Here is a 54,355-nt window from a genome sequence, read left to right as displayed (position 1 = left end):
TGCGGTAGACGTCCCTCCGGTGGCCCACCGTGACCACGAGGACGACGAGTTCGCCGTCGTTGACCTGGTAGGCGATCCGGTAGCTTCCGACCCGGAGCCGGTACAGGCCCGACGGGCCGGCGAGCTTCCTGACGTCGGCGTCCTGGCGGTAGGGGTCGTCACCCAGTGTGGTCAACGCGGTCAGGATGCGCATGGCGTCGGGTCGGCTGACGGCCCGGAGCTGACGCTGCGCCGCCGCAGTGAACCGGAAGGCGTACTTCACGCGGCCTCGCCGTCCTGCTCGCTGAACAGGTCCGCCAGCAGTTCCGCCATGGTCACGGTGGTGCCGCCCTCGGCCAGCACCGCTTCGGCCTCGCGCGCCAGCATCACGTCGGCCGCTTCCTCCAGCGCTTCGAAGTCCGAGATCGGGACCACGGCCGCCACCGGCGCGCCGTTGCGGGTGATGACGGTCGGGACGCCTTCCTCGGCCCGGTTGATGTGGTCTGCGAGGTGTGCGCGCGCTTCCCGTACGGTCACGGTGTTCTCAGCCATGAGGTCAGTGTACGCAGATCCGTGTACACGGGCATAGGTCCCGGAATCGCGTCCGTGTGCATGTGCGAGCCCCGCCCCGATCGTCTGCTCCGCTGCGCCCGAGGTGCGTTGAGGGGCGGTGCCCGGCGGCCCGGGTGCCGGGCGGGGCGTCACGGCCTGCGGTGGACGTCCCGCCGGTCGCCCACCGTGACCACGAGGGCGCCGGGCCCGGGCGAGGACCTACCGGGGGGCGGGCGTCAGGACGACGAACTCCGCGCCGTCCGGGTCCGTGCACACGGCCAGCCGCCCGACGCCCTCGGCGTCCTCCGGGCCCATGGACACCGCGCCGCCGCTCTCCCGGACCAGGGCCACGGTGGCATCGCAGTCCGCCGAGCCGAAGACGGGGTGCCAGTAGGGCCGGGCGCCACCCGAGGCGAACATGCCGGGCACCGCCATCACCCCGCCGAACATCCGCTCCGGCGGCTGCCCCTTCGGCGTCACCATCGTGTACGTGCCGCTCTGGCCGGGCAGCTCCATGTCCTGGCCCGTCCAGCCGAAGACCTCGCCGTAGAAGCGCTGCGCCGCGGCAGAGTCGGTCGTGTAGAGCTCGACCCAGCCGAGGCTGCCGGGGCCGTCGACCGCCTGGAGGCCCGGGTAGCTGCCCGGTTGCCAGACGGCGAACTGGGCGCCCTGGGGGTCGGTGAGCTGGGCGAAGCGGCCCTCCTCGGCGACCTCGGAGGCGGGCGTGCGCACGCTTCCGCCCGCGCGTTCGGCGGCCGCGACCGTCTCCTCGATCGCCGGGGTGCTGAAGTAGACCATCCAGGCCGGGCGGGCGCCTTCCTCGGTGAGCTTCCCGAGCGCCCCCACGGTCCGGCCGTCGAGCTGCAGCATCCGGTAGTCGCCCTCGCCGTCCGCTCCCGAGCCGGGGTCCATCGAGGCGGTCCGCCAGCCGAAGACGGCACCGTAGAAGGCCGCCGCCGCGTCGAGATCGGGTACGCCCAGGTCCAGCCAGCACGGTGAGCCGGGCACGAAGTCCGTGGTGATCATGGCCTGCGCCTCCTGCGCGCTCCCGGGGGTGTCGGCCCTCCCAGCCTTGCACCGGGTGCCGGGGCCCGCGCGCCGAACGCGCGCCCGCACCGGGAGGCCGCTCCACGGCCCGCTCCCGCGCGGCACGATCACGCCGAACGCGCGCCCGCACCGGGAGGCCCGGCGCCCGGCCGGTGCGCGACCGGCCGGGCGGGGCGGTGTCCGGCTTCCCCTGGTGCCTCCTCCTCGGCGCCGGACGGGAGAGTGGTTCGAGTGGGTGGAGGACGGCTCGGAGCCGGGGATCGAGGGAGCGTGCGGGGCCGTACGGACCGGGCGCCGCGGCGGTGGGCGGTGTGTGGGGCACCGCCCACCCACCCGAGAAGGGGGCGCCCGGAGCACCGTGCACCCGGTCGGCGGAGGGGATCACCGCCTGCCGCCGTCGGGTGCCGTCGGTACACGCCGAGAACATAGTGCGGGCGACGGGGGGTTGACCACGGCCGAAACAGGCGTGGCCGAATGCGGACAGACCGCTCGCGCGCCCGCACCGACGGCGCCGGGGCGGCCCGGGGGCACTAGGGTCGGCCCATGTCGGCCACGGACCCCCAGCGACCCGGTAGCGCGCAGCCCCCCGGCGAGGGCGGTCCCGTCCTGCCGGAACCCGCTCGTGCCGACCCTGCCGACGCGCTGCCCGAGGAGGTCCGCCGCTGGCTCGCGGAGCGCCGGCTCGCCGACACCGGGACGGGCCGCCCCGCGGCACCGGAGCGGGCCCTGCACGAACTGCTCCTGGAGCAGCGCGGCCGGGTGGACGCCCTGCACCGCACCCTCGACGCCTTCGACGACGTCCTCCGGCTCATGCCCGCCCTGAGGACGAGCGGCCGCCAGACGCTGGAGGCGGAGTTCTTCTCGGACCGGGCGGTGCTGCGGCAGCGGATGGAGGACCTCGACGCCCTGTGCCGGGACGAACTGCTGGCGATGCGCGCGGTGTTCCCCGGCCCGGAGGTGATCGACGCGAGCCTGGAGGGCGACATGCGGATGCTGGAGCGGGGCGTCGACCTGACGCTGCTGGTCTCCACCCGGGCGACCCGCCAGACCGGCGTGGCCCGCTATCTCGCGACCCTGCTGGAGCACGGCGCGCGCATCCGCACGGCCACCACCGTCCCCCTCCACCTCAACGTCGTGGACCGTGTGGTGACCGTGATGGCGCTCGGACCGCCGCAGCCCCGGGGCGGTGACGGCGAGGACGTGATCCTGCACGGTGCCCGGCTCGCGGAGTGCTTCGCCCAGGTCTTCGACCACCACTGGAGCACCGCGCGCCCCTACGACGTCCCGCTCCGGGAGGGGGCGGCGGGCGGCTCCGCGGCCGAGGACTACACGCCGAGGGAGCGCGAGGTGCTGGCCCTGCTGGCGGCGGGCGCCAAGGACGAGGCCATCGCGCGCCGGCTCGGCTGCTCCGAGCGGACCCTGCGCCGGCTGCTGACCGGGCTGGTCGCGAAGCTCGGGGCCCAGAGCCGTTTCGCGGCCGGTGTGCGGGCCGCGGAGCTGGGACTCGTCGGCTGAGCCGGGCGGGCGGCTCCCCGCCCCGGGCGGTGCGCGGGGCCGGTCCTCCGGTGGCGCGGTGCGCGGGGTCCGGGGGCGGGACGGCCGCCGCCGGGGCGGCGCGACGGTAACCTACCGGTGGGTTCCGTGCCCGTTCCGGGGCCGCCGGGGCCCCTCGGTCGGGAAAGTTCGTGAACTTCTTCACAAGGATTTCGCTCCCGATGGGCCCGTTCGGCCCTTGAAACCCCCGCTCCGGGCGCCGGTTGGGCTTCGGAAGAACGATTCTGCGACCCTCGGTGGAGGCTTCGCCCCGCTCGGCCGCGGTCGCGGGAGACTCCGCCCCGCAGCAGAGCGGGCAGCTCACGAGGGGTGCACAACGTCCCCCGACGCGCGGTGGTTCCCTCCGGCCCCCATGACCTGGGTCACGTGGGCGGCGGAGTGTAGCAGAAGGCCCCGGAAACCTTGTGAAGGGGCTCACGAGCCCCCCCTCCGAGGGGGGTGGATACTCGATGCCATGAGCACCACGGAGCGTCCCCGGATCCTCGTTGTAGGCGGTGGGTACGTAGGCCTGTACGCAGCACGTCGCATCCTGAAGAAGATGCGCTACGGCGAGGCGACCGTCACGGTCGTCGACCCGCGGTCGTACATGACCTACCAGCCCTTCCTTCCCGAAGCTGCCGCCGGCAGCATCTCGCCTCGGCACGTCGTCGTCCCGCTGCGGCGTGTGCTGCCCAAGGCGGAGGTCCTCACCGGTCGTGTGACCACCATCGACCAGGACCGCAAGGTCGCCACGGTGGCCCCCCTGGTCGGCGAGGCCTACGAGCTGCCCTTCGACTACCTGGTGATCGCCCTCGGCGCCGTCTCCCGCACCTTCCCGATCCCCGGCCTGGCCGAGCAGGGCATCGGCATGAAGGGCATCGAGGAGGCCATCGGGCTGCGCAACCACGTGCTGGAGCAGCTCGACAAGGCCGACTCCACCACCGACGAGGAGGTGCGCCGCCGGGCGCTCACCTTCGTCTTCGTCGGCGGCGGCTTCGCCGGTGCCGAGACCATCGGCGAGGTGGAGGACCTGGCCCGCGACGCGGCCCGGTACTACAACAACGTCAAGCGCGAGGACATGCGCTTCATCCTCGTCGACGCCGCCGACAGGATCCTTCCCGAGGTCGGGCCCAAGCTGGGCACGTACGGCAAGGAGCACCTGGAGGGCCGCGGGGTCGAGATCTACCTCTCGACCTCCATGGACTCCTGCGTCGACGGCCACGTGGTGCTGAAGAACGGCCTGGAGGTCGACTCCAACACCATCGTGTGGACCGCCGGTGTGAAGCCGAACCCGGCGCTCGCCCGCTTCGGCCTCCCGCTCGGCCCCCGCGGCCATGTGGACTGCAACGAGAAGCTCCAGGTCAACGGGACCGACTACATCTGGGCCGCGGGCGACAACGCCCAGGTGCCGGACATGGCCTCCCGCGAGGCCGGCGTCGAGAACGCCTGGTGCCCGCCGAACGCCCAGCACGCGCTGCGCCAGGCCAAGCTCCTCGGCGACAACGTGATCTCCGGGATGCGCGGCTTCCCGCAGGAGACCTACAAGCACGCCAACAAGGGTGCCGTCGCGGGCCTCGGCCTCCACAAGGGCGTCGCGATGATCGTCATGGGCAAGATGAAGATCAAGCTCAAGGGCCGTCTCGCCTGGTACATGCACCGCGGCTACCACGGTCTGGCCATGCCGACCTGGAACCGGAAGATCCGCATCTTCGCGGACTGGACGCTCGGCATGTTCCTCAAGCGCGAGGTCGTCTCCCTCGGTGCCATGGAGACGCCGCGCGAGGAGTTCTACGAGGCCGCCAAGCCCGCCCCGGCCCCGGCCGCGGCGAAGCCGGAGGCCGAGAAGGCCAAGGCCTCCTAGCACGACCCGTTCCGAAGGGGCCGTCCGCCATCCGTGGTGCGGACGGCCCCTTCGGCGTTCCCGGCGTCCGCCCGCCGCGCGCACCGGCCACCCCCCTTCCGCCGTCTGCCGCCGCACGGGCGCGATCAGGTGCCCGATCCGGGAAGTCCCGGCCGCGGTCACCCTGTTGTCGGTAGAGAGCGTTTCGTGCACGAGCGTTTCGTGGGAACCACCGTCACGGAGGTGTGTGCCATGGCCGACGCCGCACTGCGGCTGACCACTCTCGCGGAAGAGGTGCTGGGAGCCCCGCTCCCGCTGCGCGTCCGCGCCTGGGACGGCAGCGAGTCGGGACCCCCCGACGGCCCCGTCCTCGTCGTCCGCCACCGCAGGGCCCTGCGGCGGCTGCTGTGGAAGCCCGGTGAGCTCGGGCTCGCACGCGCCTGGGTGGCCGGCGAGATCGACGTCGAAGGAGACCTGTACACCGCGCTGGACCGGCTCTCCGGCATCCTGTGGGAGCGGGGGCCCGCGGTCGCCCTGCCCGCGCTGCGCGACCCGGCGGTGCGAGCCGGGGCCCGGGGCCTGCTGAGGCTGGGCGGTGTGCTGCCGCCGCCCCCGCCGCCGCCGGAGGAGGTGCGCCGCCATCGCATCGGTGGGCAGCACACCAGACGGCGCGACAAGGCGGCCGTCAGTCACCACTACGACGTGGGCAACGACTTCTACTCCCTCGTCCTGGGCCCGTCGATGGTGTACTCCTGCGCCTACTGGGGCGGCCCCGAGGGGACCCTGGAGGAGGCCCAGCGGGACAAGCTCGACCTCGTCTGCCGCAAGCTGGCCCTCCGGGAGGGCGACCGGCTGCTCGACGTCGGCTGCGGCTGGGGCGCCCTGGCCGTCCACGCGGCGCGCGGCTACGGGGCCCGTGTCACGGGTGTCACGCTCTCCCGGGAGCAGGCCGCCCACGCCCGCAAGCGGATCGCCGAGGAGGGGCTCGCCGACCGGATCGAGATCCGCGTCCAGGACTACCGCGACGTCCGCGACGGCCCCTACGACGCCGTCGCCTCGATCGGGATGGCCGAGCATGTGGGGGAGGTGCGCTACCGGGAGTACGCCGACCGGCTGCTGTCCCTGCTGCGGCCAGGCGGGAGGCTGCTCAACCACCAGATCGCCCGGCGCCCGGAGGCCGACGAGTCGGCCTACCGGGTCGACGAGTTCATCGACCGCTACGTCTTCCCCGACGGGGAGCTCTCCCCCCTGGGGCGGACCGTGGCCACCCTGGAGGAGGCGGGCTTCGAGGTCCGTGACGTCGAGGCGCTCCGGGAGCACTACGCCCGCACCCTGCGCGCCTGGGTGGCCAACCTGGAGTCCTCCTGGCGCCGGGCCGCAGGCCTCACCTCGCCCGGCCGGGCCCGGGTCTGGCGGCTCTACATGGCGGCCTGCGCGGTCTCGTTCGAGCGCAACCGCATCGGTGTGAACCAGGTCCTCGCGGTGCGCACCGCCGACTCGGGCGGGTCCGGGATGCCGGCGCGGACGCGCTCCTGGTCCGAGCGGCCGCCCGGCTGAGGCACCGCGTGGGTACGCGGGGGCCCGGCCGGGCGCGTCCGATGCGCCCGGCCGGGCCCCCGCGGGGACCGGCGGCGCCCGTCCCGGGACGGGCGCCGGCCCCTGCCGCTACTCCGCCTTGATGGCCGTCAGCATGTTCAGCCGGGCGGCGCTGCGGGCGGGCCACTGTGCGGCCAGCACCCCGACCAGCCCGGCGAGCAGCAGGAAGATCCCGATGCGGCCCCAGGGCAGGACCAGCGCGTAGCCGGGGATGTTCCCGCGGATGGACTCGCCGATCGCCCAGCCGAGGAAGGTGCCCAGCCCGATGCCGACCAGGGCGCCGAACAGCGAGATGACCACGGCCTCCAGACGCACCATGCGCTTGACGCGGCGCCGGTCGAGCCCGATCGCCCGCAGCATGCCGATCTCCTGCTGCCGCTCGAACACCGACATCGCCAGGGTGTTCACCACACCGAGGACCGCGATGACCAGGGCCATCGCCAGCAGGCCGTACATGATGTTCAGCAGGGTGTTGATCATGCCGCCGAACTGGTCGCGGATGTCCTGCCGGTCCATCACGCTGATGGCCGGGTTCTCGCCGAGGGCGCTGATGAGCGCCTTCTCGTTCGCGGCGGTCTGCCCGCCGTCCGTGGCCACGAAGATCTGCGGGATGTAGGGCCTGAGCTCGTGCGGGTCGGCCACCGCGGTGTCCAGCAGCACGGGGGAGAGGAACTCGCTGCCCTTGAAGACGGCGCCCACCGCCAGGTTCCCCCTGGCGTCGTCGCCGAAGACCGCGGGAAGCGTGTCGCCCACCTTCCAGCCCCGGCTCCGGGCGGTGTCCTCCGCGACCGCGACCTTGCCGGCGGCCAGGGATGCGAGGTCGCCGTCGACCACCTCCACGTTCAGGACCTCGCCGATGGCACCGGGCGTGACCGCCGAGGCGGAGGCCGTGCTGCCGTCCAACTCGAGGTGGACCGACTGCTGCGGGGACACGGCGGTGACGCCCGGAGCCTTCTCCAGTGCGGCGAGCGCGGACCGGTCGAGCGGTCCGCCGTTCGCCATGGTGACCATGTAGTCGGCCTTGATGTTGTCCGTGGTCATCTTGTCGAGCGCGGTGCCGACGGTCACCCCGAGCACGGACAGCCCGGTGACCAGGGTCAGGCCGATCGCCAGCGCGGAGGCGGTGGCGCCGGTCCGGCGCGGGTTGCGGACCGCGTTCTGGCCGGCCAGCTTCCCGGAGACCCCGAACGGGCCCACGAGCACGGGGCGCAGGGCGGCGATCACCGGACGGGAGAGCAGCGGGATGAGCACGATCACCCCGATGAGGGCGAGGAAGGCACCTGCGGCGATGAGCATCCGCCCCTCGTCGCCGCCCGCTCCGGCACCCGCGACGATCCCGGCGGCACCGACCCCGGCGACGACCGCGCCGATGGAGTTGCGGACCACGAGGGACCTGGTGGTGGCCACGGCGTGGACGCTGCCCATCGCCGCCACCGGCGGGATCTTCGCGGCCCTGCGGCCGGGCAGCCAGGCGGCGAACATGGTGATCAGGACGCCGACCGCCAGCGAGGCCAGAACCGGGGCGGAGGAGATGACCAGAGGGCCGTCCGGGACCTTCATCCCGAACGCGGCCATGCCGGAGCGCAGCCCGACCGCCAGTCCCGCACCGAGCGCGAAGCCGATCGCGGAGGCGACGGCGCCGACCACCGCGGCCTCGGTCAGCACCGAGCGGGTGATCTGCCGGCGCGAGGCGCCCACGGCGCGCATCAGCGCGAGTTCCTTGGTGCGCTGGGCGACCAGCATGCTGAAGGTGTTGGAGATGAGGAACACGCCGACGAACAGGGCGATCGCGGCGAAGCCCAGCAGGACCTGCTTCAGGGCGCCCAGGCCCGACTCGATGTCGTCGGCCTGCTCGTCGGCGAGTTCGCGGCCGGTCCTGGCCTCGGCCCCCTCGGGGAGCAGCGGCTCGACGGCGTCGAGGATGCGCGCGGCGTCGGCGCCCTCGGCGGCCGTCACGGTGATGTCCCGGTAGTAGCCGGTCTTCAGGTACTGCTGCTGGGCGACGGAGTTCTCGAAGAGCACCAGGCTGCCGCCGGCGTTCACCGCGCCGTCCCTGGTGGTGAAGACGCCGCTGAGGGTGTACTCCTTCACCGGCCCGTTGGTGGCCACCCGTACCCGGTCGCCGACCGCGTACTCGCCCTGGGCGGCGGAGTCGGTGTCCAGGGCGATCTCGCCCGCCTCACGGGGTCCGCTGCCGTCGGTGAAGGTGTAGGCGGGGTCCTCGCCGTCCTCGCCGGGGGCGAAGTTGGCGCCCTTGTTGGACCAGCCGACGCCGATCAGCCGGCCGTCGGGGTCGGCCACGCCCGCGAAGCCGTCGATCCGGCCGTGGGCGTCGGCCACCCCGTCCAGGGCGCGGATCCGGTCGAGCGTCCGCTCCGGCAGGCCGGGCTCCTGCCGGGCGTCGTTCCTGTCGGCGTAGGAGGTGACGGCGACGGCCACGTCGTCGTAGCTCTTCGCCGACTGGCTGCGGAAGGCCTGGGAGAGGGTGTCGGTGAAGACCAGGGTGCCGGAGACGAAGGCCACGCCGAGCACCACGGCGAGTACGGTCATCAGCAGCCTGGCCTTGTGCGCGAGCACATTGCGCAGGGCGGTACGGAACATCGTGTCTGTCCTGGGAGAGGGAGGCCGACGAGGGCCCGCGGCTTCGGGGCGCGGGTCCGGCGACGTCAGGTGGGTTCGGTGGGCGCCCCGGGGGGCGCACGGGAGGCCGCGGCGGTACGGGCTCGGCGCGCTGACGCGCACGGGTGCCGGTCACCGGCCGCGGCGGACGCGGGTCAGCTGGTGCGGCCCTTGCCGTCGAAGGCCTTCATGCGGTCCAGGACGCCGTCGGCGCTCGGGTCGATCATCTCGTCGACGATCCGGCCGTCCGCCAGGAAGACCACCCGGTCCGCGTAGGAGGCGGCGACGGGGTCGTGGGTGACCATGACCACGGTCTGGCCGAGCTCGCGCACCGAGTTGCGGAGGAAGCCCAGGACCTCGGCGCCGGAGCGGGAGTCCAGGTTGCCGGTGGGCTCGTCGCCGAAGATGATCTCGGGACGGGAGGCGAGGGCGCGGGCGACGGCCACACGCTGCTGCTGCCCGCCGGAGAGCTGGTTCGGCCGGTGGCCCAGCCGGTCGCGCAGCCCGATCATCCCGATCACGCGGTCGACCCACTCCTTGTCGGGCCTGCGCCCGGCGATGTCCATGGGAAGGGTGATGTTCTCCAGCGCGGTGAGCGTCGGCAGCAGGTTGAACGCCTGGAAGATGAAACCGATCTTGTCCCGGCGCAGCTGGGTCAGCTGCTTGTCCTTCAGCGACCCGAGCTCGGTCTCGCCGATCCGCACCGAGCCGGAGCTGAAGCTGTCGAGCCCGGCCACGCAGTGCATCAGGGTCGACTTGCCCGAGCCGGACGGGCCCATGATCGCCGTGAACTCGGCCTGGCGGAAGTCGATGCTGACCCGGTCGAGCGCGACCACCCGGGTCTCGCCCTGTCCGTACACCTTGGACAGGTCCGTGGCGCGGGCGGCCACGGCGGTGGCGCGGTGAGCGATGGGGGCGGTGGTCACGGGAGGACTCCTGTGGGGCTGTGCTGCAGGGACCGTTCCATGGTGTCCCCGCTCCCGTGCCCGGGCGTCAGTCCCGCTGCCCCTTTCCGGGGCCCTCTGCGGTCGGACCGCACGCGGGGGGAGTCATCCCTGGGTATGACGCCGTCCCTGAGAGGGGCGGAACGCGGCAGTCGCGGTTCACATGCGGAACAGAGGCGGCATTTTTCCGTCAATCAACGGCCCCGCACACCTCCTGGTTCCGCCCTGTCCCTTCTGGAGCCACCCGCTCCGACCTGCACTGACACCCCATCAAGCACCAATAAAATACGACAGTATCGGGCCATCGCCACCCATCGTGGAGCGATCGCCACCGATAGTCTCCGTGCTGACGCTGACCGCGTGCACGCCCGGATGGTGGAATGCAGACACGGCGAGCTTAAACCTCGCTGCCCCTCGGGGGCGTGCCGGTTCGAGTCCGGCTCCGGGCACAGAGCGCACCGGCCCCCGGCGGATCGTCGCCCGGTCCGTCCGGGAGTCACCGGGACCACGAGGTATTCGCATCCGCACCGCACCACCACCAGGCCGGCCGAGCCGCCGGATGCCGTCCGCGCGGCGGGCCGGTGCCCCCGCCCGGGGCCGCCCCGCATCCCGCGGCGGGCCCGTGCCCCTTCCCCGGGGCGTCCTTCATGCGGAGGAGCGCGACAGCTCCTCCAGCAGGTCCACCGCCCGGGCCGCGTGCTCGTGCGGCACGAAGAGGTGGTCGTGGTGGAAGCCCGCCACGACATTGCAGCTGAGACCCGCGTCCGCGAGGGCCCGCGAGACCGAGGCGGTCAACCCGACCGCGTCGAGCGCCGAGTGGGCGCGCAGGGTGATCCAGCCCGCGACGTAGTCGTAGGCCAGGCCCGCCGCGTCGGCCGCCTCCTCGGGGACGACCAGGGTCAGCCCCTCCGGCTCGGTCACCGTGACCACGGGCACCAGGCCCTCGGGCACGCCTCCGGTCACGGAGGTGAAGACGTAGCGGCCCGGATTCAACTCCGGCCGCATGCCGCTCAGCAGGGCCCGCAGATCGCTCTCACCCGTCATACCGCCAGCCTACGGGTCCTCCGATCCGTCCCGTCCGGGCCGCGGCGCCCCGCCCGTCCGCCGCTGCCGGGCTGCGACCGGCCGGGCGGGCGGCGCCGCCCGCCGGGGCCGGGTCCGGGTGCCCGCCCCCGGCTCACCCGCACGGCTCCGGGCGCCGCGCGGACCGCCCGCCCGTGCCGGGACCTACCTATCGGCGGACTCCGGACACGGGCGGGGCGGCGTCGGTCTGGCGGAGTTCCGCCAGCAGCTCGTTCTGCCCGGCCAGCAGCTCGGTGAGGATGCGTCGGGCGGCCCGCAGCAGTTCCGCGACATCGCCTCCGGCGAGCGCGTAGCTGACCGTGGAGCCCTCCCTGATCGAGACCACGATGCCGGAGCGCCGCAGCACGGCCAGCTGCTGCGACAGGCTGGACGGTTCGATCTCGATGTCGGCGAGCAGGTCCCGCACCGGTACGGGGCCGTTCTGGAGCAGCTCCAGGACCCTGATGCGCACCGGATGCCCGAGCATGCGGAAGAACTCCGCCTTGGCCTGGTAGAGGGGTACTTGCATGCGCGCTCGCTCCCTGGCGGGTGGGGGATGACGTCCTGGGTGCGGCGGCACCCCGGTGTGCCGCCGCAGAACCTGCCCTTACCTGGCGATCCATCCTCAGGGAGCACGGTCTCCGTGATCCGTGAGTTGGGATCTTGCTGATGTGGCGACTTGAAGAATTCTTCACATCATGGGCGTAGAAAAGGGCCGGACTCGGGTAGGTGTCAAACCTCCAGTTGCTCCTCGACGCGGCGCAGCTGGTGCCGGGCCATCGCGAGGTTCGAGCGGCCCTTGTCCAATACGAGGTAGAGGAACAGCCCGTGCCCGGAGCGGCCGCCGACCAGGCGGATCAGGTGGTACTGCCCCGCGAGCGTGATGAGGATGTCCTCGATCTCGCTGCGCAGGCCCAGCTGCTCCATCGTGCGGACCTTGGCCCGGATCACGTCGGTGTTCCCCGCGGCGGCGACCGTCAGGTCGAGATCGCCGCCCCCGCCCAGGGTGCCCAGCGCCATTCCGCTGGTGTAGTCGACCACGGCCGCTCCGAGAGCGCCCTCGATCCCGGTCATCATCTCCTTGAGCGACACTTCCACACTCGCCACGCTGTCTCCCCTTCTGGTGTGCGGTGGGCCGGAGTTGCCCCCGGCACATTCGGTTCTGGCACCGTAGGCCGCCGACGGGGCGCCCGGCGGAGGGTGATCGCTAATGGCCAATGTTGATCGAGGCATGACCGAAGTGGGCTGCGCTCCGCCCTGTGGTGTGCGCTTACGGGGGCCTCGGGAGCCTCGGGGGCCCGGTCCGGCGCCCGGCCGCCGGGCCCGGCTCACCCGGACGGGCGCCCGGGGGGCGCGACGCGGCGTCACCCGTCCGGAGGACATCCGGCTCCGCGGGGCCGCCCGGGGCCCCGCGGAACGGGCGGGCGTTCGCCCAGGGTGGACACGATCTCCTAAAGATCCTCCTCGGGCACTAGAGTGTTCCCTTTGCTTGCCTATTACTCTTGGGTCAAGGCCGCGCCCGGCGGCCATGGAGGAGTGAGATGAGGAGCAGTAACCCGGTCTTCTCGCGACGGGGGTTCAGCCGCGACAACGGCTATGCCGGCTTCAACGCGCAGCAGTCGCAGGCCGGGGGCCCCGCCGCAGGTGCCGATCCGTACGCCCAGGGTGCGGGCAACCCGTACGCCACCAACCCCTACGCCACCGCCGACGCCACGCTCGGCGCCCCGCCGCAGGCCCCCGCCCGCGCGGACGTGATGACGATCGACGACGTCGTCACGCGGACCGCCATGACGTTGGGCACGGTCGTGCTCACGGCTGTCCTGTCCTGGGTGCTGCTGCCCGTGGACGGGGACAACCTCGGCAAGTCGTACGGCATCGCCATCGGGGCCGCTCTGGTCGCGATGGTGCTGGCTCTCGTGCAGTCCTTCAAGCGCAAGGCCTCGCCCGCGCTGATCCTGTCCTACGCGGCCTTCGAGGGCGTGTTCCTCGGTGTGATCTCCAGCGCGGTGTCCACCTACATCGCCGACGGTGTGGTGGCCCAGGCCGTGCTCGGCACGATGGCGGTCTTCGCCGGTGTGCTGTTCGCCTACAAGATGGGCTGGATCCGCGTCACGCGCCGCTTCTACGGCTTCGTGATGGCCGCGGCCATGGGCTTCGTGCTGCTGATGGCCGTGAACCTGCTCTTCGCCGTGATCGGCGGCGGTGACGGGCTCGGCTTCCGCAGCGGTGCCCTCGGCATCCTGTTCGGTGTCATCGGCATCATCCTGGGCGCCTGCTTCCTCGCCCTGGACTTCAAGCAGGTCGAGGACGGCATCGCCTACGGCGCGCCGCGCGAGGAGTCCTGGCTGGCGGCCTTCGGCCTCACGCTGACCCTGGTGTGGATCTACCTGGAGATGCTGCGTCTGCTGTCCATCCTCCAGGGCGACGACTGACGCACGGCCAGAGCGCCGCGTCCCCGCGGCGCAGCCGGCACGAGGAAGGGCCCGCCCGTCAGGGCGGGCCCTTCCGCTGTCACCGGCACCCGGCCGCCGGTGGGAGCACCGGGCGCGAGGGCCCGGGGCGGGGAATCGTGGACGGCACCGCGCTCCGCCGAGCGGCGCGGGTGCCCGGGCTCCTTCCTCCGGCGTGCGCCGGGCGGGACGGGGCCGGGGGTCCACCGCCCCGGCCCCGTCCGGCCCTCAGAGCAGCTTGCGGGCCGCCCGCCTCAGGTCGTGCTCGTGGATGATCGCCTTCGCGTGTCCGTAGGAGAGGTCGTGCTCGCCGCGGAGCCAGCTCACCTTCTCCTCGAAGCGGAAGAGCGAGGGGCCCTCGTCGACGGTGCGCAGCCAGTCGGAGATGTCACGACCGGTGCACTCCGGGATGCGGGAGATCAGGTTGCGATGGGTCTCTTCGGAGAAGACATGGGACATCGGCGCCTCCGGACGCAGTGCACATGGTGCTCTTGACGCCACGGTGCCCGAGAGTGCCCGCGTTGGCAACACTCCCGCGGGGACGCGTAGGGTCGCGGGGTGCTTGATACGACGGAATTCGACGCCTGTGTGGAGCGCCTCTCCGACCGTCTGAGGGCCGCCCCGCAGAGCCGTCTGCAGCAGGGGGCCGCGGCGGAGGGGCTGGCCCTCGCCAGGGAGTTGTCCCGTCGCGCCCAGCGTCTGGAAGGTGCCGCGGACCCGCTGCGGACCATGCCGGACGCGGGTGTGTTCGCCGTCGCCGACCAGCTGCTGGTCGCGGGCCAGGATCTGGCCGAGGTGCTGCGGGTCGCCGGCCCCGAGGGTGCGGCGGAACGCGACGCGGCCGTCGCGCTGGTGGTGTCGGCCGGTCGGCGGGCCGGCTTCTAGTCCCGGCCCCGGCCCCGGCCCCGGCTCCGCGGCCGGCCGGGCTCTGCGGCCGGGTCCGTGGTCAGGCGGGCTCCGCGGGCGGGTCGGCCGTCAGTGGGAGGCGATCACGCGGTCCGCGAGGATGTAGACGCTCTCCCCGCCGCAGGCGAAGGTGAGCGCGTAGGCACCCGACACCCCGGAGCCGCCGAGGAGGACCGGCGAGCTGCCCGCGCGGACGGCGTCGGCGAGGCGCTCCGCGGTCTCGCGGTGCCCGGGCGTCATGCACAGCGTGGTCCCGTCGGTGAAGACGTACACGTCCAGCGTGCCGAGCGGCCCGGGGCGCACGTCGGCCAGCTCGGTGCCGTCCTCGGCCAGCGCCTCCAGTCGGGCCACCGTGCGCTCGTGGTCGGTGACCACCGGGGTGCGCACCGGGACGAAGTCCGGGTGCGAGGGGTGGCGGCGGCGGGCGGCGGCCAGCTCCGGGGAGTCCTCGGCGAACTCGGTGGACTCGGGGAGGTCCGCCATGTCGTCCAGCGCCTCCACGGCCTCCAGGTCCATCGCCTCCAGGCCCGCGAAATCGGCCTGACGCGGGACGTAGAAGGGCGTGGTGTCCTCGGCGGCGTCCACGATGCCGCCGAGCGGGGAGGCGTCGCCGGGGAAGCGGGCGGAGGCGTCGGCGGCGTCCCGGGCCTCCTGCGCGGCCCAGAAGGCGCGGGCCTCGGCGAGCTCCCGCTCCCGCTCCTCGGCCAGCGCCTCGGCGACGGCCGCGCGTATCTCGGCGGCGTCGCCGGTGCGGGCACCGGGCAGTGGCACGCTGCGGCCGCTCGCGTGGGACTCCGCGATCTCCTCGCGCAGGGCGGTGACCTGCTTGCGCAGCCCGTGGGCGGCGTGCAGGGCAGCGGCGCCCACGGCCGTGGCGGCGGCCGTGGTCAGCAGCAGGGCAAGAGACATGGCGCTCACTGACGTACTCCCGGTTTCAATCGACACCCCCGACTTTCCTAGCATCAGCTTGCGATGAGCCACCCCGGTCTGTCAGTGCATTACGTCACGAAACGGACAGGACTTTGGGCTTCAGGTTTGGCCGGGTAACTGCTGTGACCTGCGAAAAGGCTGCTCCCCCAGGAGATAGGTCACATCCTGGGGGAGATTGAGTCACGAACGGGGCTCCGCGGGCCGCGACCGCGGTCGCGCGGAGCCCCGGAGCCGGGTCAGCTCAGGCGCTCGACGACCATCGCCATGCCCTGGCCGCCGCCGACGCACATCGTCTCCAGGCCGAACTGCTTGTCGTGGAACTGGAGGCTGTTGATCAGCGTGCCGGTGATCCGGGCGCCGGTCATGCCGAAGGGGTGGCCGACGGCGATGGCGCCGCCGTTGACGTTGACCTTGTCCAGGTCGAAGCCGAGATCGCGGTAGGAGGGGATCACCTGCGCGGCGAAGGCCTCGTTGATCTCGACCAGGTCGATGTCGGAGGTGGTCAGCCCGGCCCTCGTCAGGGCCTGCCGGGACGCCTCGACCGGGCCGAGCCCCATGATCTCGGGGGAGAGCCCGGAGACGCCGGTGGAGACGATCCGGGCGAGCGGGGTGAGCCCCAGCTCCCGGGCCTTGGTGTCGCTCATGATGACGAGGGCGGCGGCGCCGTCGTTCAGCGGGCAGCAGTTGCCCGCCGTGACCAGGCCGTCGGGGCGGAAGACCGGCTTGAGGCCCTGCACGCCCTCCATTGTGACGCCGGCGCGGGGGCCGTCGTCCTTGGACACCACGGTGCCGTCCGGGGTCGTGACCGGGGTGATCTCGCGCTCCCAGAAGCCGTTCTTGATGGCCTCCTCCGCGAGGTTCTGGGAGCGGACGCCGAACGCGTCCATGTCCTCGCGGGTGACGCCCTTGAGGCGGGCCAGGTTCTCCGCGGTCTGGCCCATGGCGATGTAGGCGTCCGGGACCAGGCCGTCCTCGCGCGGGTCGTGCCAGGTGGAGCCCTCGGACTCGGCGACCGCGGCCGTGCGCGCCTCCGCCTCGGCGAAGAGCGGGTTGTGGGTGTCCGGCAGGGTGTCGGAGTTGCCCTTGACGAACCGCGAGACCATCTCGACGCCCGCGGAGACGAAGACGTCGCCCTCGCCCGCCTTGATGGCGTGCATGGCCATGCGCGAGGTCTGGAGCGAGGAGGAGCAGTACCGGGTGACGGTGCAGCCTGGCAGGTGGTCCATCCCCATCTGCACGGCCACGATCCGGCCCAGGTTGTTGCCCTGCTCGCCGCCCGGGAGGCCGCAGCCGAGCATCAGGTCGTCGATGTCGCGCGGGTCGAGCTCGGGGACCTTGGCGAGCGCGGCCTGGACGATCGTCGCGGTCAGGTCGTCGGGCCGCAGCTCCTTCAGGGAGCCCTTGAAGGCCCGGCCGATGGGCGAGCGGGCGGCAGAGACGATCACGGCTTCGGGCATCACGGCTCCATGAGGGGAGGGAGGTCGGCTCACTGGGAAGTTACCCGTACGTATGCCCGCGGTCACGGCGCGGGCCGTGTGATGCGGGCCTCTTTTCTAAGCGTGCGCTTGCTCAGTCCAGTGTGCCATGTCCGGCTCCGGAGCGCGCCGCCGTTCCGGCGGCGAAAGCCCGCCGCCCCGGCCCCGCCCCGCCGGCCCCGCCCAGGGCCCACCCCGGCCCCACCCCGGCCCGGTCGGGCGGCCCTCAGCGGCGGTGGGCCCGGTCCGGAGGGTTCCGGTCCGCCCCCCGGTCGCGGCCTCCTCCGGGGCCCGGACCGCCCCCGGGGGCCCGGTCGGCGGGCGCCCCGGCGACGGCCGCCCCCTGCGCCGCGCCCTCGCCGGCCTCCGACGCGGGCAGACGGCGGCGCCTGCGGTGCTTGAGCAGCGCCCAGGGAGCCCGGGCCCCCGTCACCTCCGTGCCCGCCTCCGAGGCCGCCGTGGCCGCCGCACGGGCCACCGGCAGCAGGTCCTCGTGGCGGTCCGCCTCCAGGGCGTCGCCCTCCGGCCACAGGCCCAGCGCGGCGCACAGCGTCGGGAGCATGGCCATCGCCGCCGTCGCGTACCCCTCCGCCGAGGGGTGGTAGTTGTCCGCCCCGAACATCTCCCGGGGATTGGCGGCGAACTCGGGGCCCAGCAGATCCCCGAGCGAGACCGTACGGGCGCCCTGCTCCACCGCCACGATCGTCTGCGCCGCCGCCAGCTGGCGGCTGGCCCGCCGGGCGAGCCAGCGCAGCGGCTGGTAGACCGGCTCGATGGTGCCGAGGTCGGGGCAGGTGCCGACCACCACCTCCGCACCGGCGGTGCGCAGCCTGCGCACCGCCGCGGCCAGGCAGCGCACCGACTGCGTGGCGGGCATCCGGTGGGTGACGTCGTTGGCGCCGATCATGACGACGCAGAGGTCCGGGGTGCGCGAGCGGTCGGCCAGCAGCCGGGTGACCTGGCGCTCCAGGTCGTCGGACTGCGCACCCGGCAGGGCGATGTTGCGGACCTCCACCGGCCGCTCCGCCACCGCCGCCAGCCCCGAGGCCAGCAGTGCCCCCGGGGTCTGCCCGGCCCGGCGCACCCCCTGGCCCGCCGCCGTCGAGTCGCCGAGGACGGCCAGGTGCAGGGGGTTCTCGCGGCCGAAGGACAGGCCGTACAGCCCGTCGCCGCGCGGCGGGACGGGTGCGGTGCCCCCGCCCACCGACCGCTTCGCCAGCTGGACCTCCGCGAGCAGCACCCCGACCGCGGCCACGCCCACCAGCCCGATGCCGCCGCCTCCGTACGCCGCGCCAGCCGCGATCCGCCTGGCCACCCTCGCCCTGGACACAGCCACCTCCTCGCGGCCGTCTCAGGCCGCAGTCTCGCCCCTACAAGACGTAACTGCCCCGTTGTGCACGTCGCCCAATCACCCCCGCATCCGGCATACGCTGGCGGCATCATGACGGAGACCCCGGAGAAGACAGTGCGTATCCACGACTCGATGATCAGCCTCGTCGGCGACACCCCGCTGGTGAAGCTGAACAACGTGACCGACGGCATCACGGCGACGGTGCTGGCCAAGGTCGAGTACTTCAACCCGGGCGGTTCGGTGAAGGACCGGATCGCCCTGCGGATGATCGAGGCCGCCGAGCAGAGCGGCGAGCTGAAGCCCGGCGGCACGATCGTCGAGCCGACCAGCGGCAACACGGGCGTCGGCCTGGCGATCGTGGCCCAGCAGAAGGGCTACAAGTGCATCTTCGTCTGCCCGGACAAGGTGTCCACCGACAAGATCAACGTGCTGCGTGCCTACGGTGCCGAGGTCGTGGTCTGCCCGACCGCCGTCGACCCCGAGCACCCCGACTCGTACTACAACGTCTCCGACCGCCTGGTCCGCGAGACGCCGGGGGCCTGGAAGCCCGACCAGTACTCCAACCCCAACAACCCGCGCTCGCACTACGAGACGACCGGCCCCGAGCTCTGGGAGCAGACCGAGGGGCGGATCACCCACTTCGTCGCGGGCATCGGCACCGGCGGCACCATCTCGGGCACCGGGCGCTACCTCAAGGAGGTCAGCTCCGGCGCGGTGAAGATCGTCGGAGCCGACCCCGAGGGCTCGGTCTACTCGGGCGGCTCCGGGCGTCCGTACCTGGTCGAGGGGGTGGGTGAGGACTTCTGGCCCAGTGCCTACGACCGCGAGGTCACCGACGAGATCGTCCCGGTCTCCGACAAGGACTCCTTCCAGATGACCCGGCGCCTCGCCAAGGAGGAGGGGCTGCTCGTCGGCGGCTCCTGCGGCATGGCGGTCGTCGCGGCGCTCCGCGTCGCCGAGCGGCTCGGCCCCGACGACGTGGTGGTGGTCCTGCTGCCGGACAGCGGCCGCGGCTACCTGTCGAAGATCTTCAACGACGAGTGGATGGCCGACTACGGCTTCCTGGAGAGCGGCGGCGCCAGCGTCGCCGACGTGCTGCGCCACAAGGAGGGCGGCGCGATGCCCAGCCTGGTGCACATGCACCCGGACGAGACGGTCGGTCAGGCCATCGAGGTGCTCCGCGAGTACGGCGTCTCCCAGATGCCCATCGTCAAGCCCGGCGCGGGCCACCCGGACGTGATGGCCGCGGAGGTCGTCGGCTCGGTGGTCGAACGGGAGCTGCTGGACGCGCTGTTCACCAAGCGCGCCTCGCTGGGCGACCCCCTGGAGAAGCACATGTCCGCGCCGCTGCCGCAGGTCGGCTCGGGTGAGCCGGTCGCCGACCTGATGTCGGTGCTCGGGGAGTCCGCGGACGCGGCGATCGTGCTGGTGGAGGGCAAGCCCACCGGTGTGGTGAGCCGTCAGGACCTGCTCGCGTTCCTGGCGGGCGAGGCCAAGTGACGGCGGACCCGGGGCAGTCCGGGCGGCTGCCCCGGGAGCCGCGGAGCGTGGGCCGCGCGTCCGTGTGACGTGCCGTCGGACGGGCTTCGCGGAACCGGTACGAGCGCGTCACGTCCGCGCAGCACCGGCTTAACACGCGCCCGGCACAGTGGTCGGCGTCGGCAGGGGAACCGGGCAGGTGAACCCACCCGACAAGACGGCGTCCAGGACAGACGGAGCGGCTCCCGGACCTCCAGGACGCCCGGACGCGCCGACCGGTCCTGACCCGGTCCGTGTCCCTCGCGGGGACCGCCGTCGTCCCGCCCCCCGGCACGGCCGGGGGTGCGGCGGTCCCCGCGCACGACCCCCCGCGCACGACCCCCCGCGCACGACCCCCCGCGCACGACCCCCCCCGTCCAAGGCGCCGCGACCGCGCACCCCGGGGGCGCGCCCCTTCGCGGTGCCCGGCTCAGGCGTCGGACTCGTCCCCCGTGCCCCGGCGGTCGCGCTGCCACGGCCAGCGCCGTGAGGCGTGGGCGGTGCTGACCCCGACGATGCCGAGCCAGGTGACGAGCAGTCCGGGCAGGCCGGCGTGGGAGGCCCCGATCGCGGAGAGCGGGATCGCCAGCACCAGCGTCACGACGGCCACGCCGTAGCGGCCGCCGAAGCCGTGCTCCGCGTCCCGGCCCCCGGGGCGGGTGCCGCCGCGCGCGACGACCATCTGCTGCTCGGCGAGCTGCCTGCGCACGCGGCGGTCGACGGTGGTGTCGAGCCGCTGCTCGACCTTCTCCAGAAACGACTCGACCAGGGCCGCGTCGTAGTCCTCGCCGAGTTCGCGGCGGGCGTCCAGGGTGGCGGCGAGCTCCTTCTCGAGCTCCTTGTCGCGGGCATCCATGCGACGACGTTATGTCCCGGGCGGCGCCCCGTCACTGGGGACAGCCCCCGGGAGGACCGGGGGCTGTCCCCGCCGCGCCCGCGGCCTCGGCCCGCCCGGCGCGGTGGCTCCGGGGCCGGGGGCCCGGACCTACCCGGGCGTACCGCTTGCCGCCCTGTATAAGGTCATGCAGAGTTCTCGATGACTGAATACCGGGCCGGGAGGAGGGCGAAGCGCGTGAGCGAGGGCCCTGCCGCACGGCTCCAGGAGCTCTTCGAGGGGCACCGGCTGACCCCGACCCAGCGGCGCATCGCCCACAGCATGGTCCGTCGCGCCGCCGACGTGCCCTTCCTGTCCAGCGTGGAACTGGCCGAACTCGCCGGGGTCAGCCAGCCGTCCGTGACCCGCTTCGCCGTGGCCCTCGGCTTCGACGGCTACCCGGCGCTGCGGCGCCACCTGCGCGAGGTGGCGCCCCCCGAGGCGGCCCCGGTGCCCCAGGACGCGCCGAACGAGTACCAGCAGGCCGTACACGCGGAGATCGAGAACCTGCACCACCTGGCCGCGCTGCTGGCCGACCCCGAGCCGGTGGAGCGGGCCGGCCGGCTCCTCGCCGCCTCCCGCCCCCTACCGGTGCTCGGACTGCGGGCCGCCTCCTCGCAGGCGCGGGGCTTCGCCTACTTCGCCGCCAAGGTGCACCCGGACGTACGGCTCCTCGACGAGGGCGGCTCGATGCTCGCCGACCGCATCGACTCGGCACGCCGGGCGGGCGCGAGCGTCCTGCTCTGCTTCGCGCTGCCGCGCCATCCGCGGGAGGTCGTGGAAGCGCTGGAGCACGCCCGGGCCGCCGGCCTGACGGTGGTGACCGTCGCCGACTCGGCCTTCGCGCCGGTCGCCGCCCACAGCGACCTGCTGATCCCGGCCCCCGTCGGCACGGGACTGGCCTTCGACACCGCCTGCGCGCCCATGCTGCTGGGCCGGGTGCTGCTGGAGGCCCTCTGCGACGGGCTGCCCGACGCCCAGGCACGCCTGGAGGACTTCGACGCGCAGGCGGCGGAGCGCGGACTGTTCGTGGACTGACAGCGCGGACCGTCCGTCGACCGGCGCGGTCCCTGCGCACCGCACCGCGCCGCCCGCTCTCATGCGCCGCTCAGACGGGGCCGCTATCCTCCCGGGCCGGACACGCATTCCGAGGAGGGAGCGGCAGGTGGCACGCGGACGGCTTCGGAGCAGGCCGGAGAAGGAGGCCGCCGCGGCGGCCGGGCCCGGGGTGCGCCCCGCGGCCCGGGAGCGGGGGACGCGGTCGCTCGCCCGGGTCGCCGTGGCGGTGCGCGCCCCCGCCGCCCCGCTGTGGTGGCTGGGCGTGGTCGCCGCGGCCGTCGGGCTGGCGCTGCCCGGGCTCACCGGCCGCCGGATCGGCGTACTGGCCGGGGCCGCCCTCTTCCTGGTGGCGGCCGCCGCGGTCGCCCTGTTCCGCCGCGGGCGCTACACCCACTTCGCGGAGAGCGCCACCCGTGCGGGGCGCCATGACCTGCTCCAGGACCGGCGGGTGACGCTCCGGCTGCGCCGCCGGGCCCTGCGCTGGTGGCTGTCGGCGGCCTTCCTCGCCGCCGTGGCCTCCGCGTTCGCGGTGCCCGCCGCCGGCGGGGCGGTGCTGGCCGGAGCGGCGGCCGGGCTGTGGGCCAAGGCGGTGTGGATCGGCCGCCGCGAGCAGGCGGCCGAGACCCTGCTGTGGGTGCGCACGGACTGGCTCCCCGGCGGGCCCGTGGGCCCGAAGGCCAGGGGCTTCCGCGCCACGGGGATCGCGGCGGGCGACGCCGCGCCCGGTGGGGCGCGGCGCCGGGCCTGACCGCGGGGAGCGGCCGAGCGCCGGTACCTCAGACCTCCAGTTCGTTCTCGATCTTCCGGAGCTGGTGGCGGGCCATCGCCAGGTTGGCCCGGTCCTTGTCCAGCGCCAGGTAGAGGAAGAGCCCGGCCGAGGTCCTGCTCTTCAGCAGCCGGATCAGGTGGTACTGGGTGCCCAGGGTGATGAGGATGTCCTCGATGTCCTCCTTGAGGCCCAGGTGCTCCATCGTGCGGACCTTGGCGCGCACCACGTCGGTGTTGCCCGCGGCGGCGACGTTCAGGTCGAGTTCCTTGCCGCCTCCGATGGTTCCCAGGGCCATGCCGCTGGAGTAGTCGACGAGGGCGGCACCGACCGCCCCTTCGATGGTGAGGGCTTCCTTGAGGGCGGTCTCGGTGTTGGCCATGGCAGGCGTACGTTCCTTCCGTCTGGTCTTGCTGTTCTGGTTCTGCCGGGTGTGCGTGCGGCGCGTGCCGGACGCACGGGTGGTACGGGTCGGACGGGGTGGGGTGGGGCGGTGGCTCCGGGATGCTCCCGCGGACCGGGGGTCAGCCCTCCGGGGTCCGCTCCAGGGCGCCGTCGACGAGTTCGCCGATGCGGGCGCCGGTGCGGCGCGCCTCCAGGTGGAGTCGGCCGACGTTGATGCGGGGCTCGGCCAGCACGGTGAGCACCGCGGAGGCCCCGGCCGCGTACGTGGCCACATAGCCCCGCTCGCCGCGGACGAGCAGCTCCTTGAAGCCGCCCTGCCCGGTCGCCTCGGTCAGGCGCAGCCCCACGCCGAGCGCGGCGGCGGTGAGGGCGGCCACGCCCTCCGCCTCGGCGGTGTCCGCGGCCAGGACCAGCCCGTCGGAGCTGGCGGCGAGGGCGCCGGTCAGCTGCGGCACCCGTGCCCGCAGCCTCCTGATCTCGCCCAGTACGTCGGCCTCTGCCGTCATGAGCAGTCTCCTCTCGGCGCGCAGCCGCAGCGCGCGCCTCATGACGGATCGCGCTGGGCCCGGTGGGTCGGGCGGTGAATCACAGGCTTGCCTCCAGTGCGTCGCGGAGCCGGCGTAACAGGGCGATGTCCGGGTCGTCGGAGAAGTCCGGGACCCAGTCGGGGAGCCGGGCGCGAGGTGTGCAGGCCGGGTCGGGCGGGGTCTCGACGAGCCCCGCCGCCGCCATCCGCCGCACCTCCACCAGCGTGTTGAACGCGGGCCGTCCGATCACCCGCGCGATCGCCGGCGGGGTGCGCACGCCGTCGGCGAGGGCGAGCAGCGCCCGCTGCCTGCGGGACGCGCCGGGGGAGGCCGGCGCCGGGCGCAGTGGTGCGGTGTCCACACCGGGATAGGGCCACAGGGCCTCCAGCAGCCCCCGTCGCCGACTGGCCTCGCGGGCGACGTCCGCGGCGGGCACGGGCCGGATGCTGCCCATCCAGTGGGCGACCCCGTAGCGGAAGCGGGTCGGGCCTCCGGCCGGGGCCAGGGTGAAGAACGCGGCGTCGTGCAGGGCGGCGAGGTGGCAGAGTTCCAGCTCCCCGCCGGTCACCTGCCCGCTGTCCACGAGGAAGCGGCCCACCTCGCGGCGGGCGCCGGCCCGGGCGACGGCGTCGTCCCAGCCGGTGCGCCCGAGCCGGCCGCCCGCGATGAGCAGCACGTCCAGGCCGGGTGCCGCGGGGCTCTCCGCGTGCACCACCTGGCCGTCCGCCAGGTACAGGGCGCCGTGGTCCCGGACCAGTACGCCCGTCGCCCGTTCCTCCGCGAGCCGGGTCAGCGTCGGGGAGACGGCGGCCGTCGGGGTGCTCATGCGAGGACCAGCCGCTCGGCGATGTCGGCCATCCGGAGTCTGGCCAGGGCGAGGTTGCCGGTGTCCCGGTCGAGCCACAGGTGCAGGAAGACGCTGCTGTCGAAGGTCGTCTCCACGAAGCGCATCACGTGGTAGCCGGAGCTGGTGGTGACGATCACGTCCTCGACGGGCAACCCCTTCGCCCCGGCTCCCCGCTCGGCGGGGGCCTCGCCGGGGCGCTGCGCCGCCTGGGGCGAGAACGACTGGTACTCGGTGGCCATGCGGGCCATCTCGGCGGTCTCCGCCGCCGTCGCCTCCACGTCGCCGCCGGGGCTCTCCCCGATGGCGCCCAGGGCGAGTCCGCTGGTCCAGTCCACGATCGTCGCGCCCCGTGCTCCGGGCACCACCATGGCCTGAAGCAGGCACTCGTCGATTCCGGGCACGTGGATCTCCCTCCCCACCTCGGTGCGGCGTGCACATATGGCGCGCGCCGGTGACGGAGAGGTTACGCAACGTGCTGTGCCGGGGAGGCAGTTCTGGCATTTTCCATCGGGACTTGCCCCGAAGGCTGTACGCTCCGCGCCCTTTATGCGCACAACGCGGCGAGACGTCCGCCGAAGCGGTGGTTTCCGGCCGGATTCACGCCGGGCCCCGGGCCCGGCTCCGCGGCGCCGCCGCCCCGAGGCCCCGCCGCGGCCCCCCGGCGGCCCGGGCCCCGCGGGGCGTCCCCCTCAGGGGCGCCGCGCCTCCGCCGCCCGTGCCATGTCCGCGAGGTCCCGGGCGATCGCGCGGCGCGCGGCGCGGGCCCCGATCGGGCCGAGGAGGCGGGCGAGCAGGCCCCGGGGGCCGTCGGGGAGCGCGGCGGAGAAGGTCATGCGCACGGTCGTGGCGCCCTCTCCCGCGGTCAGCAGGAGGAACTCCGAGACGTAGTGCGTCCCGTGCGAGTCGGCCTCCACCACATAGCGCTCGGGCGGCTCGCACGCGGTGACCGCCATCTCCTCGGTGCCCTCCGCGCCGAGCATCCGGCGGGTCTCCCGCCAGCGGGTGCCCACGCCGAACCCGCCGGGCGTCAGCACCTGGACCCGGTCGACCCCGGTGAGCACCTCCTCCCAGCTGTCGATGTCGGTCATGGCCTCCCACACCGGGCCGGGGGGCGCCTGGACGAGTTGCTCGACGACGATGCTGCGGGCTGTCATGCCTTCATGGAATCACCCGGGTCCGACAGCCGCCCCCGGGCCGAGGGCCGGGGCAGCAGCGCGTCCCGGTGGCCGGCCCCCGCCTCGGCGACGATCTCGCCGGGTGCCTGGGCCTCGCGGACGGCGGCGAAGGAGATCCCCCCGGGGCCCTCGGTCCAGCCGTGGACGGCGACCCTGGGCAGGCTGTTGTAGCCGTAGTGGCTGGCGAAGCAGTACGCCCCGGTGTCCAGCGCGGCCACCACGTCCCCCGGGTGCAGCAGCGGCAACGGGCGCCGCTCGGCGAGCAGGTCGCCCGCGAAGCACGCCGGTCCCGCCACGTCCTGCTCCACGGGCGGACCGGTGCGCGGCTCGCCGGCCGCGTCGTAGGCGGCGATCCGCAGCGGCCAGGATTCCGGTGCGTAGACCGTGCGGGTGGCGACCTGCACCCCGGCGTGGGTGACCGCGATCGGCCGCCCGCCCGCGCTCTTGGTGTACTCGACCCGGGCGAGGACCAGGCCGTGCTTGGCGACCAGGGAGCGGCCGAACTCGGTGACCAGCCCGTACCGCCCGTCGAACAGGCCCGGGACCCGCGCGGCCAGCAGCTCGGCGTACTCCCGGAAGGAGGGGGTGTGCGCCTCGGAGGCGAAGTTCACGGGGAGCCCGCCGCCGATGTCGACCGTGTCGATCCGGCGCTCCCCGGCCGCCGCGTTGATCTCCTCGGCGAGCAGGTACGCGGCCTCCACGGCGTCGGCCATCCGGTCCAGGGCCATCCCCTGGGAGCCGGAGTGGGTGTGCAGCCGGGTCAGCCAGGGGCGGTCCACCGCGGTGCGGACCAGGTGCCGCCGGGCCCCGGGGTCGGTGAGGGGGAAGCCGAACTTGGAGGTGGCCGTCGCCGTGGAGAGCGCGCCGATGCTGCCGCCGCCGACCTGCGCGTTGACGCGCAGTCCGATGGGGGACGCGGTGGGCGCGGCGGCCGTCAGGGCGTCGAGCCGGGCGAGTTCCTGGGGGTTGTCGGCGTTCACCGCGACGCCGAGGGCGAGTGCCTCGCGCAGTTCGGCGCGGGTCTTGGCGGGGGAGTCGAGGACGATCCGCTCCGGGGGCAGCCCGGCGGCGCGGGCGATCGCCAGCTCCCCGGGGCTGGCCGCCTCCGCCCCGAGGCCCTCGGCGTGCAGCAGGGCGAGCACCGGCACCAGCGGCGCGGCCTTCACCGCGAAGGCGTGCAGCACGGGCGCGCCGGTCACCGCGGCGAAGGCCGCGCGCAGGGCGGCGGCGGAGGCGCGCAGTCCGGCCACGTCGAGGAGGGCGGTCACCGGCTGCTCCCCGCCGAGGAGCCCCTGCTCCACGGCCGCGCGGACGGCCCGGTCCCGGAGGTCGGAGGTCATGGGCGCCAGCCAATCACCGGTCCGGACCCGCCGCAGCTGTTGACTAGAACTATTCATCCCATCAGGATGTGAATACCTGATTCACACCCGGTCCATGCCGGCTTGTCGAGGAGGCACCTGCCCATGTCAGGACCCCGCCCCGTACGGGCACCGCGCGGTACGTCGCTGAGCACCCTGGGGTGGCAGCAGGAGGCCGCCCTGCGGATGCTCCAGAACAACCTCGACCCCGAGGTCGCCGAGCATCCGGACAAGCTGGTGGTCTACGGCGGCACCGGCAAGGCCGCCCGCGACTGGCGCTCCTTCGACGCCATGGTGCGCACCCTGCGGACCCTCGGGCAGGACGAGACGATGCTCGTCCAGTCCGGCCGCCCCGTGGGCGTGATGCAGACCCACGAGTGGGCCCCGCGGGTCCTCATCGCCAATTCCAACCTGGTGGGCGACTGGGCCACCTGGGAGGAGTTCCGCCGCCTGGAGCAGCTGGGCCTGACCATGTACGGCCAGATGACGGCCGGCTCCTGGATCTACATCGGCACCCAGGGCATCCTCCAGGGCACCTACGAGACCTTCGCCGCCGTCGCCGCCAAGAAGTTCGGCGGCACCCTCGCCGGGACCATCACGCTCACCGCCGGCCTCGGCGGCATGGGCGGTGCCCAGCCCCTGGCCGTCACCATGAACGACGGCGTCGCCCTGTGCATCGACTGCGACCCGCGCGCCATCGAGCGCCGCATCGAGCACCGCTACCTCGACGTCAGGGCCGGCTCGCTCGACGAGGCCCTGCGCCTGGCGGTGGAGGCGCGCGACGCCCGCCGCCCCCTGTCCATCGGCCTGCTCGGCAACGCGGCCGAGCTGCTGCCGCGGATGCTCGCCGAGGGCGCGCCGGTCGACATCGTCACCGACCAGACCAGCGCGCACGACCCGCTGTCCTACCTTCCGGCCGGCACCGCCTTCGAGGACATGGCCGAGGCCGCCGCCAAGGACCCCGCGGGGTTCACCGACCGCGCCCGCGCGTCCATGGCCCGCCATGTCGAGGCGATGGTCGGCTTCATGGACGCGGGCGCCGAGGTCTTCGACTACGGCAACTCGATCCGCGGCGAGGCCAAGCTCGCCGGCTACGCGCGGGCCTTCGACTTCCCCGGGTTCGTCCCCGCCTACATCCGGCCCCTGTTCTGCGAGGGCAAGGGCCCCTTCCGCTGGGCCGCGCTCTCCGGAGACCCGGCCGACATCGCCCGCACCGACAAGGCCGTCCTCGACCTCTTCCCGGAGAACGAGTCGCTGGCCCGCTGGATCCGGATGGCGGGGGAGCGGGTCAGCTTCCAGGGCCTGCCCGCCCGGATCTGCTGGCTGGGCTACGGGGAGCGCGACCGGGCGGGCGAGCGCTTCAACGACATGGTCGCCGGCGGCGAGCTGACCGCCCCCCTGGCCATCGGCCGCGACCACCTGGACTGCGGCTCGGTCGCCTCCCCGTACCGCGAGACCGAGGCCATGCGGGACGGTTCCGACGCCATCGCGGACTGGCCTCTGCTCAACGCCATGGTCAACGTGGCCTCGGGCGCCTCCTGGGTCTCCCTCCACCACGGCGGCGGCGTCGGCATGGGCCGCTCCCTCCACGCGGGCCAGGTCACCGTCGCCGACGGCACCCCGCTGGCGGGCGAGAAGATCCGCCGGGTGCTCACCAACGACCCCGGCATGGGCGTCATCCGCCACGTCGACGCGGGCTACGACCTCGCGGAGTCGGTCGCCGAGGCCAAGGGCGTGCGCGTGCCGATGCGCGAGGGCGGGCAGGAGCAGGCGTGAGCGACTCGTTCCACCGCATGTGGGCCGACCTGGCCCCCGTCGGCCGCCATCCGGGCTCCGGCGGCTACCGCCGCTACGCCTGGACCGGCGCGGACACCGACTGCCGCGCCTGGTTCAGGGCCCAGGCCGAGGCCCGCGGCCTCCTCTGCGAGACCGACCGCAACGGCAACCAGTGGGCCTGGCTCGGCGACCGGACCGTCGGTGACGCGGTGGTCACCGGGTCCCACCTGGACTCGGTACCCGACGGCGGGGCCTTCGACGGCCCGCTCGGCGTCGTGTCCTCCTTCGCCGCGCTCGACGAACTGCGCCGCAGGGGGGCGCGGTTCACCCGGCCGCTGGCCGTCGCCAACTTCGGCGACGAGGAGGGCGCCCGCTTCGGGCTGGCCTGCGTCGGCTCCCGGCTCGCCGCCGGGCAGCTGACCCGCCAGACCGCCTTCGCCCTGCGCGACGCCGACGGCGTCAGCCTGCCGCAGGCCATGGAGGCGGCCGGCCACGACCCCGAGGCCATCGGGCCCGACCCGGAGCGGCTGGCGGGCATCGGCGCCTTCGTCGAACTCCACGTCGAGCAGGGGCGGGCGCTCGACCTCACCGGCGACGCCGTCGGCGTCGCCTCCGCGATCTGGCCGCACGGGCGGTGGCGGTTCGACTTCCGCGGGGAGGCCAACCATGCCGGCACCACCCGGCTGGCCGACCGCCGCGACCCGATGCTGACCTACGCGGAGACGGTGCTCGCGGCCCGCCGGGAGGCCGAACTGGCGGGCGCGGTGGCCACCTTTGGCAAGGTCGCCGTCGAACCCAACGGGGTCAACGCCATCCCCTCCCTGGTGCGGGGCTGGCTGGACTCCCGCGCCCCCGACCAGGCCGCGCTCGACACCGTGCTGGCCGCGGTCGAGCAGGCCGCCAGGGAGCGCGCCGAGCGCGACGGCACCGACGTGGCGGTGGTGCGGGAGTCCTTCACGCCCGTCGTCGAGTTCGAGCACGCCCTGCGCGACGAGATCGGCCGGATCCTCGGCGGCTCCGTCCCGGTCCTGGGCACCGGCGCCGGGCACGACGCGGGCATCCTCTCGGCCTCGGTGCCGACCGCCATGCTGTTCGTGCGCAACCCCACCGGCGTCTCCCACTCCCCGGCCGAGTACGCGGCCGAGGACGACTGCGTCGCCGGTGTCCGCGCGCTCGCCGACGTACTGGAGGGACTCGCGTGCGGATGACCGCCTACTGGCTGGAGCACGCCTGGCTCGGCGACCGGGTCGAACCCGGCGTCGTGCTGGAGGTCTCCGGCGACCGCATCGCCGCGGTGCGCACCGGCACCCCGGCGCCGCCGCCCGGCGCCGAGGTGCTGAGGGGCCTCACCCTCCCCGGGCTCGCCAACGCCCACTCGCACGCCTTCCACCGGGCCCTGCGCGGCACCGTGCAGACCGGCTCGGGCACCTTCTGGACCTGGCGCGAGGTGATGTACCGGGTCGCCGACCGGCTCACCCCGGACAGCTACTTCGCGCTCGCCCGCGCCGCCTACGCGGAGATGGCACTCGCCGGCGTCACCGCCGTCGGCGAGTTCCACTACGTCCACCACGCGCCCGGCGGGACGCCCTACGCGGACCCCAACGCCATGGGGGAGGCCCTGATCGCGGCGGCGGCCGAGGCCGGCATCCGGATCACCCTGCTGGACACCGCCTACCTCTCGGCGGGTTTCGGCGAGCCCCCCGGCCCCCACCAGCTGCGCTTCTCGGACGGAACGGCCGAGGCCTGGGCCGGGCGCGCCGCGGCGCTGAAGGAGTCCCCGCACGCCCGTATCGGGGCGGCCGTCCACTCCGTGCGGGCCGTTCCCGCCGACCAGCTGGCGACCGTCGCCGCCTGGGCGGCCGAGCGCGCCGCGCCGCTGCACGTCCACCTCTCCGAGCAGACGGCCGAGAACGAGGCCTGCCTCGCCGCGCACGGCTGCACCCCGGCCCGGCTGCTCGCCGACCACGGCGTGCTCGGGCCGCGGACCACCGGCGTCCACAACACCCACCTGACCGACGAGGACATCGCGCTCGTCGGCGCCTCGGGCACCGGCACCTGCATGTGCCCCACCACCGAGCGGGACCTCGCAGACGGCATCGGCCCCGCCCCGGCCCTCCAGGCGGCCGGCTCGCCGCTCTCGCTCGGCAGCGACAGCCACGCCGTGGTCGACCCCTTCGAGGAGGCCCGCGCCCTGGAGCTCAACGAGCGCCTGCGCAGCCGCACCCGGGGCCACTGGACGGCCGCCGCCCTGCTGCGCGCGGCCGCCGAGGACGGCCACCGGGCCCTGGGCTGGGAGGGCGCGGGCCGCCTGGCGGCGGGCGCGCCGGCCGACTTCGCCGCCGTCGCCCTCGACTCCGTGCGCACCGCCGGCCCGGAGCCCCGGCTCGCCGCCGAGACCGCGGTCTTCGCGGCGAGCGCCGCGGACGTGCGGGACGTCGTGGTGGGCGGCGCCCGGATCGTCCGGGACCACGGGCACACCCGCGTCCCCGACCCGGCGGCCGCCCTGGCCGCCGCCGTCTCCGCCCTGCGCGGCTGACCCCGCGCCCCCGCCGAACCCGACCCCCGGCCCCGCACCCGGCCCCCGGATTGGACCCATGACCACCACGCTCCTCACCGGCATCGGCAGTCTCGTCACCAACGACCCCACCCTGGGCGACCTCAGCCCCCTCGGCGTCGTGGCGGACGCCGCGCTCGTCATCGACGGCGACGGGACCGTCGCCTGGGCCGGGCCCGCGGCAGGGGCCCCGGCCGCCGACACCGCCCACGACGCCGGGGGGCGCGCCTGCGTGCCCGGCTTCGTCGACTCCCACTCCCATCTGGTCTTCGCGGGCGACCGGACCGCCGACTTCCACGCCCGGATGTCCGGCCGCCCCTACTCCGCGGGCGGCATCCGCACCACGGTGGCGGCCACCCGCGCCGCCTCGGACGAGGAGCTGGAGGCCAATCTCACCCGCTACCTGGGCGAGGCGCTGCGCCAGGGCACGACCACCTTCGAGACCAAGTCCGGGTACGGGCTGACGGTCGAGGACGAGGCCCGCGCCCTGCGCATCGCCGCCCGCCACACCGACGAGGTGACCTTCCTCGGCGCCCATGTGGTCTCCCCCGAGCACACGGACGACCCGGCGGCCTACGTCGACCTGGTCACCGGCCCGATGCTGGACGCCTGCGCCCCGCACGCCCGCTGGGTGGACGTCTTCTGCGAGAAGGGCGCCTTCGACGCGGACCAGGCGCGGGCGGTGCTCACGGCGGGCATGGGCAGGGGCCTGGTGCCGCGGGTGCACGCCAACCAGCTCTCCTTCGGCCCCGGCGTGCAGCTGGCCGTGGAGCTGGGAGCCGCCTCGGCCGACCACTGCACCCACCTGACCGACGCGGACGTCGACGCCCTGGCGAACGGGAGCACGGTCGCCACGCTGCTGCCGGGCGCCGAGTTCTCCACCCGTGCCCGGTGGCCGGACGCCCGTCGCCTGCTGGACGCGGGTGCCACGGTCGCCCTGTCCACCGACTGCAACCCGGGCTCGTCCTTCACCTCGTCCATGCCCTTCTGCATCGCCCTGGCCGTCCGGGACATGGGCATGACCCCCGACGAGGCCCTGTGGTCGGCCACCGCGGGCGGTGCGGCGGCCCTGCGCCGCACCGACGTCGGCCGCCTGGCACCGGGCGCCCGCGCCGATCTGGTGCTGCTCGACGCCCCCAGCCATGTCCACCTGGCCTACCGGCCGGGCGTCCCGCTGGCCCGGGAGGTGTGGCGGGCGGGCCGCCGCCTGGTCTGAGCCCGCCGGGCGTGCTCCGTTCCGCCCCGCGGGGGAGCGGGGGACGCCGACAGGGCCCGTTCCGGGGGAACGGGCCCTGTCGGGGCGGCGGGCCCGAAGGCCCGCGGCTCAGCTCTCGGAGGTCAGCCCCTTGCGCAGGGTGACCAGCGTTCTGGAGAGCAGCCGGGAGACGTGCATCTGGGAGATGCCCAGCTCCTCGCCGATCTCGGACTGCGTCATGTCGGAGACGAAGCGCATCGACAGGATGCGCCGGTCGCGCGGCGCCAGGTCGGCGATCATGGGCTTGAGCGACTCCACGTACTCGATGCCCTCGATGCCGTCGTCCTCGTAGCCGAGGCGGTCCGCCAGCGCGTTCTCGCTGTCGTCGTCCTCCGGCTGGGCGTCGAGCGAACTCGCCGTGTAGGCGTTGCTGGCGGCCATGCCCTCGACGACCTCGTCGCGCCCGATGCCCAGGTGCTCGGAGAGCTCGTCGACGGTGGGTGCGCGGTCCAGGCGCTGCGCGAGCTCGTCACCCGCCTTCGCCAGGTCCAGACGCAGCTCCTGGAGACGGCGCGGCACCCGCACCGACCAGGAGGTGTCCCGGAAGAAGCGCTTGATCTCGCCGATGATGGTCGGCATCGCGAAGGTGGGGAACTCGACGCCGCGGCTCAGCTCGAAGCGGTCGATCGCCTTGATCAGGCCGATCGTGCCGACCTGGACGATGTCCTCCATCGGCTCGCTGCGGCTGCGGAACCGCGAGGCGGCGAACTTCACCAGGGCCAGGTTGAGTTCGATCAGGGTGTTGCGCACGTAGGCGAACTCGTGGGTGCCCTCTTCGAGGGACGCGAGGCGGTCGAAGAGCGTCCGCGACAGCGCGCGGGAGTCCAGCGTGCTCAGCTCGTCCGCGGGAGGGATCTCGGGCAGCTCCGGCAGCCCGCCGGGTCCCTCCTCCGAAGCGGTCGCGCCGGGGTGGCGGGGTGGGGCGGGGGCGGTGTCCTGGGTCGCCGACGTCGCGGCCTCGGCGGTCGTCTCGTCGAGCCGGGGTGACATGGTCTCCTCCATCGTTCTCGGCATATGGCTGCCGATGCCGTGCATGTCCATCGCGGTGAGCGGCGCCTCCGAGGCCGGCCGTGTCGGGTGTGTCCCTCTAGCCCTATCGGTTCCGAGCGGCCGATCGCAAGTGGCAAATGCCCGATTCGCCGGTAAGGTGGGTCACTTCGACTACCCGTCGACGGGGTGAGGGCGTAGGGTTCGGCGGGTGTCTGCCCACCGCCCGGCGGGGGGCGCGGCATGCAGGACGGAACAGTGGACGAGGCAGCGACGACACGGCGAAGAGGGACGGGCATGGACCGCGAGACGGTCGGCAGCGTGAACCGGGGCCGGCTTCAGGTCGAGGTTCGGACCGAGGGCCGCAGCGAGATTGTGAAACCGGCGGGTGAGTTGGATCACCACACCGCCGAACTGCTGCGCGCGCCCTTGGACGAGGCGATCGACCGGGGCCGGGTGCGGCTGGTGGTCGACTGCTCCCAGCTCGACTTCTGCGACTCCACGGGGCTCAACGTCCTGCTGGGGGCGCGTCTGAAGGCGGAGGCGGGCGGCGGAGGAGTCCATCTGGCGGGCATGCGGCCCGTGGTGGCGAGGGTCTTCGAGATCACCGGGGCCGATGCCGTCTTCACCGTCCACGACACTCTCGAATCGGCCCTGGTCGACTGAGTCCGCGGGCGCGGTGTTGCACGTGTCACGTGGGCAACGCGAACCTCGCGGGTGTCGTCCCGATTCGGTCGGGCAGGAGAACCCCCACGAATACCCCGCGGATGCTCCGCGGAACGTACGGCTGTCCGGTACGGACCGTACGACGACATTGGCGAACTGGTGAATCGGTGAGGTGAAGCGCTGATGAGCACCACCCGGCAGCAGCAGCCGGGCGAACTCGGCCCCGAGCCGAGAGGCACGGGCGCGGCACCCGCCGTTCCCGCACCGGCGGCGGCCGGCGGCGCGTTGCGCCGTCTCACGCTTCGCCATGCCAGCGGAATCGTCCCGCTCGCCCGTGACTTCACCCGCCAGGCCCTCCACGACTGGGGCTGGCTGCCCGCCGGTTCCGCGGACCGCAGAGCGGCCGCCGAGGACGTCCTCCTGGTGGTCTCGGAACTCGTCACCAACGCCTGCCTGCACGCCGAGGGGCCGGAGGAACTGCGCATCGGCTGCGACGGCAAGGTGCTGCGGCTGGAGGTCGTCGACCAGGGGGCCGGACAGCCCGCCCCCCGCAGGCCCCATCGGGCCGGACGGCCCGGCGGCCACGGCATGTTCATCGTGCAGCGCCTGTGCCTGGACTGGGGCGTGACGCGGACCCCGGGCTCCGCCGGCAAGACGGTCTGGGCCGAACTGGCCGCGCCCGCCTGACGGTTGACCTTCCTCTCCCCCCGCGGCGCCCGTTCCGCGGCCCGCGCCGCGCGGCTCCGCCCACCCCCGCGCACCCTGTGCGGAACGGCCCGGCACCCCCCGAGGGGTGCCGGGCCGTTCCTGCTGCGCCGGGGTGGGCGATCTCGAACGCCGGCGCCCGTCCGTCCGCGGGCCCGGCGCACCGTCAGCGCACGTCGCCCATCAGGGCCCGGATCCTGCGGCCGGCCGTCATGAACGCCAGCCCCGCGACCACCGCGACGACGGCCCACAGCGAGTAGTAGAGGGCGTCGCCCAGCGGGGCGTTGAGCTTGGTGGTCCATCCGTTGAGGGCGTTGCCCGTGGCGGTGGCCAGGAACCACAGACCCATGATCTGGCCGACCAGCTGCTTCGGCGCCAGCTTGGTCGACAGGGACAGGCCGACGGGGGAGAGGCACATCTCGCCGATGGTCTGGACGAGGTAGACGCTCAGCAGCCAGAAGACCGTGACCTTGCCGGTGTCGCTGTTCGCGGCGGCGGCGCCCGCGAGGCCCATGATGGCGAAGGAGCCGCCGATCAGGAGCATCGCCAGCGCGAACTTCGCCACCGTGCTGGGCTCGCGGTTGCGCCGGGCCAGCTTCACCCAGAGCGCGGCGAAGAGCGGGGCCAGGATGATGACCATGGCCGGGTTCACCGACTGGTACCAGGAGGTCGGGAACTCCCAGCCGCCGATGACGCGGTCGGTCTTGTTGTCGGCGAAGAGCGTCAGCAGCGAGCCGGACTGGTCGTAGATCATCCAGAACAGCACGGCCGTGACGAAGAACCACACGAACGCCTTGATCTTCGAGCGGTCGCCGCCCCGGAGCTGCGGGTTGCGGAACATCGCGACGAAGTAGAGCACCGGCACGACCACGCCGAGCACGGCGAGCACGTTGACGATGTGCTCTATGTCGTAGGTGCCGAGCGCGATGTCGGCCAGCAGCGCCGCCACCGCGACACCCGACCACAGCAGGGCCTTGCGGAGCGCGGCGCGCCTCTCCTCGGGGGTGGCCGGCGTGCCCGGCTCCTTGCCGACGTCGCCCAGGTGCTTGGCGCCCAGGACGTACTGGACGACGGCGAGCGTCATGCCGACACCGGCGATGGAGAAGCCGAGGTGCCAGTTGACCTTCTCGCCGACCAGGCCGACCGCCAGCGGCGCCACCACGGCGCCGATGTTGATCGCCATGTAGAAGAGCGAGAAGCCGGCGTCCCGCCGGGCGCTGGACTGTCCCTCGTAGAGGCCGCCGACCATGGCCGAGATGTTCGGCTTCAGCAGGCCCGTGCCGAGCGCGATGAGGACCAGGCCGAGGAAGAACGCGATGTCGGAGGGGATCGCCAGGGTGTAGTGGCCCAGTGCGATGACGATGCCGCCGACGAGCACCGCCTTGCGCGCGCCCCAGAGCCGGTCGGCGATCCAGCCGCCCGGCATGGCCGCCATGTAGACGACCGCGTTGTAGACGCCGTAGATGGCCGCGGCCAGCGCCTCACGGTCCTCCATGGGGCCGTCGAGAACACCCGCGACCAGGTACAGGACGAGGATGCCGCGCATCCCGTACCAGGAGAAGCGCTCCCACATCTCCGTCATGAAGAGCGTGGCCATTCCGCGGGGGTGGCCGAAGAAGGTCTTCTCGCCGCCAGGAGTACTGGCCGAGTCCTTCGTCAGGCTGGACGCCATGGTGGTCAATCCTCGTCAGTTCGGGACGCGCCGCCTTGTGGGCGGGCCGACGCCCGGTGGGGGTGGCCGGCACCGGCACGGGTCCGCCCCACCCCACGCCGAGGGGCCCGCCGCCCCGTCACGGGGCGGCGGGAGGGGGGACCGCGCCGGGGTCCTCACCCCGCCCGCCGTCGGCGGACGGAGCCCGGCCCATAGGTCGTTGACTGCCCTGCGCCGTGCCGGCCGGGAAGGCCGACCGCGCACGACAAGAGGGACCTTCGGTACGCCATCACCAAAGGCCCCAGGATGTTACGTCAGTCGAATCGACACGATACGACATGACAGTGCGGCATTTGGAAGGACTTGAGACATCAATCACAGGTGATCATGGAACCGGCCTCGTAGAAACAAAGGTCTCCGACAGGATTGCACCCCTCGATCGCGGACGGAACCACGCCTCGGCGCCTCCCTCCGCGATCACGCCACGGTCGCCGCGCCACGCGGACTACCATCAGGTTCATGACGCGTGTACTGCTCGCCGAGGACGACGCATCCATCTCCGAACCCCTGGCCCGCGCCCTGCGCCGGGAGGGCTACGAGGTGGAGGTGCGCGAGGACGGCCCGGCCGCCCTCGGCGCCGGACTCGCGGGCGGCATCGACCTCGTCGTGCTCGACCTCGGCCTGCCGGGCATGGACGGTCTGGAGGTCGCCCGGCGGCTGCGCGCCGACGGGCACACCGTGCCCATCCTCGTCCTCACCGCACGGGCCGACGAGGTGGACACCGTGGTGGGCCTGGACGCGGGCGCCGACGACTACGTCACCAAGCCCTTCCGCCTCGCCGAACTGCTCGCCCGCGTCCGGGCCCTGCTGCGCCGCGGCGCCACCGAGCCCACGCCCGCCCCGGCCACCCACGGTGTGCGGATCGACGTCGAGTCCCACCGCGCCTGGATGGGCGAGGAGGAGCTCCAGCTCACCGCCAAGGAGTTCGACCTGCTGCGCGTCCTGGTCCGGGACGCGGGCCGGGTCGTGACCCGCGACCAGCTGATGCGCGAGGTCTGGGACACCACCTGGTGGTCCTCCACCAAGACGCTGGACATGCACATCTCCTGGCTCCGCAAGAAGCTCGGCGACGACGCGGCCAACCCCCGGTACATCGCCACCGTGCGCGGCGTGGGCTTCCGGTTCGAGAAGTCCTGATACGCAGGCCCCATGACCGTCCTCCCCCGCCCGACGGGCCGCCGCTGCCCGGCCCGCCCCCACGAGCGACCCGCCGTATGCGCCGCCGTCTGATCAACTCCACGCTCGCCGTGGTGCTCGTCGTGATCGCCGTCTTCGGCGTCTCCCTCGTCGTGGTCGAGACCCGCACCATCAGCAGCAGCGCCCAGGAGAGCGTGGAGTCCGAGGCCCTGCGCCTGGCCAGCATCGTGGACTCGCGGCTGGTCGGCGGGGAGCCCGTCAACCCGGACATCATCGCCGAGCAGACCGACACCCGGCGGTACGCGGAGATCCGCATCCCGGGCCGCGACCCGATCGAAATCGGCACCCGGCCCACCGGCAGCGTGATCCGCGCCAGCGCCGAGGGCGAGCAGGACACCACGGTCACCGTCGAGGAGTCCCGCTCGGCGGTCACCCGCGAGGTCGGCCGGTCCCTGCTGATCATCGGCGCGGTCGCCCTGGTCGCCGTCGTCGCCGCCGTCCTGCTGGCCGTGCGCCAGGCGAACCGGCTCGCCTCCCCGCTCACCGATCTCGCCGAGACCGCCGAGCGCCTGGGCTCCGGCGACCCCCGCCCCCGCCACCGCCGCTACGGGGTGCCCGAGCTGGACCGGGTCGCCGACGTGCTGGACGCCAGCGCCGAGCGCATCGCCCGGATGCTGACGGCCGAGCGCAGGCTCGCGGCCGACGCCTCCCACCAGCTGCGCACCCCGCTGACCGCGCTCTCCATGCGCCTGGAGGAGATCACGCTGACCGACGAGCCGGAGACGGTGAAGGAGGAGGCCAGCATCGCCCTGGCCCAGGTGGAGCGCCTGACCGACGTCGTGCAGCGGCTGCTGACCAACTCGCGCGACCCGCGCACCGGCTCCGCGGTCGCCTTCGACCTCGACGAGGTCGTCAAGCAGCAGCTGGAGGAGTGGCGGCCCGCCTACCGCAGCTCGGGCCGTGCCATCGTGCACTCCGGCCGGCGCGGGATGCGGGCGGTGGGCACCCCCGGAGCGGTGGCCCAGGTACTCGCCGCGCTGATCGAGAACTCGCTGATGCACGGGGGCGGCACCGTCGCCGTGCGCACCCGCGTCACCGGCAACCAGGCCGTCGTGGAGGTCACCGACGAGGGGCCCGGCGTTCCCGCCGAGCTGGGGGCGCGCATCTTCGAGCGCACCATCAGCGGGCGCAACTCGACCGGCATCGGCCTCGCGGTCGCCCGGGACCTCGCGGAGGCGGACGGCGGCCGGCTGGAGCTGCTCCAGCAGCACCCGCCCGTGTTCGCGCTCTTCCTCAGCCGTGTGGCACGCGAGCACCGGGAGGAGAAGCCCACGGTCCGCTGAACCCCCGCCGGTGGCCGGGGCGCGTCAGCGACGGCCCACCGGGTCCGGAGCCGGCTCGCGGACGCGGCGCTGCTCCAGGACGGCCTCCGCCCGCTGCACCGCCTCCCTCGCGGGCAGCGTCCGGAAGACCCAGGTGCGGTAGGACCAGAACCGGAACAGCGTCGCTATCCCGATCCCGAGGAACTTGAACACGTTGCTCTGGAGCGGGGTGTCCCACCCGAAGCCGTAGGTCGCCGCGTACAGGACGCCGTTCTCGATCACCAGCCCCGCCGCGCTGAACAGCAGGAAGAGCGAGAGCTCGCGGGTGCGGCGGCTCTTGTCCCGGTCGCGGTAGGCGAAGTACCGGAAGCCGAGGTAGTTGAAGGCGATGGCCACCACGGTGGCCAGCACGGACGCCCGCACCACCGGCAGATCCGTGGCGTGGCGCACCAGGTTGAACACGCCCAGGTTGACCAGCAGGCCCGCGCCTCCCACGGCACCGAACTTGGCCGCCTCCCGCGCGAGCCGCCGCAGCCGCCCGCGCAGTCCTCCGCCTCGTTCGCTCATGGTGGGTGTCCAACCTCGTCGGCTTCGCCGTGTCGGCGGTGTCGAGCGGCAGTGTCGACACCGTCATGCTAACCACGCGGCCACCGGGCCGCCCGGGCCGCACGGGGGCGATGTGACGGCCGCTACACCGCTTGTCGGAACATACGGGGGACGGGAGCGGTCGCCTCGGCGGATACCCTGAAGGGGTGACGTTCCCGGTAGTCGGCATGGTCGGTGGCGGTCAGCTCGCCCGAATGACCCATGAGGCGGGTATCCCCCTCGGCCTGAAGTTCAAGCTCCTCAGTGACACTCCCCAGGACTCGGCGGCCCAGGTCGTCGGCGACGTCGTCGTCGGCGACCACCGCGACCTGGACACCCTGCGCGCCTTCGCGCGCGGCTGCGATGTGATCACCTTCGACCACGAGCACGTGCCCATCGAGCACCTGCGCGCCCTGGAGGCCGACGGCATCCCCGTCCGCCCGGGCCCGGACGCCCTGGTGCACGCCCAGGACAAGGGCGTGATGCGCGAGCGGCTCGACGCCATCGGCGCCCCCTGCCCGCGGCACCGCATCGTCGCCGACCCGGCGGACGCCGCGGCCTTCGCCGAGGAGGTCGGCGGGTTCCCGGTGATCCTCAAGACGGTCCGCGGCGGCTACGACGGCAAGGGCGTGTGGTTCGTGCGCTCGCAGGCCGAGGCCGAGGCGCCCTTCAAGGCCGGCGTCCCGGTGCTCGCGGAGGAGAAGGTCGACTTCGTGCGCGAACTCGCCGCGAACATCGTCCGCTCCCCGCACGGCCAGGCCGTGGCGTACCCCGTGGTCGAGTCCCGGCAGGTCGACGGCGTCTGCGACACCGTGATCGCCCCGGCCCCCGGCCTCGGCGCGGAGCTCTCCGGCCAGGCGCAGGAGCTGGCCCTGCGCATCGCCCGGGAGCTCGGCGTGGTCGGCCACCTGGCGGTCGAGCTGTTCGAGACCACCGACGGGCGCATCCTGGTCAACGAGCTGGCGATGCGGCCGCACAACTCCGGCCACTGGACCCAGGACGGCGCGGTGACCTCGCAGTTCGCCAACCACGTCCGGGCCGTGCTCGACCTCCCGCTGGGGGACCCGCGTCCGCGCGCGCCCTGGACCGTGATGTGCAATGTCCTGGGCGGCGACTACCCGGACATGTACCAGGGGTACCTGCACTGCATGGCCCGGGACCCGCAGCTCAAGATCCACATGTACGGCAAGGACGTGAAGCCCGGCCGCAAGGTCGGCCATGTCAACACCTTCGGCGACGACCTCGACGACGTGCTGGAGCGCGCCCGTCACGCCGCCGACTACCTGCGAGGAACGATCACCGAATGAGCGCTGTCGTCGGCATTGTCATGGGCTCGGACTCCGACTGGCCCGTCATGGAGCTGGCCGCCCAGGCCCTCGACGAGTTCGAGATCGCCTACGAGGTCGACGTCGTCTCCGCCCACCGGATGCCCCGCGAGATGATCGCCTACGGCGAGCAGGCCGCGGACCGCGGACTGAAGGCGGTCATCGCGGGCGCCGGGGGAGCGGCCCACCTGCCGGGGATGCTGGCCTCCGTCACCCCGCTGCCGGTCATCGGCGTGCCCGTCCCGCTGAAGTACCTGGACGGCATGGACTCGCTGCTGTCGATCGTGCAGATGCCGGCCGGGGTCCCGGTGGCCACCGTCTCCGTCGGCGGCGCCCGCAACGCCGGGCTGCTCGCCGCCCGGATCCTCGCCACCCAGGACGGGGAGCTGATGGACCGGATGCGCGCCTTCCAGCAGGAGCTGAACGACCAGGCGACGGAGAAGGGCAAGCGGCTGCGGGCCCGGGCGGCCGGTGCGGACGCGTTCGGCTTCGGGAAGCAGGGGTCCGGGAAGTAACCCCGAATGACGACCCCCACGGACCACCTGACCCGGGCGCGCGAGCTGCTCGCCGCCCATCCCGTCGTGGACGGGCACAACGACCTGCCCTGGGCGCTGCGCCAGCAGGTCCGCTACGACCTGGACCGCCTGGACGTCGCGGCGGACCAGCGGGGCCGGCTGCACACCGACATCCCCCGGCTGCGCGCGGGCGGTGTCGGCGCGCAGTTCTGGTCGGTGTACGTCCGCAGCGACCTCTCCGGTGACGAGGCGGTCAGCGCCACGCTGGAGCAGGTCGACGCGGTCGGGCAGCTGCTGGCCCGCTACCCGGCGGACCTGGCCCGGGCCCTGACCGCCGACGACATGGAGGCCGCGCGGGCCGAGGGCCGGATCGCCTCCCTGATGGGGGCCGAGGGCGGCCACTCGATCAACAACTCGCTGGCCACCCTGCGCGCCCTCCATGCCCTGGGCGTGCGGTACATGACGCTCACCCACAACGACAACACCGCCTGGGCGGACTCGGCCACCGACGCCCCCGGGGCCGGGGGCCTCACCGCCTTCGGCCGCGAGGTGGTGCGCGAGATGAACCGCCTCGGCATGCTGGTCGACCTCTCCCACGTCGCGGCGAGCACCATGCGCGACGCGCTGGCCGCCACGGCCGCGCCGGTGATCTTCTCGCACTCCTCGGCGCGGGCCGTCTGCGACCACCCGCGCAACATCCCCGACGACGTGCTGGCGCTGCTCCCGGCCAACGGGGGTGTGGCCATGGCCACCTTCGTGCCGAAGTTCATCCTGCCCGCGGCCGTCGAGTGGACCCGTGCCGCGGACGAGAACATGCGGGCGCACGGACTCCACCCCCTGGACACGACGCCGGTCGCGATGAAGGTCCACGAGGAGTTCGAGGCCACCCACCCCCGCCCGCTCGCCACCGCGGCCACGGTGGCCGACCACCTGGACCACATGCGGGCGGTCGCCGGCGTCGACCACATCGGCATCGGCGGGGACTACGACGGCACCGCCTTCACCCCGGCCGGGCTGGACGATGTCTCCGGCTACCCGAACCTGGTCGCCGAGCTGCTGCGCCGAGGCTGGTCCGAGGCCGATCTGGCCAAGCTGACCTGGCAGAACGCCGTCCGGGTGCTGCGTGCGGCGGAGGACGTGGCCCGCGGGCTCACCGCCGGGCGGGGTCCGTCCAACGCGACCATCGAGCAGCTCGACGGGGTGGGCTGAGGCGCCGGAGCGGCAGGTCCAAAGGGGGTGCGCGGCGGTGCCGCGCCCCCCTTTTTTTCGGCTCCGGCGGCCGTGCGCAGTTCAGGCCGCGCAGAGGCAGAACGGATGGCCCGCCGGGTCGGCGTAGACCCGGAAGCTGCGGGAGCGGTCGGCCGCGTCGAGCACCGTGGCGCCCAGGGCCAGCACCTGCTCCTCCGCCGTGTCCATGTCCTCCACCAGCACGTCCAGGTGGAACTGCTGGGAGCGCTCCGGCGAGGGCCACTTCGGCGGCGTGTGCCCGGGAGCGGCCTGGAAGGCCAGCGGGGCGGGACCGCCCCTGAGGTCCACCCAGCCGTCCCCGTCGTCCTCGATCTCGCCGCCGAGCAGCTCGGCGTAGAAGTGCCCGAGGGCGACCGGGTCCGGACAGTCCAGGACGACGGACCCCAGCCTGGCGATGCTCATACCTGCTCCTCCTCCGTTCGGCGTTACCTGTTGATTGCCTCAACAGGTAACCGTTACTGCATGCTGCCCCATCGGAGGTAACGTCGCAACCATGAACGAGCGGAATCCCGCGCCCGGCGGCCTCGCCCTCATCGAGGCCCTGGTGAACACACTGGACGTCGAGACCGGTGCGGACACCCTGGACACACCGCGGAACCGCGAGCGCTTCGGCTTCGCCGCGGAGGAGGCCGAGGACGTCCGCGTCCTGCGCGAGGCCCTGCGCGCCGCCTGCCTCGCCCACGCCGGCCACGGAACCGCCACGGCGCTCGGCCCGCTCCTCGCCGCGGCCCCCCTGCGGGTCGCCGTCGGCCCCGGGGGAGAGGCCGCGCTGCGCCCGGCCGGGGCGCCGACGCTGACCGCCCGGGTCGCCGAGGCCATCGCCGCGGGGGCGGCGGACGGCACCTGGCAGCGTCTCAAGGCGTGCGAGGCGGAGGACTGCCGGTGGGCCTACTACGACCGCAGCCCGGCCGCCCGCAGGCGCTGGTGCTCGATGTCGGTGTGCGGCGCCCGCACCAAGATGCGCACCTACCGCGCACGCAAGGCGGCGCCGGGGCCGCCCCGCGGGGCGGGCGCCTCCGGTGCGGCGGGAGGTACCGCCCCGGGCGCGGGGGGCGCCCAGGAGCCGGTCTGACACCGCCCGGCCGGGTCCCGGGGCGGGCTCCGGCGCGGCCCCCGGCGGCGGGGGCGCTGCGCCGGGCGCGGGTGCGGGTACGGGGTGCGGGTGCGGGGTGCGCCGGGCGCGGGCGGCGGGGGTGCAGGTGCGGGCGGTGCGCCGGGCGGTCTTCGCCGCGCGGGCGGGGTGCCTGAATCACGGAAGGCCGCCGGCCCCGCAGCAGGACCGGCCCGCCGCGCGGGCGGGGGTGCCTGCCGGCCGGGTGCCTTCCGGCCGTGGTGCCTCTCCGGGGGAGCCTCCGGCGGGGGCCGGGAGGTCGCTCAGGCCCGGGGGCGGCCCATCGCCCGGTACGTCCAGCCCGCCGCGCGCCAGGCCTCCCCGTCCAGCGCGTTGCGCCCGTCCAGGACGATGCGGCTGGACACCGCCTCGCCCAGCACCGCCGGGTCCAGCTCGCGGAACTCGCGCCACTCGGTCAGGTGCAGCACGACATCGGCGCCCCGCACCGCCTCCTGCGCCGAGTCCGCGTAGGCGAGCGTCGGGAACAGGCGCCGGGCGTTGTCGTTGCCCTTGGGGTCGTAGACGGTCACCTGCCCGCCCTGGAGCTGGATCTGGCCCGCGACGTTCAGCGCCGGCGAGTCACGGACGTCGTCGGAGTCCGGCTTGAAGGTCGCGCCGAGCACCGCGACCCGCTTGCCCAGGAACGAGCCCCCGCCGACGGCCTCGCGCGCCAGCTCCACCATGTGGCCGCGCCGGCGCATGTTGACGGAGTCCACCTCGCGAAGGAAGGTGAGCGCCTGGTCGGCGCCCAGCTCGCCCGCCCGCGCCATGAAGGCGCGGATGTCCTTCGGCAGGCAGCCGCCGCCGAAGCCGACGCCCGCCCGCAGGAACTTCCGACCGATCCGCTCGTCGTGCCCTATGGCCTCGGCCAGCTTCACCACGTCGCCGCCCGCCGCCTCGCAGACCTCGGCCATGGCGTTGATGAAGGAGATCTTGGTCGCCAGGAAGGAGTTGGCCGCCGTCTTGACCAGCTCGGCGGTGGGGTAGTCGGTCACCACGAAGGGCGAGCCCTCGGCGACGGGCGTGGCGTACACCTCGCGCAGCAGCTTCTCGGCGTGCGCGCTGCGGACGCCGACCACGATCCGGTCCGGGTGGAGGGTGTCGTCGACGGCGAAGCCCTCCCGCAGGAACTCCGGGTTCCAGGCGAGCTCCACATCGCCGGGGGACTGCTCCTCCAGCACCCGGGCCAGCCGCTCGGCGCTGCCCACCGGCACGGTGGACTTGCCGACCACCAGTGCCGGGCCGTGCAGGTGCGGGGCGAGCGAGGTGAAGGCCGCGTCCACGAAGCTCATGTCGCAGGCGTACTCGCCGTGCTTCTGCGGCGTGTTCACGCACACGAAGTGGACGTCGCCGAAGGCGCCGACCTCCTCCCAGGAGGTCGTGAACCGCAGGCGGCCGGTGGAGCCCTCGGCCCCGGCGACATGCCGCCGCAGCAGGTCCTCCAGGCCGGGCTCGTACATCGGCACCCGGCCGGAGGAGAGCAGCTCGATCTTCTCGGGCACCACGTCCAGGCCCAGGACCTCGAATCCGAGCTCCGCCATGGCCGCCGCGTGGGTGGCCCCCAGGTAGCCGGTGCCGATCACGGTGATCTTGAGGGCCATGCGTGCTCCAGTAACGATGCGGACGGGTGCGCCCCGGCGGTGCGGTCGGGTGCGCGCCCGAGCATATCCGCGGTCCGGTCGGCGGCCCATGACCCGCCCGCCTGCCCGCCCGGCCGGGACGCCCCCGCGCTCCCGGCCGCGGCGCCCCGCGCTCCCGGAGGCGCCCCGGCCGCCCCGCGTGGGCCGCTGTCGCCAAGCTCACCTATGCCCCGAGCGCCGGTGCCGTCTAAAATTGGGTTACTTAACGGTAGTTAGCAGCTTGGGGAGTGAGAGACCTTGGCAGGATCGGCCGACTTCGATCTGTACCGCCCGTCCGAAGAGCACGACATGCTCCGCGAGACGGTCCGCTCCCTGGCCGAGGCGAAGATCGCGCCCCATGCCGCGGCCGTGGACGAGGAGGCCCGCTTCCCGCAGGAGGCCCTGGACGCCCTCGTCACCTCCGACCTGCACGCCGTCCATGTGCCGGAGACCTACGGCGGCGCGGGTGCCGACGCCCTCGCCACCGTGATCGTCATCGAGGAGGTCGCCCGGGTCTGCGCGTCCTCCTCCCTGATCCCGGCCGTCAACAAGCTGGGCTCGCTCCCGGTGATCCTCTCCGGCTCCGAGGCGCTCAAGGCCAGGTACCTGGCGCCGCTCGCCAAGGGCGACGCCATGTTCTCCTACTGCCTCTCCGAGCCGGACGCGGGCTCCGACGCGGCGGGCATGAAGACCAAGGCCGTGCGCGACGGCGACCACTACGTCCTCAACGGCGTGAAGCGCTGGATCACCAACGCGGGCGTCTCCGAGTTCTACACGGTCATGGCCGTCACCGACCCGGAGAAGCGCTCCAAGGGCATCTCGGCCTTCGTCGTCGAGAAGGGCGACGAGGGCGTGTCCTTCGGGGCTCCGGAGAAGAAGCTCGGCATCAAGGGCTCCCCGACCCGCGAGGTCTACCTCGACAACGTCCGCATCCCCGCCGACCGCATGATCGGCGAGGAGGGCACGGGCTTCGCCACGGCGATGAAGACCCTCGACCACACCCGCATCACCATCGCGGCCCAGGCGCTCGGCATCGCCCAGGGCGCTCTCGACTACGCCAAGGGCTACGTCCAGGAGCGCAAGCAGTTCGGCAAGCCGATCGCCGACTTCCAGGGCGTCCAGTTCATGCTCGCGGACATGGCCATGAAGATCGAGGCGGCACGTCAGCTCACCTACGCGGCGGCGGCCAAGTCCGAGCGGGGCGACGCCGACCTCACCTTCCAGGGCGCCGCGGCCAAGTGCTTCGCCTCCGACGTGGCCATGGAGGTCACCACCGACGCGGTCCAGCTCCTGGGCGGCTACGGCTACACGCGCGACTACCCGGTGGAGCGCATGATGCGCGACGCCAAGATCACGCAGATTTATGAAGGCACGAATCAAGTGCAGCGGATCGTGATGGCGAGGAATCTGCCCTAGCAGGTTTCTTGCAGGTCGGACACGGCCTGGAAGCGGCCGCCACCGGCGCCCACGAGGACAGCCCCCGGCATCACGCCGGGGGCTGTCCTCGTCCGTGCCGTGCTGCGGGCCGTCCGGTCCGCCGCCTTGCTCCCGGGCTCGGCGTACAGGGACCGGCACTCCGGTTCCGGTTGCGCCCGCAGGCCGCCGGCGGCGGCACGGCCCCGGTCGCGGGTGGCGGTTCAGGCGCTCCCCGGCTCGTCCGGGTGGAGGGCGTCGAGGATCAGGGCGAGGCCGAAGGTGAACTCGTCGCCGTAGGCGTAGCCGGGCTTCAGAGCGTGTTCGGTGGCCAGTTCGGTGAGGTGCGGGTAGGTGTCGGCGGGCATGTCGCGGAGGATCTCGCTCGCGACGTCGTCCAGCTCGTCCGGATTCGTGAACGGCAGGCTCAGCTCCTGCATCACGAAGCCGTACAGGTAGCTGTCCACCAGCGAGACGGCGTGCGCCGCCATGGGGACCGAGAAGCCCCCGGCGCGCAGGGTGCCGAGGACGGCGTCGTGGTGCCGCAGCGTCGCGGGGCCGGGGCGGCTGCGGGAGTCCATGAGGCCGACGGCCCAGGGGTGCCGCCGCAGCACTGCGCGCGCGGAGTCCGTCCGGTGGCGCAGGGCGCTCTTCCAGTCCGTGTCGCGCGGCGGCAGGTCGATCTCCTCGAACACGGCGTCCACCATGCCGTCGAGGATGTCGTCCCTTCCGGCGACGTGGTGGTAGAGCGACATCGCCTCGACCCCCAGCGGTGCCGCGACGGCCCGCATGGTGAGGGCCGCGGAGCCCTTCTCGTCCGCCACCGCGACCGCTGCGCGGATCACCCGCTCGCGGCTGAGCGGAGTGCGGGTGGACGCCTTGCGGCGACCGCCTTTCCCTCCCTCGGGCATGCGCCCTCCCTCTTCGCTTCCTTGACTGCCTTACGCCATAAGGCTACCTTGCCTTACAAGGTAAGGTAGCTGTGTCGGTGAGGGGCTGTGTGCCATGGACGCGAATCGTGTGAAGAAGGTCTGCATCGTCGGAGCTTCGGGGAAGCTCGGGCAGTACATGGTCCAGCACGCGCTGGACCGCGGCTACGAGGTCGTCGGCGTGTGCCGGGAGAAGAGCGTGCCGAAGCTCGCCGCGTTCGAGGGCCGGATGACCGTCGTCCCCGGCGACACGAACGACCCCGAGGTCATCCGCCGGGCCGTCGAGGGCTGCGACGGGGTCCTGACCGTGCTCGTCCCCTGGGGAGTGCGCCAGTACTCCTCCGGGACGGCCCAGGCGGTGCTCGACCACGCACGGCCCGGCGCCCGCCTGGTGTTCTCCTGCGGCTGGCACATCACCCGCGACGGCAAGGACCACTACTCCCGCCTCTTCCGCGCAGGGGTCCGCGCCTCCGCCTGGGTCGGCAAGGCGCTCCGACTCGTCGAGATCGACGACCAGGTGGAGGCGTGCGACCGGGTGTTCGCCAGCGACACCCGGTGGACCGTGGTGCGCGGCAGCTCCCTGGAGGAGGGCGAGAGCCAGGGGCTCCCCGTGTGGAGCCGGCACGTGGGGGACCCGATGCTGGCCAGCGATCTGACGCGCCGTGTGGACTTCGCGCTGTTCATGGTGGAGGCGCTCACCGACGACTCGCTCGTCCGGGAGGCCCCCGCGATCGTCGGCCGCCTCGCCCCCAGCGCCGTCGCCCACGCGCGCGAGCGCGCGTAGGCCGCGGCGGTGGCCGGTCGGCCCGGCGCGCCCCCGGCGGGCGGGGCGCCCGGCGAGGGCGCGCCGCCCGCGCCCGGACGCTGTGTGCAGGGGCCCTCCCTGGGTGACCTGCTCGCGCTGGTCGGCGCGGGCGTCTGGGGCGGGTGGGCCGTCGGGCAGCGGGCGGAGGGGGGCCGGGGTGCTCCGCGGGGAGCACCCCGGGCGGTGCCGGCCTGCGGGGCGGGCGCTACTTCTCTGTGAAGACGTCTTCCGGAGAGTCGGCGGTCATGGCGCGGGTGAGCCAGGTTCGCAGGGTCTCTGCGTCGCGGCAGGCGTCGATGCGTTCGCGGGCCTCGGGAGTGAGGTGTACCCCGCGCAGTTCCAGGACGGTCAGGAGACTTTCCGCGCGGCCTTCCACGCGGCCTTCGTCGCGGATCTCTTCGGAGAGGGGGGAGGTGTAGAAGGAGAGGTCCACGGCCACCAGGTTCCTCCACTGCTCTGCGGCCGGGCGGTTGCCCAGGCCCTGTGCGGTCAGTTCGACGATGGGTTCGACGATGCCCTCCGGAGCGTCCCGGAGAGCGGCGGACAGCGTTTTCAGTATGGCACCGATGTCCGGATCGCCTGCGTGCGTGATGGCGGAGAGCGTGGCGAGCGCGAGGTCCTTGCGGGCCTCCGCCACGTCCCGGATGACCGGAATGTTGTGCGGACCGGCGACGAGCGGCCGCAAGGTGAGGGACGGCCAGGAACGGTGGCCGATGAGGACCGGGCCGGCGGCCCACTCTGCGGTCGCGCGGTCCTGGCACACGACGAGGAGAAGTGGTGGCGTGCGGTACTTGGTGTACAGGAAGGACAGGTAGTAGGCCCAGCTTGCGGGCTTGTCCGGGTCCTTCTTGCCCTGCGACTCGACTGCGAGGAGGAAGGCCCCGTCGGACTCCGTGTCGATGCGTAAGAGAGTGTCGACACGGCGTTCGAGAGGCCGGGGCTCCGTGAGGTCGGTGGGCAGGATCGTGGCCGAGACCGGCGGGGGGAGCGAGATCCCGAGTACCTCGGAGAGGCGGGAGAACAGGTTCGGGTACTCCTGGAAGATGCGGTGCATCGCCTCGTGGGGAGAGCTGACCATGGATGTCCTTACGTGGTGCGAGGTCCCGGCAGGTCCGGGTGGCGGCACGCGGCCCTGCCGCCCCGGCGGGTGCGGCCGGTGTGCGGTGCCGTTGCGCCGGGGGGAGGGGCGTCGGACGGCGTGCGCGACCGGGCTCGTGTCAGCGCCGGGACGGGTGCACCCGCGCACCGCCTGCTGACGCGCCCGCCCGGGTTCGCGACCGCCGCCCCGGCCGGGCCTGCATGTGCCCGGTGCCGTCGCGGCGAGCATATGCCCGCCCCCCGGACCGGCATCCAGCCCATTCGGATCAGTTCACCCTTGCGGGTGGTGCGGGCCCGAGCGAGGTGGGCGCTCCACCGCTCCGTCGAGTGAGAGGAAGAACTGCGCGACGATCCTTCGTATGGCTGGTCTCCCGTGGTGTGAGGGCCCCGGCGCCCGCTTCGCGGCGACGGTTCCGGTGGCTGGTTCGCGGGGCGTTTCGCAGGGGTGGGCCGGTTCGGGGGCCGGGATTCGTCGCCGTCGTGCGCGGGGTGTGCGTCAGGGGCCCGGCCGGTGAAGCGGAAAGTTTTCTAGAAATCGTCTCTACAAAGTCATCCGGCGCCCCCACACTCGGACCATGGCATCCCGAACCCGGACCACGGCCCCCGGACAGGCCGAACCCACCGGAGCGTTACGACGCCGCGCGGCCGCCCTGCTCGCCGGGCCGCTGCGGCGCGCGGGGACCGCGGCCTCGGCACTGGCGCTCGCCGCCGTACCGCTGCTGGGCTCGTCACCCCCCTCCGCCGCGGCGGGCCCGCCCGAGCTGCACGACGGCTTCGGCCTCACCCAGACCGCACCCGCCACGGGCACCGACACCAACTTCGTGATCACCGTGACCACCCCGGAGGTCGCCGGTGAGCACCGCATCAGGATCCTGCTGCCGGAGGGCTACGCCGACGCACCCGACCGGCGCTACCCCGTCCTGTACTTCCTGCACGGCGCGTCCGACGACCCCGGCAACCCCGCGCTGGCCTACCCGGCGCTGACCGCGGCGCGTTCGATGATCACCGTGATCCCGGACGGCGGCCGCCGCGGCTGGTACGCGGACTGGCGGGACCAGGACACCGCCGCGGGCGCGCAGCGCTGGGAGACCTTCCACATCGAGCAGGTCCTCCCGTTCGTCGACGCCAACCTCCGGACCGTGCGGGAGCGGGGCAGGCGTGCCGTCGCGGGGATCTCGATGGGCGGCTTCGGCGCCCTGCACTACGCCCAGCGCCACCCCGGACTCTTCGGCCATGTGGCCACCTTCTCCGGGGCGAACGAACTCTCGCGCAACCACGCCGTCATCCGGGCCGCGGTCGTCGCCACGCTCACCAACGTGGGCGCACCGCTGTGCGGGGGGAGTTCCTGGCCCACCTGCGGGTACGACTTCGGGCCCGCCGTCTCCAGCGACGCCCTCTTCGGGTCCCCGTACCCGGTCCTCGGCGCGGACCGGCTGTGGAACGAGGCCGACCCCATCGCCCGCATGGACCGGCTGGCCGACACCGGCATCGCCGTCTACGCCGGTGACGGCCGCGGTGATCCGGGCGAGATGGAGTTCTGGGTCGCTTCGGCCGCTCAGCACACCAAGGAGCGCCTGGACGCGCTCGGCATCCCGCTGCACTACGTGGCCTACGGCGACGGAACGGGCTGGGGCGAGCACTGCGACGGCGGCCACAACAGCGGCTGCTGGGCGCAGGACCTCGTGGACTACGTCCCCCGGCTGGAGGCGGAGTTCGCCGCCGGCTGACCGGCGCGCACCCCGGCCGAGCAGAGACCGCGCACGACACGAAACCGCGTACCGACCCGAGAGGAAGGACCCTCAGTGACACCTCGCCCGTTCCCGGCCGGACCCCGCTCCGCGGCGCCCGCGGCCGGCCTGCGCGCCCTGCCGCGCCTGCTCGCCGCCGTCCTGGCGGCCTGCGGCGTCGTCCTCGGGCTGCTCGCCGCCCCGGCCGCCGCCGCCCCGCACGCCGAGGAGGCCCCGGCCGCGGCATCCGCCTGCTCGCCGCCGCTCGGCTGCATCCCGCTCACCTCCGTCAGCAACGGCCGCAACCTCGACGTGCAGAACGGCTCCACCGGCGACGGCGCCTTCATCGTCACCAACTCCGCGCCCGGCTACCACCAGTCGTGGACCCTGCGGGTCGACCCGGTGGAGTCCACCTTCGCCATCGCCAACGACGCGACCGGAAAGTGCATCACCCTCGGCTGGCCCGCCCTGCGGCAGCAGACCTGCCGCAACCAGGCCGGCCAGAAGTGGTACTTCCAGCCGGTCGCCGGATCGCACGAGGTCTTCATGATCCGCAACCAGAGCGACGGTTCCTGCCTCGACCTTGTCGCCGACGCCCAGTACGACGACGCCTGGACCGGCCGGTCCATCTGCCACGGGCGTCCCAACCAGCGCTGGTCGACCACCTCGCCCGCCGCCTTCGACCTCGCCGTCGACCGCGGCGCCCGGATGTGCCAGAAGAACCCGTCGAGTTGCTCGTGGAGCGTGCAGCACGAGGCGCCGGCCGCACCCCTGCCGACGGTGTGCGCCTCCCCGGTCTGGTTCAACAACACCGCCTCCACCGCCCACCAGACCTTCTCCGTGACCGAGACGACCGGCTGGTCCAGCTCCATCGGGACCACCCTGTCCTCCGGTCTCACCGCGGGCACGGCCCCCGCCCTCCAGGCGGCGGTGGGCACCCAGCTCACCTTCACCAACCTCTGGCAGGGCTCCAGCTCGGTCGGCAACGGCATCCAGGTCTCCGTGCCCCCGTCCCAGTACGGATGGGTCACCCTGTCGCTGCTCGCCCGCCAGGTCACCGGCACCTGGACCTTCGACGCCCAGGGCTTCCCCTGGCAGGCCGAGGACACCGTCACCGTGCCGGTGAAGGACGCCCCGGGCGGCGGCGCCACCGTCTACAGCGCCAACACGGCGCCGGAGTTCACCTCCTGCGCCTGACGGGCGCGCCCGCGCCACGGGATGCGGCGCACGCGCCGGGCCCCGGCGATCCGGAAGGGATCGCCGGGGCCCCGGCGCGCGGTGGGAGGCTCCCTCACCAGGAGCGGTGGAACGTCACATGCCCGCCGTTGCGGTCGAACCAGCCGCGGAAGCCCCAGTTGATCCAGCCGCCGTCCCCGGTGTTGGTGAACTCGCCCGACTCCGAGACCCACAGTCCGTAGTAGATGTTGCCCCACTGGACGTTGGCGTAGACGCGCTTGCCGTGGAGCCGTTCCTGGTACCCCTGGCTCAGGTTGAACAGCATCACGTTGTGCCGTCCGCCGGCCGCGTCGAAGGCCTTGTTGACGGCCTCCTGGACGAACTTGCCGCGGTTGTCCGTCTTGACGCTGCGGATCGCGTCCGCGATGGCCTTGCCGCGGCCGAGCTGGTCCATGGCGATCTTCACGCTCGGCGTCTTGGCCGCCGCGGCGGCCGGCAGCGCCTCCTTCGCGCCCGGCGTGTCGGCGGCGGTGGCGGTGGGCGCGTCGGCGGTGGCGGCGGTGGCGGTGGTCGCCGAGGGGAGCGCGGCGGCCTGGGCGGGGGCCACGGCGGCGCCCGTCACGGCGAGAGCGGTCAGGGCGATCGAGGCGAGTGCGGTGTTCCGGCGCATGGCGGAGGTCCTTTCCGTCGGGATGCGAAGGGGGCTGGGCAGGGCGTGGGGGCGGCTGCGGCCGCCGGGCGGGCACCTGGGCCCCGGCCGGAGCAGGCCGGTGCCCCGCGGGCGGTCACCAGGAGCGGCGGAAGTTCACCGTGGAGCCGTTGCGGTCGAACCAGCCGCGGAACGCCCAGTTGATCCAGCCGCCGTCGCCGTGGTTGACGAACTGCCCGGACTCGAAGACCAGGACCCGGTAGCGGCCGTGGATACCGCTCACCCTGGCGTCGTAGACGACGCCCCGCAGGTTGGCGGTGTGGCGGATGTTGTCGTTCATCACCATGACGTTGTAGCGCTGGCCCGATTCGTAGAAGGCGCCCTCCATGAGGCTCTTCACATAGCCCGAGCGGTTCTGCTTGCGCTCGATCGCGTCGTTGACGATGTTGAAGATCTTCTTGGTGATGTCGAGGACGGCCGAGGCGACGTCCACCTTGCCCGCCTGGGCGCCGAAGGCGCCGGGGAGGACCCCCTGGGCGGCCGCCGCGCGCGGCTGGGAGGCCGGTGCGGGCGCCGCGTGGGCCGCGGCGGCCGGTACCAGGACGGCGGCCGCGGCCACCGAGGCGACGATGCCGGTCGCCAGGTGCTTTCGGGGTGTACGCATGATGTTCTCCTTTTCGTGGGTTTGCCGGGGCGGCCCCGGTCGGGGCCGCGTGGGGTGCGGCCTTGCGGAGCGGAGGAACCGGGGGATGAGAATCGCGCCGAGCGGGCAGGCCGCTTTCCGGGGAGGGGGAGAGGGGAATCAGCCGCCCGTCCGACGGCGGACGGCGGTGCCGCGGGCCGCCCGCCAAGGCGGCGAGGGCCGGCTCACCACGATGTCGTGAGATGGGCCGCGATGTCGTCGGAGGCGGTGTGCCGCGGGCCTGTGCGGCCGGCGGTCCGGTCCCGGGGCGGGGCGGCCGGGCGGGGAGCGGCGGAGCGGCGGTGCAGCAGCACCGCGAGCACCCCGAGGCACAGCAGGGAGAGAACCGGCCATCGGAGCGGTCGCGAACTCCGGTGGCCGAATCGGGTGTTGGTCATGGGTGTGGACGGATTCTCGCGGGTGGCGCGGAACCTCTCCGGGGAGACGCCGCTCTAGGGGCTGTCCGGCGGATCATGTGCGGAGCCATAACCGGATGGCGGCGACGGTGACCGTGCCGTGGAAGACGTAGGCCCGCTTGTCGTATCTC

At 73.6% G+C, this 54,355-nt stretch carries 53 protein-coding genes and 1 tRNA gene (1 of these 54 cut by a window edge); 25 read left to right on the top strand and 29 right to left on the bottom strand.

From position 1 onward, the window contains the following. The 3 genes from ACGF15_RS28145 to ACGF15_RS28135 all read right to left on the bottom strand — a co-directional run. Positions 1–262, bottom strand: the 5' portion of a protein-coding gene (locus ACGF15_RS28145; RefSeq protein WP_392802983.1) for a type II toxin-antitoxin system RelE/ParE family toxin. The gene continues 8 nt to the left of window position 1, outside the view; only the first 262 of its 270 coding nucleotides appear in the window; the start codon lies at positions 260–262; the stop codon falls past the left edge of the window. After that, positions 259–531: a type II toxin-antitoxin system Phd/YefM family antitoxin gene (locus ACGF15_RS28140; protein ID WP_362606610.1), complete on the bottom strand. Its 273-nt coding sequence runs from the start codon at positions 529–531 to the stop codon at positions 259–261. The genes ACGF15_RS28145 and ACGF15_RS28140 overlap by 4 nt, the downstream gene beginning before the upstream one ends. A 219-nt stretch (positions 532–750) precedes the next feature. After that, positions 751–1,557 (bottom strand): VOC family protein, encoded by an 807-nt coding sequence (locus tag ACGF15_RS28135; protein WP_345615139.1) that lies wholly within the window; start codon positions 1,555–1,557, stop codon positions 751–753. 564 nt (positions 1,558–2,121) lie between these two features. Here ACGF15_RS28135 and ACGF15_RS28130 point away from each other — a divergent pair. From ACGF15_RS28130 to ACGF15_RS28120, 3 genes are all read left to right on the top strand, one after another. Beyond that, positions 2,122–3,093 carry a LuxR C-terminal-related transcriptional regulator gene (locus ACGF15_RS28130; RefSeq protein ID WP_360649834.1) on the top strand — a complete coding sequence of 324 codons (972 nt, stop codon included), beginning with the start codon at positions 2,122–2,124 and terminating at the stop codon, positions 3,091–3,093. A 493-nt stretch (positions 3,094–3,586) separates the two neighbouring features. Next, the gene (locus ACGF15_RS28125) at positions 3,587–4,972 is read left to right on the top strand and encodes an NAD(P)/FAD-dependent oxidoreductase (RefSeq protein ID WP_345615141.1); all 1,386 of its coding nucleotides are present in this window, start codon (positions 3,587–3,589) and stop codon (positions 4,970–4,972) included. Positions 4,973–5,203: 231 nt separating this feature from the next. Continuing rightward, entirely contained in the window at positions 5,204–6,508 is a 1,305-nt protein-coding gene (locus ACGF15_RS28120) for a class I SAM-dependent methyltransferase (protein ID WP_392802977.1), read from the top strand. A 108-nt stretch (positions 6,509–6,616) separates the two neighbouring features. On the opposite strand, the gene ACGF15_RS28115 is transcribed toward ACGF15_RS28120, so the two are convergent. Continuing rightward, positions 6,617–9,148, bottom strand: a complete 2,532-nt coding sequence (locus tag ACGF15_RS28115; protein WP_392802974.1) for an ABC transporter permease — start codon at positions 9,146–9,148, stop codon at positions 6,617–6,619. Between the two features lie 173 nt (positions 9,149–9,321). After that, the gene (locus ACGF15_RS28110) at positions 9,322–10,092 is read right to left on the bottom strand and encodes an ABC transporter ATP-binding protein (RefSeq protein WP_256525832.1); all 771 of its coding nucleotides are present in this window, start codon (positions 10,090–10,092) and stop codon (positions 9,322–9,324) included. 384 nt (positions 10,093–10,476) lie between these two features. Here ACGF15_RS28110 and ACGF15_RS28105 point away from each other — a divergent pair. Then, a tRNA-Leu gene (locus tag ACGF15_RS28105) sits at positions 10,477–10,559 on the top strand. Between the two features lie 196 nt (positions 10,560–10,755). Here ACGF15_RS28105 and ACGF15_RS28100 read toward each other — a convergent pair. From ACGF15_RS28100 to ACGF15_RS28090, 3 genes are all read right to left on the bottom strand, one after another. Beyond that, positions 10,756–11,154 (bottom strand): ACT domain-containing protein, encoded by a 399-nt coding sequence (locus tag ACGF15_RS28100; protein WP_345615144.1) that lies wholly within the window; start codon positions 11,152–11,154, stop codon positions 10,756–10,758. A 187-nt stretch (positions 11,155–11,341) separates the two neighbouring features. Beyond that, the gene (locus tag ACGF15_RS28095) at positions 11,342–11,701 is read right to left on the bottom strand and encodes a helix-turn-helix transcriptional regulator (RefSeq protein WP_256525830.1); all 360 of its coding nucleotides are present in this window, start codon (positions 11,699–11,701) and stop codon (positions 11,342–11,344) included. 203 nt (positions 11,702–11,904) lie between these two features. After that, positions 11,905–12,279 (bottom strand): hypothetical protein, encoded by a 375-nt coding sequence (locus ACGF15_RS28090; protein ID WP_256525829.1) that lies wholly within the window; start codon positions 12,277–12,279, stop codon positions 11,905–11,907. A gap of 434 nt (positions 12,280–12,713) precedes the next feature. Between ACGF15_RS28090 and ACGF15_RS28085 the strand changes: the two genes are divergently transcribed. Continuing rightward, positions 12,714–13,604, top strand: coding sequence for a Bax inhibitor-1/YccA family protein (locus ACGF15_RS28085; RefSeq protein ID WP_345615145.1), 891 nt, complete (start codon positions 12,714–12,716; stop codon positions 13,602–13,604). A 246-nt stretch (positions 13,605–13,850) separates the two neighbouring features. On the opposite strand, the gene ACGF15_RS28080 is transcribed toward ACGF15_RS28085, so the two are convergent. Beyond that, complete coding sequence (locus ACGF15_RS28080; RefSeq protein WP_256525827.1) at positions 13,851–14,081, bottom strand: DUF4287 domain-containing protein; 231 nt, start codon at positions 14,079–14,081, stop codon at positions 13,851–13,853. A gap of 99 nt (positions 14,082–14,180) precedes the next feature. Between ACGF15_RS28080 and ACGF15_RS28075 the strand changes: the two genes are divergently transcribed. Then, positions 14,181–14,507 (top strand): hypothetical protein, encoded by a 327-nt coding sequence (locus ACGF15_RS28075; RefSeq protein ID WP_392802967.1) that lies wholly within the window; start codon positions 14,181–14,183, stop codon positions 14,505–14,507. Between the two features lie 90 nt (positions 14,508–14,597). Here ACGF15_RS28075 and ACGF15_RS28070 read toward each other — a convergent pair whose 3' ends face one another. The 3 genes from ACGF15_RS28070 to ACGF15_RS28060 all read right to left on the bottom strand — a co-directional run bounded on the left by ACGF15_RS28070 (position 14,598) and on the right by ACGF15_RS28060 (position 18,248). After that, a complete protein-coding gene (locus ACGF15_RS28070; protein ID WP_345615212.1) occupies positions 14,598–15,437 on the bottom strand; it encodes a hypothetical protein in 840 nt (279 codons plus the stop codon). A 257-nt stretch (positions 15,438–15,694) separates the two neighbouring features. Continuing rightward, positions 15,695–16,915: an acetyl-CoA C-acetyltransferase gene (locus ACGF15_RS28065; RefSeq protein ID WP_392802964.1), complete on the bottom strand. Its 1,221-nt coding sequence runs from the start codon at positions 16,913–16,915 to the stop codon at positions 15,695–15,697. Between the two features lie 244 nt (positions 16,916–17,159). Beyond that, a complete protein-coding gene (locus tag ACGF15_RS28060) occupies positions 17,160–18,248 on the bottom strand; it encodes an SGNH/GDSL hydrolase family protein (protein ID WP_392803019.1) in 1,089 nt (362 codons plus the stop codon). Between the two features lie 150 nt (positions 18,249–18,398). On the opposite strand from ACGF15_RS28060, the gene ACGF15_RS28055 reads away from it, so the two are divergent. Further along, a complete protein-coding gene (locus tag ACGF15_RS28055) occupies positions 18,399–19,784 on the top strand; it encodes a cystathionine beta-synthase (protein WP_362606656.1) in 1,386 nt (461 codons plus the stop codon). A 448-nt stretch (positions 19,785–20,232) separates the two neighbouring features. Here the strand turns inward: ACGF15_RS28055 and ACGF15_RS28050 are convergent, their stop codons facing one another. Further along, positions 20,233–20,658 carry a hypothetical protein gene (locus ACGF15_RS28050; RefSeq protein WP_392802961.1) on the bottom strand — a complete coding sequence of 142 codons (426 nt, stop codon included), beginning with the start codon at positions 20,656–20,658 and terminating at the stop codon, positions 20,233–20,235. Positions 20,659–20,874: 216 nt separating this feature from the next. Between ACGF15_RS28050 and ACGF15_RS28045 the strand changes: the two genes are divergently transcribed. Both ACGF15_RS28045 and ACGF15_RS28040 read left to right on the top strand, forming a co-directional pair. Next, entirely contained in the window at positions 20,875–21,714 is an 840-nt protein-coding gene (locus ACGF15_RS28045; protein ID WP_345615150.1) for a MurR/RpiR family transcriptional regulator, read from the top strand. A gap of 190 nt (positions 21,715–21,904) precedes the next feature. Next, the gene (locus ACGF15_RS28040) at positions 21,905–22,483 is read left to right on the top strand and encodes a hypothetical protein (protein WP_345615214.1); all 579 of its coding nucleotides are present in this window, start codon (positions 21,905–21,907) and stop codon (positions 22,481–22,483) included. A gap of 28 nt (positions 22,484–22,511) precedes the next feature. Here the strand turns inward: ACGF15_RS28040 and ACGF15_RS28035 are convergent, their stop codons facing one another. From ACGF15_RS28035 to ACGF15_RS28010, 6 genes are all read right to left on the bottom strand, one after another. Next, a complete protein-coding gene (locus ACGF15_RS28035; RefSeq protein WP_256525822.1) occupies positions 22,512–22,883 on the bottom strand; it encodes a hypothetical protein in 372 nt (123 codons plus the stop codon). A gap of 142 nt (positions 22,884–23,025) precedes the next feature. Then, positions 23,026–23,454: a roadblock/LC7 domain-containing protein gene (locus ACGF15_RS28030; RefSeq protein WP_345615151.1), complete on the bottom strand. Its 429-nt coding sequence runs from the start codon at positions 23,452–23,454 to the stop codon at positions 23,026–23,028. A 37-nt stretch (positions 23,455–23,491) separates the two neighbouring features. Further along, a complete protein-coding gene (locus tag ACGF15_RS28025) occupies positions 23,492–24,259 on the bottom strand; it encodes a DUF4388 domain-containing protein (protein WP_345615152.1) in 768 nt (255 codons plus the stop codon). Then, a complete protein-coding gene (locus ACGF15_RS28020; protein WP_345615153.1) occupies positions 24,256–24,681 on the bottom strand; it encodes a hypothetical protein in 426 nt (141 codons plus the stop codon). The genes ACGF15_RS28025 and ACGF15_RS28020 overlap by 4 nt, the downstream gene beginning before the upstream one ends. A 288-nt stretch (positions 24,682–24,969) precedes the next feature. Beyond that, positions 24,970–25,434, bottom strand: coding sequence for an SRPBCC family protein (locus ACGF15_RS28015; protein WP_362606577.1), 465 nt, complete (start codon positions 25,432–25,434; stop codon positions 24,970–24,972). Further along, positions 25,431–26,795, bottom strand: coding sequence for a diaminopimelate decarboxylase (locus ACGF15_RS28010; RefSeq protein WP_392802954.1), 1,365 nt, complete (start codon positions 26,793–26,795; stop codon positions 25,431–25,433). The genes ACGF15_RS28015 and ACGF15_RS28010 overlap by 4 nt, the downstream gene beginning before the upstream one ends. Before the next feature lie 123 nt (positions 26,796–26,918). Between ACGF15_RS28010 and hutU the strand changes: the two genes are divergently transcribed. From hutU to hutI, 4 genes are read left to right on the top strand one after another with little or no spacing between them, the layout of a single operon-like run. Next, positions 26,919–28,589 (top strand): urocanate hydratase, encoded by a 1,671-nt coding sequence (gene hutU, locus ACGF15_RS28005; protein WP_392802951.1) that lies wholly within the window; start codon positions 26,919–26,921, stop codon positions 28,587–28,589. A 17-nt stretch (positions 28,590–28,606) separates the two neighbouring features. Then, the gene (locus tag ACGF15_RS28000) at positions 28,607–29,797 is read left to right on the top strand and encodes an allantoate amidohydrolase (RefSeq protein WP_392803015.1); all 1,191 of its coding nucleotides are present in this window, start codon (positions 28,607–28,609) and stop codon (positions 29,795–29,797) included. Next, the gene (locus ACGF15_RS27995; RefSeq protein WP_345615157.1) at positions 29,794–31,125 is read left to right on the top strand and encodes a formimidoylglutamate deiminase; all 1,332 of its coding nucleotides are present in this window, start codon (positions 29,794–29,796) and stop codon (positions 31,123–31,125) included. The genes ACGF15_RS28000 and ACGF15_RS27995 overlap by 4 nt, the downstream gene beginning before the upstream one ends. A gap of 58 nt (positions 31,126–31,183) precedes the next feature. Beyond that, positions 31,184–32,359 (top strand): imidazolonepropionase, encoded by a 1,176-nt coding sequence (hutI, locus tag ACGF15_RS27990; RefSeq protein ID WP_345615158.1) that lies wholly within the window; start codon positions 31,184–31,186, stop codon positions 32,357–32,359. 108 nt (positions 32,360–32,467) lie between these two features. On the opposite strand, the gene ACGF15_RS27985 is transcribed toward hutI, so the two are convergent. After that, entirely contained in the window at positions 32,468–33,400 is a 933-nt protein-coding gene (locus tag ACGF15_RS27985) for an RNA polymerase sigma factor SigF (RefSeq protein ID WP_345615217.1), read from the bottom strand. 282 nt (positions 33,401–33,682) lie between these two features. On the opposite strand from ACGF15_RS27985, the gene ACGF15_RS27980 reads away from it, so the two are divergent. Together ACGF15_RS27980 and ACGF15_RS27975 are read left to right on the top strand one after the other, a co-directional pair. Beyond that, entirely contained in the window at positions 33,683–34,051 is a 369-nt protein-coding gene (locus ACGF15_RS27980; protein WP_256525813.1) for an STAS domain-containing protein, read from the top strand. Positions 34,052–34,234: 183 nt separating this feature from the next. Beyond that, complete coding sequence (locus ACGF15_RS27975; RefSeq protein ID WP_256525812.1) at positions 34,235–34,738, top strand: ATP-binding protein; 504 nt, start codon at positions 34,235–34,237, stop codon at positions 34,736–34,738. A gap of 184 nt (positions 34,739–34,922) precedes the next feature. Here the strand turns inward: ACGF15_RS27975 and ACGF15_RS27970 are convergent, their stop codons facing one another. Next, positions 34,923–36,428 (bottom strand): peptide MFS transporter, encoded by a 1,506-nt coding sequence (locus ACGF15_RS27970; protein ID WP_345615159.1) that lies wholly within the window; start codon positions 36,426–36,428, stop codon positions 34,923–34,925. Between the two features lie 498 nt (positions 36,429–36,926). On the opposite strand from ACGF15_RS27970, the gene ACGF15_RS27965 reads away from it, so the two are divergent. Together ACGF15_RS27965 and ACGF15_RS27960 are read left to right on the top strand one after the other, a co-directional pair. Next, positions 36,927–37,604, top strand: coding sequence for a response regulator transcription factor (locus ACGF15_RS27965; RefSeq protein WP_392802944.1), 678 nt, complete (start codon positions 36,927–36,929; stop codon positions 37,602–37,604). 77 nt (positions 37,605–37,681) lie between these two features. Then, the gene (locus ACGF15_RS27960) at positions 37,682–38,947 is read left to right on the top strand and encodes an ATP-binding protein (protein ID WP_392802941.1); all 1,266 of its coding nucleotides are present in this window, start codon (positions 37,682–37,684) and stop codon (positions 38,945–38,947) included. Between the two features lie 24 nt (positions 38,948–38,971). Here the strand turns inward: ACGF15_RS27960 and ACGF15_RS27955 are convergent, their stop codons facing one another. Continuing rightward, complete coding sequence (locus ACGF15_RS27955; protein ID WP_345615161.1) at positions 38,972–39,493, bottom strand: GtrA family protein; 522 nt, start codon at positions 39,491–39,493, stop codon at positions 38,972–38,974. A 131-nt stretch (positions 39,494–39,624) separates the two neighbouring features. Here ACGF15_RS27955 and ACGF15_RS27950 point away from each other — a divergent pair, with 131 nt between their 5' ends. Genes ACGF15_RS27950 through ACGF15_RS27940 form a run of 3 tightly spaced genes read left to right on the top strand, consistent with a single transcriptional unit; the run spans position 39,625 to position 42,560 of the window. Then, positions 39,625–40,818: a 5-(carboxyamino)imidazole ribonucleotide synthase gene (locus ACGF15_RS27950; RefSeq protein ID WP_345615162.1), complete on the top strand. Its 1,194-nt coding sequence runs from the start codon at positions 39,625–39,627 to the stop codon at positions 40,816–40,818. Continuing rightward, positions 40,815–41,351: a 5-(carboxyamino)imidazole ribonucleotide mutase gene (gene purE, locus ACGF15_RS27945; protein ID WP_362606555.1), complete on the top strand. Its 537-nt coding sequence runs from the start codon at positions 40,815–40,817 to the stop codon at positions 41,349–41,351. Before ACGF15_RS27950 ends, purE begins: the two co-directional genes overlap by 4 nt. A gap of 6 nt (positions 41,352–41,357) precedes the next feature. Further along, on the top strand, positions 41,358–42,560 hold the full coding sequence (locus ACGF15_RS27940) for a dipeptidase (protein WP_392802936.1): 1,203 nt from the start codon (positions 41,358–41,360) through the stop codon (positions 42,558–42,560). Positions 42,561–42,641: 81 nt separating this feature from the next. On the opposite strand, the gene ACGF15_RS27935 is transcribed toward ACGF15_RS27940, so the two are convergent. Further along, a complete protein-coding gene (locus tag ACGF15_RS27935) occupies positions 42,642–43,001 on the bottom strand; it encodes a VOC family protein (protein ID WP_362606549.1) in 360 nt (119 codons plus the stop codon). Positions 43,002–43,092: 91 nt separating this feature from the next. Between ACGF15_RS27935 and ACGF15_RS27930 the strand changes: the two genes are divergently transcribed. Next, positions 43,093–43,671 carry a CGNR zinc finger domain-containing protein gene (locus tag ACGF15_RS27930; RefSeq protein ID WP_345615174.1) on the top strand — a complete coding sequence of 193 codons (579 nt, stop codon included), beginning with the start codon at positions 43,093–43,095 and terminating at the stop codon, positions 43,669–43,671. A 302-nt stretch (positions 43,672–43,973) separates the two neighbouring features. Here the strand turns inward: ACGF15_RS27930 and ACGF15_RS27925 are convergent, their stop codons facing one another. Continuing rightward, on the bottom strand, positions 43,974–45,311 hold the full coding sequence (locus tag ACGF15_RS27925) for a UDP-glucose/GDP-mannose dehydrogenase family protein (RefSeq protein WP_345615175.1): 1,338 nt from the start codon (positions 45,309–45,311) through the stop codon (positions 43,974–43,976). 276 nt (positions 45,312–45,587) lie between these two features. On the opposite strand from ACGF15_RS27925, the gene ACGF15_RS27920 reads away from it, so the two are divergent. After that, positions 45,588–46,745, top strand: coding sequence for an acyl-CoA dehydrogenase (locus ACGF15_RS27920; RefSeq protein ID WP_345615176.1), 1,158 nt, complete (start codon positions 45,588–45,590; stop codon positions 46,743–46,745). A 221-nt stretch (positions 46,746–46,966) separates the two neighbouring features. On the opposite strand, the gene ACGF15_RS27915 is transcribed toward ACGF15_RS27920, so the two are convergent. Next, positions 46,967–47,653: a TetR/AcrR family transcriptional regulator gene (locus ACGF15_RS27915; protein WP_345615177.1), complete on the bottom strand. Its 687-nt coding sequence runs from the start codon at positions 47,651–47,653 to the stop codon at positions 46,967–46,969. Positions 47,654–47,747: 94 nt separating this feature from the next. On the opposite strand from ACGF15_RS27915, the gene ACGF15_RS27910 reads away from it, so the two are divergent. Then, positions 47,748–48,455 carry an NAD(P)-binding oxidoreductase gene (locus ACGF15_RS27910; protein ID WP_345615178.1) on the top strand — a complete coding sequence of 236 codons (708 nt, stop codon included), beginning with the start codon at positions 47,748–47,750 and terminating at the stop codon, positions 48,453–48,455. 226 nt (positions 48,456–48,681) lie between these two features. On the opposite strand, the gene ACGF15_RS27905 is transcribed toward ACGF15_RS27910, so the two are convergent. After that, entirely contained in the window at positions 48,682–49,554 is an 873-nt protein-coding gene (locus ACGF15_RS27905) for a hypothetical protein (protein ID WP_345615179.1), read from the bottom strand. Positions 49,555–50,149: 595 nt separating this feature from the next. Here ACGF15_RS27905 and ACGF15_RS27900 point away from each other — a divergent pair. Next, a complete protein-coding gene (locus ACGF15_RS27900) occupies positions 50,150–51,301 on the top strand; it encodes an alpha/beta hydrolase (protein WP_392802928.1) in 1,152 nt (383 codons plus the stop codon). Between the two features lie 75 nt (positions 51,302–51,376). Continuing rightward, positions 51,377–52,498, top strand: coding sequence for an RICIN domain-containing protein (locus ACGF15_RS27895; protein ID WP_392802926.1), 1,122 nt, complete (start codon positions 51,377–51,379; stop codon positions 52,496–52,498). Between the two features lie 94 nt (positions 52,499–52,592). Here ACGF15_RS27895 and ACGF15_RS27890 read toward each other — a convergent pair whose 3' ends face one another. From ACGF15_RS27890 to ACGF15_RS27880, 3 genes are all read right to left on the bottom strand, one after another. Continuing rightward, a complete protein-coding gene (locus tag ACGF15_RS27890) occupies positions 52,593–53,147 on the bottom strand; it encodes a stress protein (protein WP_362606539.1) in 555 nt (184 codons plus the stop codon). Between the two features lie 115 nt (positions 53,148–53,262). Then, positions 53,263–53,790 (bottom strand): stress protein, encoded by a 528-nt coding sequence (locus tag ACGF15_RS27885; protein WP_392802924.1) that lies wholly within the window; start codon positions 53,788–53,790, stop codon positions 53,263–53,265. 203 nt (positions 53,791–53,993) lie between these two features. After that, entirely contained in the window at positions 53,994–54,206 is a 213-nt protein-coding gene (locus ACGF15_RS27880; protein WP_392802922.1) for a hypothetical protein, read from the bottom strand. Between the last annotated feature and the right edge of the window lie 149 nt (positions 54,207–54,355).

The sequence above is a fragment of the Streptomyces sp. NPDC048001 genome (genome assembly GCF_043203115.1).
Classification (GTDB): domain Bacteria; phylum Actinomycetota; class Actinomycetes; order Streptomycetales; family Streptomycetaceae; genus Streptomyces; species Streptomyces sanyensis.
Note: the sequence above shows the minus strand (reverse complement) of the source record. Positions and strands in the feature narration are given on the sequence as shown.

What these genes read in the sequence shown, in the direction of transcription:
- ACGF15_RS28140 (WP_362606610.1), bottom strand. Translation starts at nt 531, where the DNA reads ATGGCTGAGAACACCGTGACCGTACGGGAAGCGCGCGCACACCTCGCA.
- ACGF15_RS28135 (WP_345615139.1), bottom strand. Translation starts at nt 1,557, where the DNA reads ATGATCACCACGGACTTCGTGCCCGGCTCACCGTGCTGGCTGGACCTG.
- ACGF15_RS28130 (WP_360649834.1), top strand. Translation starts at nt 2,122, where the DNA reads ATGTCGGCCACGGACCCCCAGCGACCCGGTAGCGCGCAGCCCCCCGGC.
- ACGF15_RS28125 (WP_345615141.1), top strand. Translation starts at nt 3,587, where the DNA reads ATGAGCACCACGGAGCGTCCCCGGATCCTCGTTGTAGGCGGTGGGTAC.
- ACGF15_RS28120 (WP_392802977.1), top strand. Translation starts at nt 5,204, where the DNA reads ATGGCCGACGCCGCACTGCGGCTGACCACTCTCGCGGAAGAGGTGCTG.
- ACGF15_RS28115 (WP_392802974.1), bottom strand. Translation starts at nt 9,148, where the DNA reads ATGTTCCGTACCGCCCTGCGCAATGTGCTCGCGCACAAGGCCAGGCTG.
- ACGF15_RS28100 (WP_345615144.1), bottom strand. Translation starts at nt 11,154, where the DNA reads ATGACGGGTGAGAGCGATCTGCGGGCCCTGCTGAGCGGCATGCGGCCG.
- ACGF15_RS28095 (WP_256525830.1), bottom strand. Translation starts at nt 11,701, where the DNA reads ATGCAAGTACCCCTCTACCAGGCCAAGGCGGAGTTCTTCCGCATGCTC.
- ACGF15_RS28085 (WP_345615145.1), top strand. Translation starts at nt 12,714, where the DNA reads ATGAGGAGCAGTAACCCGGTCTTCTCGCGACGGGGGTTCAGCCGCGAC.
- ACGF15_RS28080 (WP_256525827.1), bottom strand. Translation starts at nt 14,081, where the DNA reads ATGTCCCATGTCTTCTCCGAAGAGACCCATCGCAACCTGATCTCCCGC.
- ACGF15_RS28070 (WP_345615212.1), bottom strand. Translation starts at nt 15,437, where the DNA reads ATGTCTCTTGCCCTGCTGCTGACCACGGCCGCCGCCACGGCCGTGGGC.
- ACGF15_RS28065 (WP_392802964.1), bottom strand. Translation starts at nt 16,915, where the DNA reads ATGCCCGAAGCCGTGATCGTCTCTGCCGCCCGCTCGCCCATCGGCCGG.
- ACGF15_RS28050 (WP_392802961.1), bottom strand. Translation starts at nt 20,658, where the DNA reads ATGGATGCCCGCGACAAGGAGCTCGAGAAGGAGCTCGCCGCCACCCTG.
- ACGF15_RS28035 (WP_256525822.1), bottom strand. Translation starts at nt 22,883, where the DNA reads ATGGCCAACACCGAGACCGCCCTCAAGGAAGCCCTCACCATCGAAGGG.
- ACGF15_RS28030 (WP_345615151.1), bottom strand. Translation starts at nt 23,454, where the DNA reads ATGAGGCGCGCGCTGCGGCTGCGCGCCGAGAGGAGACTGCTCATGACG.
- ACGF15_RS28025 (WP_345615152.1), bottom strand. Translation starts at nt 24,259, where the DNA reads ATGAGCACCCCGACGGCCGCCGTCTCCCCGACGCTGACCCGGCTCGCG.
- ACGF15_RS28015 (WP_362606577.1), bottom strand. Translation starts at nt 25,434, where the DNA reads ATGACAGCCCGCAGCATCGTCGTCGAGCAACTCGTCCAGGCGCCCCCC.
- ACGF15_RS28010 (WP_392802954.1), bottom strand. Translation starts at nt 26,795, where the DNA reads ATGACCTCCGACCTCCGGGACCGGGCCGTCCGCGCGGCCGTGGAGCAG.
- hutU (WP_392802951.1), top strand. Translation starts at nt 26,919, where the DNA reads ATGTCAGGACCCCGCCCCGTACGGGCACCGCGCGGTACGTCGCTGAGC.
- ACGF15_RS28000 (WP_392803015.1), top strand. Translation starts at nt 28,607, where the DNA reads ATGTGGGCCGACCTGGCCCCCGTCGGCCGCCATCCGGGCTCCGGCGGC.
- ACGF15_RS27995 (WP_345615157.1), top strand. Translation starts at nt 29,794, where the DNA reads ATGACCGCCTACTGGCTGGAGCACGCCTGGCTCGGCGACCGGGTCGAA.
- hutI (WP_345615158.1), top strand. Translation starts at nt 31,184, where the DNA reads ATGACCACCACGCTCCTCACCGGCATCGGCAGTCTCGTCACCAACGAC.
- ACGF15_RS27985 (WP_345615217.1), bottom strand. Translation starts at nt 33,400, where the DNA reads ATGGAGGAGACCATGTCACCCCGGCTCGACGAGACGACCGCCGAGGCC.
- ACGF15_RS27980 (WP_256525813.1), top strand. Translation starts at nt 33,683, where the DNA reads ATGGACCGCGAGACGGTCGGCAGCGTGAACCGGGGCCGGCTTCAGGTC.
- ACGF15_RS27975 (WP_256525812.1), top strand. Translation starts at nt 34,235, where the DNA reads ATGAGCACCACCCGGCAGCAGCAGCCGGGCGAACTCGGCCCCGAGCCG.
- ACGF15_RS27970 (WP_345615159.1), bottom strand. Translation starts at nt 36,428, where the DNA reads ATGGCGTCCAGCCTGACGAAGGACTCGGCCAGTACTCCTGGCGGCGAG.
- ACGF15_RS27965 (WP_392802944.1), top strand. Translation starts at nt 36,927, where the DNA reads ATGACGCGTGTACTGCTCGCCGAGGACGACGCATCCATCTCCGAACCC.
- ACGF15_RS27960 (WP_392802941.1), top strand. Translation starts at nt 37,682, where the DNA reads ATGCGCCGCCGTCTGATCAACTCCACGCTCGCCGTGGTGCTCGTCGTG.
- ACGF15_RS27955 (WP_345615161.1), bottom strand. Translation starts at nt 39,493, where the DNA reads ATGAGCGAACGAGGCGGAGGACTGCGCGGGCGGCTGCGGCGGCTCGCG.
- purE (WP_362606555.1), top strand. Translation starts at nt 40,815, where the DNA reads ATGAGCGCTGTCGTCGGCATTGTCATGGGCTCGGACTCCGACTGGCCC.
- ACGF15_RS27940 (WP_392802936.1), top strand. Translation starts at nt 41,358, where the DNA reads ATGACGACCCCCACGGACCACCTGACCCGGGCGCGCGAGCTGCTCGCC.
- ACGF15_RS27935 (WP_362606549.1), bottom strand. Translation starts at nt 43,001, where the DNA reads ATGAGCATCGCCAGGCTGGGGTCCGTCGTCCTGGACTGTCCGGACCCG.
- ACGF15_RS27930 (WP_345615174.1), top strand. Translation starts at nt 43,093, where the DNA reads ATGAACGAGCGGAATCCCGCGCCCGGCGGCCTCGCCCTCATCGAGGCC.
- ACGF15_RS27925 (WP_345615175.1), bottom strand. Translation starts at nt 45,311, where the DNA reads ATGGCCCTCAAGATCACCGTGATCGGCACCGGCTACCTGGGGGCCACC.
- ACGF15_RS27915 (WP_345615177.1), bottom strand. Translation starts at nt 47,653, where the DNA reads ATGCCCGAGGGAGGGAAAGGCGGTCGCCGCAAGGCGTCCACCCGCACT.
- ACGF15_RS27910 (WP_345615178.1), top strand. Translation starts at nt 47,748, where the DNA reads ATGGACGCGAATCGTGTGAAGAAGGTCTGCATCGTCGGAGCTTCGGGG.
- ACGF15_RS27905 (WP_345615179.1), bottom strand. Translation starts at nt 49,554, where the DNA reads ATGGTCAGCTCTCCCCACGAGGCGATGCACCGCATCTTCCAGGAGTAC.
- ACGF15_RS27900 (WP_392802928.1), top strand. Translation starts at nt 50,150, where the DNA reads ATGGCATCCCGAACCCGGACCACGGCCCCCGGACAGGCCGAACCCACC.
- ACGF15_RS27890 (WP_362606539.1), bottom strand. Translation starts at nt 53,147, where the DNA reads ATGCGCCGGAACACCGCACTCGCCTCGATCGCCCTGACCGCTCTCGCC.
- ACGF15_RS27885 (WP_392802924.1), bottom strand. Translation starts at nt 53,790, where the DNA reads ATGCGTACACCCCGAAAGCACCTGGCGACCGGCATCGTCGCCTCGGTG.
- ACGF15_RS27880 (WP_392802922.1), bottom strand. Translation starts at nt 54,206, where the DNA reads ATGACCAACACCCGATTCGGCCACCGGAGTTCGCGACCGCTCCGATGG.